Origin of the sequence: Microbispora sp. NBRC 16548 (assembly GCF_030268985.1) — a bacterium.
In the GTDB taxonomy this organism is placed as follows: Bacteria; Actinomycetota; Actinomycetes; order Streptosporangiales; family Streptosporangiaceae; genus Microbispora; species Microbispora catharanthi.
In genome coordinates this window covers 55508-112450 of record NZ_BSSF01000019.1, presented here as the reverse complement: position 1 = coordinate 112450, position 56943 = coordinate 55508, and the positions used below count along the sequence as shown (strand labels likewise).

Annotated in this window: 49 protein-coding genes and 1 pseudogene; 23 read left to right on the top strand and 27 right to left on the bottom strand. The window is 71.4% G+C overall.

All coding sequences use genetic code 11. The features are described from left to right. Positions 1-938: 938 nt before the first annotated feature. Together QSK36_RS37445 and QSK36_RS37440 are read left to right on the top strand one after the other, a co-directional pair. The gene (locus QSK36_RS37445; protein WP_285785648.1) at positions 939-2075 is read left to right on the top strand and encodes a cytochrome P450 family protein; all 1137 of its coding nucleotides are present in this window, start codon (positions 939-941) and stop codon (positions 2073-2075) included. 99 nt (positions 2076-2174) lie between these two features. Further along, positions 2175-3026 (top strand): aminotransferase class IV family protein, encoded by an 852-nt coding sequence (locus QSK36_RS37440; protein WP_285785647.1) that lies wholly within the window; start codon positions 2175-2177, stop codon positions 3024-3026. Between the two features lie 93 nt (positions 3027-3119). Here QSK36_RS37440 and QSK36_RS37435 read toward each other — a convergent pair whose 3' ends face one another. The 3 genes from QSK36_RS37435 to QSK36_RS37425 form a co-directional block, all read right to left on the bottom strand. After that, a complete protein-coding gene (locus tag QSK36_RS37435) occupies positions 3120-4031 on the bottom strand; it encodes a helix-turn-helix domain-containing protein (RefSeq protein WP_285785646.1) in 912 nt (303 codons plus the stop codon). 62 nt (positions 4032-4093) lie between these two features. After that, positions 4094-4990 carry an alpha/beta fold hydrolase gene (locus QSK36_RS37430; protein WP_183538045.1) on the bottom strand — a complete coding sequence of 299 codons (897 nt, stop codon included), beginning with the start codon at positions 4988-4990 and terminating at the stop codon, positions 4094-4096. 280 nt (positions 4991-5270) lie between these two features. Next, positions 5271-5636, bottom strand: a complete 366-nt coding sequence (locus tag QSK36_RS37425; RefSeq protein WP_285785645.1) for a DUF1330 domain-containing protein — start codon at positions 5634-5636, stop codon at positions 5271-5273. Positions 5637-5976: 340 nt separating this feature from the next. Between QSK36_RS37425 and QSK36_RS37420 the strand changes: the two genes are divergently transcribed. Beyond that, the gene (locus QSK36_RS37420) at positions 5977-6555 is read left to right on the top strand and encodes a TetR/AcrR family transcriptional regulator (RefSeq protein WP_225898227.1); all 579 of its coding nucleotides are present in this window, start codon (positions 5977-5979) and stop codon (positions 6553-6555) included. A gap of 145 nt (positions 6556-6700) precedes the next feature. On the opposite strand, the gene QSK36_RS37415 is transcribed toward QSK36_RS37420, so the two are convergent. Continuing rightward, a complete protein-coding gene (locus QSK36_RS37415; protein ID WP_285785644.1) occupies positions 6701-7258 on the bottom strand; it encodes a DinB family protein in 558 nt (185 codons plus the stop codon). 98 nt (positions 7259-7356) lie between these two features. Here QSK36_RS37415 and QSK36_RS37410 point away from each other — a divergent pair, with 98 nt between their 5' ends. Then, positions 7357-8310, top strand: a complete 954-nt coding sequence (locus tag QSK36_RS37410; protein WP_285785643.1) for a helix-turn-helix transcriptional regulator — start codon at positions 7357-7359, stop codon at positions 8308-8310. A gap of 37 nt (positions 8311-8347) precedes the next feature. Here QSK36_RS37410 and QSK36_RS37405 read toward each other — a convergent pair whose 3' ends face one another. After that, the gene (locus tag QSK36_RS37405; RefSeq protein ID WP_285785642.1) at positions 8348-9466 is read right to left on the bottom strand and encodes a hypothetical protein; all 1119 of its coding nucleotides are present in this window, start codon (positions 9464-9466) and stop codon (positions 8348-8350) included. 113 nt (positions 9467-9579) lie between these two features. Continuing rightward, the gene (locus QSK36_RS37400) at positions 9580-11850 is read right to left on the bottom strand and encodes an LLM class flavin-dependent oxidoreductase (protein WP_285785641.1); all 2271 of its coding nucleotides are present in this window, start codon (positions 11848-11850) and stop codon (positions 9580-9582) included. A 156-nt stretch (positions 11851-12006) separates the two neighbouring features. On the opposite strand from QSK36_RS37400, the gene QSK36_RS37395 reads away from it, so the two are divergent. Next, entirely contained in the window at positions 12007-12468 is a 462-nt protein-coding gene (locus tag QSK36_RS37395; protein WP_285785640.1) for a MarR family winged helix-turn-helix transcriptional regulator, read from the top strand. Positions 12469-12515: 47 nt separating this feature from the next. On the opposite strand, the gene QSK36_RS37390 is transcribed toward QSK36_RS37395, so the two are convergent. Then, on the bottom strand, positions 12516-12977 hold the full coding sequence (locus QSK36_RS37390) for an Lrp/AsnC family transcriptional regulator (RefSeq protein WP_285785639.1): 462 nt from the start codon (positions 12975-12977) through the stop codon (positions 12516-12518). Positions 12978-13070: 93 nt separating this feature from the next. Here QSK36_RS37390 and QSK36_RS37385 point away from each other — a divergent pair, with 93 nt between their 5' ends. Then, on the top strand, positions 13071-13919 hold the full coding sequence (locus QSK36_RS37385) for a TIGR03619 family F420-dependent LLM class oxidoreductase (RefSeq protein WP_285785638.1): 849 nt from the start codon (positions 13071-13073) through the stop codon (positions 13917-13919). Further along, the gene (locus QSK36_RS37380; RefSeq protein WP_183538031.1) at positions 13916-14341 is read left to right on the top strand and encodes a nucleoside deaminase; all 426 of its coding nucleotides are present in this window, start codon (positions 13916-13918) and stop codon (positions 14339-14341) included. The genes QSK36_RS37385 and QSK36_RS37380 overlap by 4 nt, the downstream gene beginning before the upstream one ends. 9 nt (positions 14342-14350) lie before the next feature. Here QSK36_RS37380 and QSK36_RS37375 read toward each other — a convergent pair whose 3' ends face one another. The 3 genes from QSK36_RS37375 to QSK36_RS37365 form a co-directional block, all read right to left on the bottom strand. Next, entirely contained in the window at positions 14351-14899 is a 549-nt protein-coding gene (locus QSK36_RS37375) for a dihydrofolate reductase family protein (RefSeq protein ID WP_285785637.1), read from the bottom strand. A gap of 104 nt (positions 14900-15003) precedes the next feature. Then, positions 15004-15543, bottom strand: a complete 540-nt coding sequence (locus tag QSK36_RS37370; protein ID WP_285785636.1) for an NUDIX domain-containing protein — start codon at positions 15541-15543, stop codon at positions 15004-15006. A 38-nt stretch (positions 15544-15581) separates the two neighbouring features. Then, positions 15582-16127, bottom strand: a complete 546-nt coding sequence (locus QSK36_RS37365) for a dihydrofolate reductase family protein (RefSeq protein ID WP_285785635.1) — start codon at positions 16125-16127, stop codon at positions 15582-15584. 565 nt (positions 16128-16692) lie between these two features. Here QSK36_RS37365 and QSK36_RS37360 point away from each other — a divergent pair. Beyond that, positions 16693-21057: an nSTAND1 domain-containing NTPase gene (locus QSK36_RS37360; RefSeq protein WP_285785634.1), complete on the top strand. Its 4365-nt coding sequence runs from the start codon at positions 16693-16695 to the stop codon at positions 21055-21057. 52 nt (positions 21058-21109) lie between these two features. Further along, positions 21110-21781: a hypothetical protein gene (locus QSK36_RS37355; protein WP_183538027.1), complete on the top strand. Its 672-nt coding sequence runs from the start codon at positions 21110-21112 to the stop codon at positions 21779-21781. Here the strand turns inward: QSK36_RS37355 and QSK36_RS37350 are convergent. Continuing rightward, the gene (locus QSK36_RS37350; RefSeq protein ID WP_285785633.1) at positions 21769-24093 is read right to left on the bottom strand and encodes a M28 family peptidase; all 2325 of its coding nucleotides are present in this window, start codon (positions 24091-24093) and stop codon (positions 21769-21771) included. The two genes, QSK36_RS37355 and QSK36_RS37350, sit on opposite strands and share 13 nt — an antisense overlap. 613 nt (positions 24094-24706) lie before the next feature. Between QSK36_RS37350 and QSK36_RS37345 the strand changes: the two genes are divergently transcribed. Further along, positions 24707-26389 carry a glycoside hydrolase family 99 protein gene (locus tag QSK36_RS37345; protein WP_285785632.1) on the top strand — a complete coding sequence of 561 codons (1683 nt, stop codon included), beginning with the start codon at positions 24707-24709 and terminating at the stop codon, positions 26387-26389. On the opposite strand, the gene QSK36_RS37340 is transcribed toward QSK36_RS37345, so the two are convergent. Genes QSK36_RS37340 through QSK36_RS37315 form a run of 6 tightly spaced genes read right to left on the bottom strand, consistent with a single transcriptional unit; the run spans position 26377 to position 31460 of the window. Continuing rightward, positions 26377-27255, bottom strand: a complete 879-nt coding sequence (locus tag QSK36_RS37340) for an SMP-30/gluconolactonase/LRE family protein (RefSeq protein ID WP_285785631.1) — start codon at positions 27253-27255, stop codon at positions 26377-26379. The two genes, QSK36_RS37345 and QSK36_RS37340, sit on opposite strands and share 13 nt — an antisense overlap. Further along, positions 27252-28196 carry a sugar kinase gene (locus QSK36_RS37335; protein ID WP_285785630.1) on the bottom strand — a complete coding sequence of 315 codons (945 nt, stop codon included), beginning with the start codon at positions 28194-28196 and terminating at the stop codon, positions 27252-27254. The genes QSK36_RS37340 and QSK36_RS37335 overlap by 4 nt, the downstream gene beginning before the upstream one ends. Continuing rightward, positions 28193-28825, bottom strand: coding sequence for a bifunctional 4-hydroxy-2-oxoglutarate aldolase/2-dehydro-3-deoxy-phosphogluconate aldolase (locus tag QSK36_RS37330; protein WP_285785629.1), 633 nt, complete (start codon positions 28823-28825; stop codon positions 28193-28195). The genes QSK36_RS37335 and QSK36_RS37330 overlap by 4 nt, the downstream gene beginning before the upstream one ends. A gap of 5 nt (positions 28826-28830) precedes the next feature. Further along, positions 28831-29976, bottom strand: coding sequence for a galactonate dehydratase (dgoD, locus tag QSK36_RS37325; protein WP_285785628.1), 1146 nt, complete (start codon positions 29974-29976; stop codon positions 28831-28833). Further along, the gene (locus QSK36_RS37320) at positions 29973-30677 is read right to left on the bottom strand and encodes a FadR/GntR family transcriptional regulator (protein WP_139579612.1); all 705 of its coding nucleotides are present in this window, start codon (positions 30675-30677) and stop codon (positions 29973-29975) included. Before QSK36_RS37320 ends, dgoD begins: the two co-directional genes overlap by 4 nt. 18 nt (positions 30678-30695) lie before the next feature. After that, positions 30696-31460 (bottom strand): SDR family NAD(P)-dependent oxidoreductase, encoded by a 765-nt coding sequence (locus QSK36_RS37315; protein ID WP_041952936.1) that lies wholly within the window; start codon positions 31458-31460, stop codon positions 30696-30698. A gap of 139 nt (positions 31461-31599) precedes the next feature. Here QSK36_RS37315 and QSK36_RS37310 point away from each other — a divergent pair, with 139 nt between their 5' ends. From QSK36_RS37310 to QSK36_RS37285, 6 genes are all read left to right on the top strand, one after another. Beyond that, the gene (locus QSK36_RS37310; protein WP_221263867.1) at positions 31600-32613 is read left to right on the top strand and encodes a substrate-binding domain-containing protein; all 1014 of its coding nucleotides are present in this window, start codon (positions 31600-31602) and stop codon (positions 32611-32613) included. 64 nt (positions 32614-32677) lie between these two features. Beyond that, positions 32678-34171: a sugar ABC transporter ATP-binding protein gene (locus QSK36_RS37305; protein WP_183538019.1), complete on the top strand. Its 1494-nt coding sequence runs from the start codon at positions 32678-32680 to the stop codon at positions 34169-34171. A gap of 8 nt (positions 34172-34179) precedes the next feature. Further along, entirely contained in the window at positions 34180-35193 is a 1014-nt protein-coding gene (locus tag QSK36_RS37300; RefSeq protein ID WP_285785627.1) for an ABC transporter permease, read from the top strand. Beyond that, entirely contained in the window at positions 35190-36257 is a 1068-nt protein-coding gene (locus tag QSK36_RS37295; protein WP_221263866.1) for a zinc-dependent alcohol dehydrogenase family protein, read from the top strand. The genes QSK36_RS37300 and QSK36_RS37295 overlap by 4 nt, the downstream gene beginning before the upstream one ends. Beyond that, positions 36254-37213, top strand: a complete 960-nt coding sequence (locus QSK36_RS37290; RefSeq protein WP_285785626.1) for a DUF4380 domain-containing protein — start codon at positions 36254-36256, stop codon at positions 37211-37213. The genes QSK36_RS37295 and QSK36_RS37290 overlap by 4 nt, the downstream gene beginning before the upstream one ends. A 36-nt stretch (positions 37214-37249) precedes the next feature. Then, complete coding sequence (locus QSK36_RS37285) at positions 37250-38119, top strand: DUF72 domain-containing protein (RefSeq protein WP_285785625.1); 870 nt, start codon at positions 37250-37252, stop codon at positions 38117-38119. A 1-nt stretch (position 38120) separates the two neighbouring features. On the opposite strand, the gene QSK36_RS37280 is transcribed toward QSK36_RS37285, so the two are convergent. From QSK36_RS37280 to QSK36_RS37265, 4 genes are read right to left on the bottom strand one after another with little or no spacing between them, the layout of a single operon-like run. Further along, the gene (locus QSK36_RS37280) at positions 38121-39287 is read right to left on the bottom strand and encodes a methyltransferase (protein WP_285785624.1); all 1167 of its coding nucleotides are present in this window, start codon (positions 39285-39287) and stop codon (positions 38121-38123) included. Between the two features lie 25 nt (positions 39288-39312). Then, on the bottom strand, positions 39313-40017 hold the full coding sequence (locus tag QSK36_RS37275) for a hypothetical protein (RefSeq protein ID WP_285785623.1): 705 nt from the start codon (positions 40015-40017) through the stop codon (positions 39313-39315). After that, on the bottom strand, positions 40014-40352 hold the full coding sequence (locus QSK36_RS37270; RefSeq protein WP_041952928.1) for a PadR family transcriptional regulator: 339 nt from the start codon (positions 40350-40352) through the stop codon (positions 40014-40016). Before QSK36_RS37270 ends, QSK36_RS37275 begins: the two co-directional genes overlap by 4 nt. Before the next feature lie 31 nt (positions 40353-40383). After that, the gene (locus QSK36_RS37265; protein ID WP_285785622.1) at positions 40384-41118 is read right to left on the bottom strand and encodes a CPBP family intramembrane glutamic endopeptidase; all 735 of its coding nucleotides are present in this window, start codon (positions 41116-41118) and stop codon (positions 40384-40386) included. A gap of 250 nt (positions 41119-41368) precedes the next feature. Between QSK36_RS37265 and thrS the strand changes: the two are divergent. Next, positions 41369-42619: pseudogene (gene thrS, locus QSK36_RS37260) on the top strand (threonine--tRNA ligase); the annotation flags it as partial. A 1-nt stretch (position 42620) separates the two neighbouring features. Here the strand turns inward: thrS and QSK36_RS37255 are convergent. Together QSK36_RS37255 and QSK36_RS37250 are read right to left on the bottom strand one after the other, a co-directional pair. After that, positions 42621-43676 (bottom strand): LCP family protein, encoded by a 1056-nt coding sequence (locus QSK36_RS37255; protein ID WP_285785621.1) that lies wholly within the window; start codon positions 43674-43676, stop codon positions 42621-42623. A gap of 2 nt (positions 43677-43678) precedes the next feature. After that, a complete protein-coding gene (locus tag QSK36_RS37250) occupies positions 43679-44257 on the bottom strand; it encodes an RNA polymerase sigma factor (protein WP_225898226.1) in 579 nt (192 codons plus the stop codon). Between the two features lie 371 nt (positions 44258-44628). Here QSK36_RS37250 and QSK36_RS37245 point away from each other — a divergent pair, with 371 nt between their 5' ends. Then, complete coding sequence (locus QSK36_RS37245) at positions 44629-45582, top strand: class I SAM-dependent methyltransferase (RefSeq protein WP_285785620.1); 954 nt, start codon at positions 44629-44631, stop codon at positions 45580-45582. A gap of 66 nt (positions 45583-45648) precedes the next feature. Here QSK36_RS37245 and QSK36_RS37240 read toward each other — a convergent pair whose 3' ends face one another. The 3 genes from QSK36_RS37240 to QSK36_RS37230 all read right to left on the bottom strand — a co-directional run bounded on the left by QSK36_RS37240 (position 45649) and on the right by QSK36_RS37230 (position 49693). Then, positions 45649-46908: an MFS transporter gene (locus tag QSK36_RS37240; RefSeq protein ID WP_183538005.1), complete on the bottom strand. Its 1260-nt coding sequence runs from the start codon at positions 46906-46908 to the stop codon at positions 45649-45651. A gap of 82 nt (positions 46909-46990) precedes the next feature. Then, positions 46991-47797, bottom strand: a complete 807-nt coding sequence (locus QSK36_RS37235; protein WP_285785619.1) for a glycerophosphodiester phosphodiesterase — start codon at positions 47795-47797, stop codon at positions 46991-46993. Between the two features lie 132 nt (positions 47798-47929). After that, on the bottom strand, positions 47930-49693 hold the full coding sequence (locus QSK36_RS37230) for an ABC transporter ATP-binding protein (RefSeq protein WP_285785618.1): 1764 nt from the start codon (positions 49691-49693) through the stop codon (positions 47930-47932). A gap of 222 nt (positions 49694-49915) precedes the next feature. Here QSK36_RS37230 and QSK36_RS37225 point away from each other — a divergent pair, with 222 nt between their 5' ends. The 5 genes from QSK36_RS37225 (at position 49916) to QSK36_RS37205 (ending at position 56368) form a co-directional block, all read left to right on the top strand. Continuing rightward, on the top strand, positions 49916-51496 hold the full coding sequence (locus QSK36_RS37225) for a PP2C family protein-serine/threonine phosphatase (protein WP_285785617.1): 1581 nt from the start codon (positions 49916-49918) through the stop codon (positions 51494-51496). Beyond that, a complete protein-coding gene (locus QSK36_RS37220) occupies positions 51496-51879 on the top strand; it encodes an STAS domain-containing protein (protein ID WP_183537999.1) in 384 nt (127 codons plus the stop codon). Before QSK36_RS37225 ends, QSK36_RS37220 begins: the two co-directional genes overlap by 1 nt. Before the next feature lie 125 nt (positions 51880-52004). Beyond that, positions 52005-52481, top strand: a complete 477-nt coding sequence (locus tag QSK36_RS37215; RefSeq protein ID WP_183537998.1) for a hypothetical protein — start codon at positions 52005-52007, stop codon at positions 52479-52481. Next, entirely contained in the window at positions 52478-53653 is a 1176-nt protein-coding gene (locus tag QSK36_RS37210) for a zinc-dependent alcohol dehydrogenase (RefSeq protein ID WP_285785616.1), read from the top strand. The genes QSK36_RS37215 and QSK36_RS37210 overlap by 4 nt, the downstream gene beginning before the upstream one ends. Positions 53654-54103: 450 nt before the next feature. Continuing rightward, positions 54104-56368 (top strand): HelD family protein, encoded by a 2265-nt coding sequence (locus tag QSK36_RS37205; RefSeq protein ID WP_285785615.1) that lies wholly within the window; start codon positions 54104-54106, stop codon positions 56366-56368. 67 nt (positions 56369-56435) lie between these two features. On the opposite strand, the gene QSK36_RS37200 is transcribed toward QSK36_RS37205, so the two are convergent. Then, on the bottom strand, positions 56436-56870 hold the full coding sequence (locus QSK36_RS37200) for a hypothetical protein (RefSeq protein WP_156101932.1): 435 nt from the start codon (positions 56868-56870) through the stop codon (positions 56436-56438). Between the last annotated feature and the right edge of the window lie 73 nt (positions 56871-56943).

Sequence of the window (56943 nt, the reverse complement as noted above, 5' to 3'; positions counted from 1 at the left end):
GCGACAGCCGCGGCTATGACACGGGGAAGAAGGTCAACGGGCGTAAGCGGTTCATCGTCACCGACACTCTCGGATTGCTGCTGGTCGTCTGTGTGATGGCCGCCTTCCGCATGACCGCGACGGGGCCAAGATCACCCTGCTCGGCGTGTACCTGGTCACGTCGGCCCGGTACGTATTCGCCGACGCCGGCTTCGCCGGGATGCCGGTGGACTGGACCCAGCGCGTGCTGCACATCGTCCGCAAGGCCTCCGGGTAGATCGGGTTCGCGGTGATCGAGCGGCGGTGGGTTGTCGAACGGTCACTGGCCTGGCCGGCGAGCCATCGCCGCCTCGTCCGGGGAAGCGCCGCAATTCGTCAGCAGCGCTTCATCCTCCCCCATCCAATTCTTCGGGGGCCATGTTTCCTGTGCTCAATCATGGCGCCCTTGACGCGGTCGACATGGTGGACCGTCTGACCGAGCTGCACCGTTTTCGCCGCGGCTCTGGTGAGACGTACGTCACACGTGGCTTCCTGTCACATATAGCCCCGACTACCCGGTCAATCGTGTGTCCGCAAAACGGCAGGGAGGCCACGTGGAATCGCGTCTCACCTATTTCGGCGACTTCCTCGCGCAAGCGGAGAACCATTTGACGAGGACCGGCAGCGCGTTGCCCTGATGTCTCTCATCGCCGTCATCAACGCCATCAACCGGCCTGGCCAGTTCGGCGAGGAGCTGATCGTCCAGACACGGCCGAGACAGACTCCGGCATTCCGCATCCGGCCAACGTGGCGAGCCGGATCGGATGAGCGTGCCCGTGAGACCCCTTTCCCGTCGCTCCACTATCGCGACCTGAAGGAGAAGACAGATGTCCCAGCCCCTCAAGTTCGTCATCGATCCCACCGGTGCCGACCGGCACGCCGAATACCAGGCCCTGAGGGCTCGTGGCCCGGCCACCCCCGTGGACGTCCTCGGCCTGCGCGCCTGGGCGGTCAGCGACCCTGCCGTACTCAAGACTCTTCTCACCAGTCCCGATGTCTCCAAGGACGGCCGTACTCACTATCCAGCCTTTCAGCAGACGATCAGCACGTGGCCGCTCGCGCTGTGGATCGCGGTGCAGAGCATGCTCACCGCGTACGGCGCTGATCACCGGAGGTTACGGAGGATGGTCGCCCCCGCCTTCAGCGCGCGCCGCATCGCCGAGCTGAAGCCGACCATTCGGTCCATGGTCGCCGAGTTGATCGACGACCTTGCCGCGGTGCCCGACGGCCAGGTGGTGGACCTGCGCGAACGACTGGCCTTCCCGCTGCCCATCGCCGTGATCGGTCATCTGATGGGCGTGCCGGAAGACCAGCGGGACGGTTTTCGGCAGATCGTCGACCGCGTCTTCGACAGTACGCTCACGCCTGAGCAGGCCCAGGCCAACGCCGCACGTCTTTACGAGCGCATCGACCAGTTGATCGCCACCAAGCGCAGCGACCCCGGCGACGACATGACCTCGTTTCTCATCGCGGCGCGCGACGAGGAGTCGGCCGGCGCCGGTTTCACGGATCAGGAACTCCGCGACACGCTGGTGCTGATGATCAACGCCGGGTACGAAACGACCGTCAACGTCATCGACCAGGCCGTCTTCGCGATGCTGACGTCCCCCGGCCAGCTTCACCTCGTCAGAACCGGCCAGGCGACCTGGGACGACGTGGTGGAGGAAACCCTTCGCCACGAGCCCGCCATCAAGTACCTGCCGCTGCGTTTCGCCGTCACCGACGTCAAGCTGCCCGACGGGCAGATCATCTCGGCGGGGGATCCCATCCTCGCCGCATACGCGGCCGCCAACCGTCACCCGGAATGGCACGGGCCGGACGCCGACACCTTCGACGTCACCCGTAGGGTCAAGGATCACCTGGCGTTCGGCTATGGCGTGCACTTCTGCCTCGGCGCTCCTCTGGCCCGCCTCGAAGTCGCAGAAGCCCTGCGTCAGCTCTTCGAGCGTTTCCCCACCATGTCGCTCGCGGTGCCTGCCGCTGCGTTGCAGCCGATCCCCACCCTCATCAGCAACGGTCACCGGGAGCTCCTCGTGCACCTGCGCCCCGCCGAGTAGCCACGGCTGCCCATACTCCGCCCACCCACTCCGGAGCCCAGGCCAGGGACCGTTCTCCCTGCCTGGGCTTCGGTTGATGTGAGGCATTAACGTCGCCCCGTGGCGGTTGTCCGCAGTCCAATCCATTTCGCACTGCTGGAGCGATGTATGTCCTCTTATGTTGCTCAACGTAATGGCCACGCGGCGAGCGCCGAGGAACTGGCGCCGCTCGCCTTCGGGGGCTATGCCCACTTCACTGCCATGCAGGTTCGTGGAGGCCGGGTCCGGGGCCTCGATCTCCATCTGGAGCGGCTGCGATCCGCCTCCGTGGAACTGTTCGGCCGGGCATTGCCCGACGATCGAGTGCGGGCCTGTCTGCGGGCGGCGCTACAGGCCGGTCCGGCCGACCTTTCGCTGACAGCCACCGTTTACCCCCCAACGGGCGGGTTCACGGTGACAGGGGCTTCTTCGGAGCCCGAGTTGCTGGTGCGTACCGGACCGGCCGCGTCCGGCCCGCGGGGCCCGCTCACGCTGGCAGTGGTCGAGTACGAACGGGTCCTCCCGGCCGTGAAGCATGTCGGCGAGATAGCCAAGACATATTTTCCCCGTCAGGCCGTTCGACAGGGCTTCGACGACGCCGCCTTCGTCGACCGCCGGGGCCGGCTCAGCGAGGGGTCGATCTGGAATCTGGCCTTCTGGGACGGCGCAGCCGTGGTGTGGCCGGAGGCCGAGATGCTGAGCGGCACCACGATGGGCATCGTCCGGCGGCAACTGGATCGCCTCGGTGTGCCCCAACGCGTCCAGGAGGTCACGCTCGCGGACCTGCCGGCTTTGGCGGGGGCCGTGGTGATGAACTCATGGACCCCGGGAGTGCCGGTGCGCCGGATCGGCTCTGTGTCCTTGCCTGAAGCGTCATCCTTCGTGCAGGTGCTGCACCGGGCCTACCAGGTCGAACCGCTCACTCCGCTGTAGGGGCCGGCCCGGCTTCGTCCCGGACCACCCTTCGGAACGGCCGGCCCGTCCCGATGACACCGCGAATCGGCCATGACGAGGGGGGTGGACGGCTCAGCCGTGGGCGCGGATGGCGGCGATCAGCCAGGTGAAAGCCGGCATGGCCGACGGACCGGGCTCACGGCCGTTGAGCACGGCTATCAGCTGCCAGTAGCGCTCCACCCGGGCGTCGGCGACGGTCTCGAGCCACCGATGCAGTTCGTCGCGTTCACCGGCCGGCATGCCGGGCTCGATGATCTGGTTCAGAATCGACCGGCCTTCGGCCGACTCCGGTGCGATCAATTCGGCCATCGCCCGGTTGGCGTGCTCCAGGGTCAGTGACCGGAGCGCATAGCCGTGACGCGATGCCACCGGCGAGGCACCGGTCAGGGCGATCTGCCGGAGCCGTTGCCGGAAGTCCTCGCCGCCGACCAGGTCGGTCAGCTCGATCCAGGCGTCCACCTGGCCTGGTGCCGGGTCGTCCGGCAGCTCATCGGGCAGCTCCCGCATCCACGTCGCGACCACCTCGGCGTCGTCATCCAGTGCGATCCCCGAGAACGTTTTCTCGATGAACTCGTCGATGACCTGCTGCCGCTGGGCGGCGGACAGGTGAGCGAGTTTGTGCGTCATCGTCGTCTCCTCGGTTGTGCCGCCGCGCTTGGCGATCGTGCGGAGCACGGCGCGGCGAAGTTTCAGAGCCTTGATCTCCGCGTCCAGCGCCTGGGCGTGCACCTCGGCCACCTCGGCCACCGTGGCTTGCCGCGCCAGGATCCTCCGGACGGCCTCCAGCCCGACACCGAGTTCGCGCAGGGCCCGGACCAGGTCGAATCGGGCCACGGCGGCGGCGTCGTAGAGCCGGTAGCCACCGGCCGAGCGGTCGGTGGGTGCTATCAGGCCGCTGTCGGACCAGAAGCGGATGGTGTGAACCGAAAGACCGGTACGTCGAGCGATTTGGCCCACGGTGTACAGCTCTGTTCCGTCAGTCACACGACGAGCCTGCACCTTCGAGCTACTCGAGACTCAAGCCGGAGGTCGTCTCCGCTGCATGGTCAGCTGATCGTCGTGCCTTGAGCGCGAACGAACTCGACGATCGCGCGGGCGAACTCCTGGGGCTGCTCGAGATGGCCCATATGCCCGCTGTTCTCGAGCACCGCCAGGCGGGAACCGGTGATGCTCTCGTGGGCGACGCGCGCCCAGCGAGTGCCGCCGAAGAAGTCGTGCACACCGGAAATGATCAGCGCGGGGATCTCGAGTGAACCGAGTTCGTCCCGCACGTCGAACGGCACGAGCTCCTCACCGTGCATCGGGTCGATCCACGCGTTCAGGGCGGCGCGCATCGGCTCCAGGTCCTGCTTGTGCGCCCAGTAGTCGGCGAAGTACGCCGGAAGGATCTCCCGTAGGGACGAGGTGTACGCCTCGTCGTCCCGCGCGGCCAGCGCTCGCTGGAACGCGTCCGGGATCTCGCGGGCTGCGGGCCGCTGCGGGAGTCGCTGCGGAAACCTGCTGATGTTCGCCATCGCGTCGGCCCAGAACTCCTCTCCTGTGACCGGCGAGGTGGAGTAGAGGATCGCTCCGGCGACGCGATCCGGGTGATCGAGCGCGTAGCGCTGGACGACGAATCCGCCGTGCGAATGGCCGAGCAGGAAGACGGCGGATACGCCCAAATGCTCGACCACGCCATGGACGAACCGGGCGTAGGTGTCGATCCGGTAGTCGCGGCGGTCGTCGAGGCGGCCGGAGGATCCTGTGCCGATCGGCTCGAGGTACACCATGGTCAGGTGCTCTTCCAGGGCCGGCGTCCGCAGGTATTCCCAGGCGATTCCCGGACCGCCTGAATGCACCAGGCACACCGGACCGGTGCCCGCGACATGGAACACCTGCCGCGTACCCTCGATGCTGATCTCATGCCTTCCCCTCGCGAGAGAGGGGGAGGTGATGGGACTCATTCGTCATCCCCTTGTATGTCGGCCGACGACCGGCTCGTGGATTCGAACGAGGAGGACTTTTCTCCGACTCGGCGGTCGTCAGGCGAGATCGGGACTCACGGGAGGGTCTCCCCGTCGTGGTGCGTGCAAGCGGCCTCCCGCCTCGCCGAAGCGCGGCCGGGCGAGGCGGGAGGTGATCGGTGACGCCTGCTGAACTCGAGCGCTTCTCCCAGCGGGCCCCGGGCCCCGACTTCGGAAAGCGGATCAGGGCCGTACGCCGAAGACCGCGTCTGTTCGCCGCTCAGCTGTGGGAGTCGGATGCCGACTGGATGGCCGCTCGGACCTGCTGGGCGAATCCCCGTACGGTGTAGTCCGCGGGAAGGCTGTCGATCAGTACGACATCGGAGACGGCGTTGTTGACACGCAGGGGCAGGATCTTCTGGTATTCCGCCGAGGTGTACCACTGGTCGGCGGCGGCGCGGTCGGGGAACTCCATGAGGACGACCAGGCCCGGCCACGCTCCCTCCACGACGCTGACCTCGCCGTTGGCAAGCCACCTGCCGCCGTAGGGCTTCACGGTGGCCTCGACCTCTTCGAGGTAGGTCAGACCCGCTTCGTTCGGGACGTCCCCGGGGATGCGGAGATGGTTGATCAAGTACGTGCTCATGTCGAACCTTCCGTTCGGTGACTGCGCAGGCGGACTCGCCGCAGGGACACTTAGATTACGGCCATAATCTTACGGAGGCTCGCGTGTAGGCGGATTTCGTGACGCATCTCACGTCTCGGTAGGTGATCCCCTGGCCGGGTGGGCGAGTCTGGGCGTGGCGTTGCCCTGAAAGGCCCTATGCCTCGTACGTGATCGGGGTGAGGTTCCGGGTGGGGGCGCTCGAAGCGCTCCTCGGATTTCCGGGCGTGCAATGGCACGCATAGATTGCGACTATAATCTACTTTTCGCGTGGCAGGCCGGCCCCGGACGCCCGAAATCAAGCTTCCGACACGTTCTCGCGATGAATCGAAGCGACGAGGGATCGAAGATGAGCCGAGTATCGCAGGCTGAGGCACGGGAAAATCGAAAGCGTGTGGTGGAATCCGCCTCGCGACTCTTCCGCGAGAAGGGGGTGCGTGATGTGAGCGTCGCCGACGTCATGCAGTCGGTCGGCATGACGCAGGGCGGCTTCTACAAGCAATTCGCCTCCAAGGCGGCGCTCGTCGACGAGGCCACAGCCGAGGCCTTTTCCGACATGCTGCGGCATCTGGCGGCCTTGGACGGCGGCCACGGTGGTCACGATGCCGCGTGGTCGTCGCTGATCGACTCCTACCTGTCACCCGAAGCACGTGACAACCCCGGCAACGGATGCCCGGCAGCCGGGTTCGCCGGCGATTTCGCCCGAGATCCCGAATGGCGCGACACCTACGCCGCCGGAATTCGCGACATGGCCGGCTGGATCGCTCCTGAGGACACCGGGCTGGCCGCCCTGTCCACTCTTGTGGGCGCTCTCCTGCTCGCCCGGGCGACAGCGGGCTCCCCTCTGTCCGAAGAGATCCTGCGAGCAGCGAGAAAGGCAGCAGCTCGACTGACCGAATGACGGCCACGGAGAGCCGTAGCCAGGGAAGCGCACCGCCATCAGGAGGTGAGCCACTGGCTGAAAGGCGGTTCAGCGGGGGTCGAACTCTCGGCCGGGCGAAGTTCGGGCAGGCCCTCGAGTGAGGGCCCTTGCCCGTCCTCGCGACTCAGCCCATGCTTTTGGCGCCGTCCAGGGACTCGCGGATGATGTCGGCGTGGCCGGCGTGCTGGGCGGTCTCGGCGATGATGCGCATCAGCACCCGGCGGGCCGACCATCGCGCGCCCGCCTCGAACCACGGGGCCTTCGGCAGCGGCTGGGTCACGTCGAGGTCGGGCAGGGCGGCCACCAGTTCGTCCGTACGGCGGGCCACCTCGGCGTAGGCGGCCAGCACACCGGCGAGCGTGTCGCTGGGCAGCATCCGGAACTGGTCGGCCCACCAGGCCCGGTCGGCTTCGGTCATGGTCGTGGCGTCACCCATGGCCGACGGGCCGTTCAGGATGAAGTCCACCCAGTTCCGCTCGACCAGGGTGACGTGTTTGATCAGGCCGCCCAGGCACAACTCGCTGGCCGTGGTCCGCTGCCCGGCCTGTTCGTCGGTGAGGTCGCGGGTTGTGAAGCGCAGGAAGTGCCGGTTCGTGGCCAGCGCCGCCAGCAGGTCGGCGCGCTCGCCGCTGATGGCCGGCGCGTCGGCGATGTCGCTGATGATCGACTCGTTGGTGGTCACGGTCTCTCCGCCTTCCGTTGTTCCGCTCGTCGGTCAGGGACCACGCTAGGAGCCATAGCGGTCACTTTCTGGCCTGAATCGACGACAGAATCGACGACATGGCGAACACCAGCACGCGCACGTTGCGGCTGCTCTCCTTGCTCCAAACCCATCGTTACTGGCAGGGCACCGAACTGGCCGAGCGGTTGGGAGTCTCCGTACGCACTCTGCGCCGGGACATCGACCGGCTGCGTGAGCTGGGTTATCCGGTCGAGGCGCAGCGCGGTGTCGACGGCGGCTACCAGCTCGCCGCGGGCGCCGCACTGCCGCCGCTGGTCATCGACGACGAGGAGGCGGTCGCCCTGGCCGTGGGACTGCAGACCGCCGCTCAGGGGGCGGTGGAGGGCATCGCCGAGTCCTCGGTGCGGGTGCTGGCCAAGGTGGTGCAGGTGATGCCGGCCCGGCTGAGGCACCGGGTCGAGGCCCTGCGCACGATGACCGTACCCGCCGAGTGGGGCGGCCCGGCCGGGGCGGGCGTCGATCCGGATGTGCTCACCACGGTCGCGCTGGCCTGCCGGGACCATGACCAGCTCCGCTTCACCTATCAGGCGGCCGACGGCAGGCAGACCGACCGGCACGTCGAACCGCATCGGCTGGTCTGTCTCAGCCGCCGCTGGTATCTGGTCGCGTACGACCTCACCCGGCACGACTGGCGAAGCTTCCGGGCCGATCGGCTGACCGCGCCGGAGGGCACCGGCTGTCGGTTCCGCCCCCGGGACCTGCCCGCCGCCGGCGCCGCCGAGTTCGTCCGTGCCGGCCTGGACAACCTGCCTCGTCCCTACCGGGTGGAGGTGCTCGTCGACGCTCCGGCCACCACTGCGCGCGAGCGGATCGGCCGCTATTGCACGATCGAGGAGGTCGACGCCGGGCATTGCCGGGTCCGGATGACCACGCACTCCCTGGATTGGCCGATCATGTCACTGGGCGTGCTCGGCGCCGAATTCCGCGTCATCGAGCCGCCCGAACTGCTCGACCGGATCCACGACTGGGGAGCTCGGTTCCAACGGGCCTGACGTCCGGTCGTCGGCGTGACCAGGCGGGACGCGCTGTCTACCACTCACGAACCGCCTCCACGCCTGCGGCGAGAGTGTCTCTGGCCGATCCGAGTCGTACGCCAAGAGCCGCCTCGGCGTCGCTCACCATGACGTCGAGGCCAGCGAAGAGTTCCTCACGTTCCACGGTCTCGATGAACAGTGTCCGGCGATTGAGAAGGTTGAAGCCCCTGCCGTATTCGCGGCCGATCTCGTACAGCCGGGTCGGCTGGTTTTCCTGAGAGCAGTCCGACAGCGCTGTGATGAGTTCCGCGCGCGTCTTCTTGTACTGCGCGACGGCCTTCGTGAAGCAGGTTCCGCTGATGTGCGCGCGACCATCCCAGCCGCGCAACGGGTTGCCCCGGTTTTCCGCGACCCACTCAGGTGCGCGAGCAGCGGTGATGTCGACGAAAGTGCCGTACGGGATCTGCGGGCGCCATTTCGACCGCATCGCTCCGGCGTATTCGCGCGGAATGCTGTGCAGGCACAAAGTCTCCAGCGCCGGAACGCACTCGGGCAGCAGAGCATCGGATGCGCTCATGCCGAACAGGTCGGTGATCAGCAGCCGTCGAAGCGACGCCAGCCGGTTGAGGCTCGACGCGTGGAGAAGCAGGCCGAGGTCGCCGGACAGAGAGAGCGTCGTCAGATCGGGAAAGCGCCCGGCGAGCCGGTCGCAGTCGAGTGACTCGACCTCCGTGACGTGCAGGTGGCGGACGTCCCGGCGGGGGTCGGCCGGTTCGTTCGTCATCTGGCCGACGTCCGCGCCCGTGATGCTCATCTCGTGCGGATCCGACCGAGGGTCGCGCTCGCCTCTGTCCCAGCGCCTTTGACAGGCGAGCTGCTCGCCGAGCCGCCATCCCGTGGAGTAGCTCTGTGAGGGCTTGGTACACAACAGCGGCAACGAGCCGATGATTGTGTAACTGCGAGGAAGGACCCACTCGTAGTTGCAATGGGAAAGGCACCCATTCCAATAGTGATGGGTCAGCACGAGGGCCGACACCTCGCCGAGGTCCGCCACCGAGGCGGGCTCCGGGCCCGACCAGTTCAGCTCGAGCACCCCCGCCGTTTCCCCGTCCGGGTTGAGATCGGTGATCTGTGCGACCGTCCACTCGTCAAGGGCGTCAGAGAACGCAGCCACGACGTCTCCCGGTGCGATCGGCCGTGGGGGTGAGCTCCGCTTCCGGCCAGCCATGCCTGAAGGGTAGTCGGCAAGTGGATCACCCGCACGCGGGTGATCCGCCCACACGACGCTCAGTCGTCCTCCGGTTGGATGGGGAAGTTCGCGCGGAACACGTTGTCCGGGTCGTAGGCGCGCTTGACCCGCCGCAGCCGGGCGAGGTTGGCCTCGCCGAACGCGTCGAGCAGCCGTTCTGGCCGGGTGTCGGTGTCGAAGGACAGGTAGAGGCCGTCGGTGTACGGCGCGACCTCGGCGTCCCACGCGGCATCCAGGGCCGGCTGCGCCGCGCCCATGGCCGTGAGCACGAAGTTCTGGTGCCGGTGCGGGTACGCGGTCGCATCGGGAGCCAGGTCGTGCGCGGCCCCACCGGTGGCGCGTATCTGCAGGAAGTAGGACAGCCCGGAGCGCGCCATCCGCTCGAAGGCGCGGCTCACGTCCCCGTCGAGATGGGTGACCAGGCCGGAGCGTACGGCGGGGCTCCCGCCGCCGGTGTGATGTTTTTCGGCCGGCTGCACCACGCCCGAATAGGGCAGTACATATCCCTGGTGCCCCAGCAGCGGGCCGGCCTCGGCGAGCCGTTCGAGCTCGCTCACCGCGGCCTCGGTGTCCGCGCCGGCGTACACGGTCATGAGCTGGGCGACCGCGTCCTGACCGCGGCGCGCCGGGGAGAGGATGAGGAAGCTCGTCAGCTCACGCGGGGCCTTCTCGACCGCGGCGCCCCAGCGCTCGAGGAGCCCGGCCGTGTCACGGGCGTCCAGGGTCATCTGGGAGAAGACGACGTCGCCGAGCTCCATCGCCTCGATCTCGACCCAGGTGACCACGCCGAGGTTGCCCCCGGCGCCGCGCAGGCCCCAGAGCAGGTCGGGGTTCTCCTCCCGCGAGGCGTGCAGCACCCGGCCGTCGGCGGTCACGACCTCCGCGGCGACGACGTGGTCGATCGTCAGGCCGAACGTGCGCCCGAGCAGGCCGACGCCGCCCGTCGTCGCGAGGCCGCCCACGCCCACGCCGCCGAAGTCGCCCGAGCTGATCGCCCATCCGTACGGCACCAGGGCCTCGGCGACCTCACCCCAGGTCGCGCCCGCGCCCAGCCGTACCCTGCGCGTGGCCGGATCCACGACCTGGACGGCGTTGAGCGCGCCGAGGTCGAGCACGATGCCGCCGTCGTTCGTGGAACGGCCGCTGATCCCGTGCCCGCCGGAGCGTACGCCGAGCGGGACGTCCTGGGACCGGGCGTACGCGAGCCCCTCGACGACCTGATCGACCGTCCGGGGGCGCAGCACCAGGCCGGGGGACCCGGCGCGCAGGTAGTTGTGCCGCACGGACCCGTAGGCGCGGTCGCCGGGCTCGACGGCGTCGGCCGCGAGGCTCGCCGGGACCTCGTCGTAGTCGATGCCGTCGCGGCGCAGCGCGATAGCGGCGGCTCCGCGACGGGCGGCCGCGGGGACGGTGCCGGTGGCCGCCCGCTCGCGCGCCACCGCTTCCCGTACGGCGGGGGCGATCTCCTCTCCGTACACCTGGATGAGCCGCGGGTCGTCCGAACCCAGGATGAACGTGCCGATGCCGTCCTCCAGCGCCAGAGCGGTCAGCTCCTCCACCCACTGCTCGACCGGTCCCTGCAGGAAGCCCTGACGGGCCTCGGCGACCGCGCCGCTGATGTTCAGCAGTCGGCGCACCTGCGCCGGGTCGCGCCCGGCCTCCTCGGCGGCCTCGTCGATGATCGTGTTGCCGCGCCGCAGGTCGCCGTCCTTGAGGTAGGCGAGCGAGGGCAGCCAGCCGTCGGCCTCGCGCGCCACCAGGCGCAGCATCCGCGGCTTGTAGGCGCCGAGCCAGATCGGGATGTCGTGCGCGGGGGCCGGGCCGCGCTTGGCGCCCGCGACGCGGTGGTGTTCGCCGTCGACGCGCAGGATGCGGCGCTCGCTTGCGTTCCAGATGCCGCGGATGATCTCGATGGCCTCCTCCAGCGCGGTCACGGACTCGGCCGGCGTCAGGCGGGTGCCGCCCATCGACTCGATCGCGTCCCAGAAGCCGCCCGCGCCGATGCCGAGCGCGAACCGGCCGCCGGAGAGCAGGTCGAGCGACGCCGCTGCCCTGGCCAGCACGGCCGGCGGGCGCAGCGGCAGGTTCAGCACGTTGCCCGAGACCGTGATCCGCTCGGTGTGCGCCGCCACCCAGGACAGCAACGTCCAGGTGTCCAGGAACCCCGGCTGGTAGGGGTGGTCCTGGAACGTCACGAGATCCAGCCCGGCGGCCTCGGAGACCTGGGCGAGCCGGACCGGCCCGTGCGGGTCCTGGTTCTGCGGGGTGAGGAACGTGCCGAAGGCCAGTTTGTGGCCGTAGTCCGTCATGCCGGGCCTCTCGCGAAGTAATCTGTCAAACAGACGATATGCGACACAACTTATCGAGGAATCATCGTATTCCGGGTTAGAGTGGATGATGTGACCGCCCGCGAACCAGCCGACTCCCCGACGCCGTCATCGCAGGGTTCGTCATCACACGGTTCCGTGCTCGGGTGGTCCCTCACCGTGCTGCTGCGGGAGTGGAGCGCACGCGTCGAGGACGCTTCACGCGACCTGCCGCACGGCGTGCGCGGCTACCAGGTGCTCTCCGCGGTCGTGCGCGACGCGCCGCCCACGCAGGCCGCGCTCGCCGCCCGCCTCGGCATCGACCGCACGGTCATGACCTATCTGCTCGACAAGTTCGAGGGGTGCGGTCTCCTGGAGCGCAGGCAGGACCCGGCCGACCGCCGGGCGCGGCGCATCGTGCCGACCGACCACGGCCGGCGGGTCCTCGCCGAAGTGGACGCGCGGGTCGCGCAGGCCGAGGACGAGCTGCTCTCCACCCTTCCGACCGACGACCGGCGTGTCCTCCTGGCACTGCTGGAGCACGCCGCCACCGGGGCGGCTCCCGGCGAGGACCGCTGCGCCGCCGTCGCGGGATCGGCCGGACTGACGCGGGAGGCGTGACCCGGCCCGGCCCATCGCACCGGAGGACCCCGGGCCCGCGACCTCGCCTACCCGCTCGATGGCACTGGGGTATGCGGCCCCCGGTAGGGGAGCGTCTCGCTGTAGACGATGTTGGTGGTGGTGCTGCCGAACCGCGCGAGCTCGTCCACCACCTTCTCCAGGTGGGCCATGGAGGTCGCGGTGACCTTGAGCGTGTAGCAGTCGTCGCCGGTGGTGCGCAGGCACTCCAGGATCTCCGTACGCTCGGCGAGCAGCCGGTGCAGCGGCTCATGCCGGCTGCCCGGATATTTCAGCCGCACCACGGCGAGCACGGCGTATCCGACCTTTCCCAGGTCGACGACGGCACGGTAGCCGCTGATGACGCCGGCCGCCTCCAGGCGCCGTACCCGTTCGGTGGTCGCGGAGGCGCTGAGGCTCACCCGCCGGGCCAGCTCGGTGAGCGGCAGGCGGCCGTCGCGCTGCAGCTCGGCCAGGATGAACCAGTCCGTCGTATCAAGACTCTCGGCCATCGGCCGAATATACCGGCGAATCCACGGCCGAACGGCCTGTATGCAGGGAGTTCTTTCTTCCAAATGGCCTGATCGCCTGAATACTCTGGTCCGGTGAAACTAGGCGTCAACGTCCCGAACTTCGGGCCGGGCACTCGCCCCGGCGTGCTGCGCGGCTGGGCCGAGACGGTGGAGGGGCTCGGGTTCGACCTGCTCATGGTCTCCGATCACGTCGTGGTGACCCCCGACGTGGCCGAGCAGTATCCCGCCCCGTTCTACGAGCCTTTCACCACGCTGTCCTGGCTCGCCGGGATCACCACCAGGATCAGGCTGGGCACCACCGTGCTGATCCTGCCCTACCGGCACCCGCTGCTGACCGCCCGCATGGCGGCCAACCTCCAGGAGCTGAGCGGGGGACGGCTGGTCCTCGGCGTGGGCGTGGGCTGGGCCCGGCAGGAGTTCGAGGCGCTGGGCGTGTCGTACGAGCGGCGCGGGGCGCTGACCGACGAGCACCTGCGGGCGATGCGCCTGGCCTGGCAGGACGAGGAGGACTACCGGGCGGGGCACATTCCGATCTGGGTCGGCGGCGGCAGCGACGCCGCTCTCCGCAGGGCGGTGCTCCTCGGCGACGCCTGGCATCCCCTGCGCTTCACCCTGCCGTGGCTGGGCGAGCGGATGGACCGGCTGGCCGCCGTCGCGGAGAGCCTGGGGCGTCCCGCACCCGTGCTCGCCCCGCGCATCCTGCTGCGGCTCACCGGCACCCCGGTGACGGGCGAGGGACGCCGGGCCGGAGAGGGCACCCTCGACCAGGTCATGGACGACCTGGAACGGCTGCGCGTCCTGGGCGCGGAGACCGTCCTGCTCGACCCCTTCCGGGGGGACCCCGATGAGACGAACCATCCGGAGACGGCGTGGCACATGCTCGAGACGGTGGCCGCCGCGTACACGAAGGAGCATTCATGACCCTCGACGACGAGAAGTTCCTCCGCAGGGCGATCGAGCTGGCCGCCGAGGCCCGAGCGGGCGGTAACCCGCCGTTCGGCTCGCTGCTGGTGGGCCCGGACGGCGACGTGCTCGCCGAGGAGCGCAACACCTCGCTCACGGAGGCCGACATCACCGCGCATCCCGAGCTGAAGCTCGCGCGCTGGGCCGCCCGCGAGCTCGGCCCGGCAGCCGCGGCCGGCACCACCATGTACACGAGCTGCCAGCCGTGCGGCATGTGCGCGGGTGCCATCGAGCGCTCCGGACTCGGTCGCGTCGTCTTCGCGCTCTCCACCGATCAGCTCGGCGGGCTCAAGCCGCCGGCCGGCCCGTCGTCCTTCCGGCAGGAGGGGCCGGCGCTCTTCGACGAGGCGCGCGTGCCCGTCGAGGGCTACTACCTCTGAAGCGCGCCGTCAGCCGGCGTCCGGGACATAGCACAGGTGGAGCACGCCGGTCTTGAACGTCTCGGACTTCACCAGCTTCAGCTTGTGCGTCGGGGTGTCCTCGAACAGCCGCTGCCCGCGGCCGACGACGATCGGGTGGACGAGCAGGTTCAGCTCGTCGAGCAGCCCGTTGGCGAGAAGCCACCGCACGGTCGTCGCGCTGCCGGACATCTGGAGGTCGCCGCCCTCGATCTGCTCCTTGAGCTCGCGCAGCCTGGCCGCGACGTCACCGTTGACGACGGTGGTGTTGTTCCAGTCCGCCTTCTCCATGGTGGTCGACACGACGTACTTGGGGGCGTTGTTGAAGGCCTCGGCGATCTCCGGGTCCTGGTCCGTCGTCGTCCAGTAGGCGGACCACTCCTCGTACAGCGTGCGGCCCATCAGCATCCCGGCCGAGTTCTGCATGCCCGCCTGGACCACGGCGCCCATCTCGTCGTTCCAGTAGGGGAAGTGCCACTGGTCGGGCGACTCGACGACGCCGTCGAGCGAGATGAAGAAGTTCGCGACGATCCTGGCCATGTGCTCCGCTCCTTGTGTCGTATGACGGTGGCTGCGAATGGAAGATTAGGCGGGACGCTCGCGCAGGTCTTGTACGGAAACGACACGGCCGTACGGCTCCGCGGTCACGCTCGGCGGAGCCGCCAGAGCAGGTAGGCGGCGACGGACGACGAGTCGCTGACAACGCCGTCGAGGATCATCTGCTCGAACTCCGTGCGGTGCACCCACCGCTGGCGCATGTCCTGCTCGGTGTGCTCGCGGTGGGGTTCGCCCCTGGTGAGGCCGGTGGCCACGTAGACGTGTAGCCCCTGGCCGGTCATCCCGTGGGCGTTGTCCATGCGCCCGAGATAGCGCAGCAGGCCGGCCTGGAGCCCGGTCTCCTCCACCAGCTCGCGCCGGGCCTCGTCCTCACGCGTGTCCGCCTCGGCCGACCCCTGGGGGAAACTCCACGAGCGGCGGCCGATCGGGTATCGGTACTCCTCCACGAGGTGGAAGCCGTCGTCCTCTTCCGGCACGATCAGCACGAAGTCGGGCTTGGCCACGTATCCGTACAGGCCGGGAGAGCCGTCAGGGTGCTCGATCGCGTCCTCTCGGACCGTCATCCACGGGTTGCTGTAGACGATTCGGGAGGAGACCTGCCGGATCACGTGCTGCGCTTCGGTCACGTGGCCGGATACTACCCACGCTCCGGCCGTACGTCCGCCTACGCGACGGGCTGGTAGGCGAGGGACAGCACGCCGGTCGGGAAGGTCTCCGAGGACGTGAGCGTCATCGGGATCTCCAGGCCCTCCTCGAACAGGCGCTGGCCCTTGCCCACCACGATGGGGTGGACCAGCAGCCGGAGCTCGTCGAGCAGGTTGTGCCGCATCAGCGAGCGGACGAGGTTCGTGCTGCCGCTGATGCCGATCGTCTTGCCCGGCTGCCGCTTGAGCTTGGTGATCTCCTCGGCGAAGTCGCCGGTGACGAGGGTGGAGTTCTGCCAGTCGACCGTGTCGAGGGTCGAGGAGACGACGTACTTGCGGGTGGTGTTGATGAAGTCGGCGAAGGGGTCGTCGGTGCCGGCCTTGCTCGGCCAGTAGGCCGCCCAGCTCTCGTACATGACCCGGCCCATCATCATGGCGTCGGACTCGGACATCAGCGCGCCGACGGCCGCGCCCATCTCCTCGCTGAAGTAGGGGAAGTGCCACTGGTCGGGCGCCTCGACGACGCCGTCGAGGGACATGAAGAAGCTGGCGACGATCTTGCGCATCTGGATCTCCTCTGTCTCGCGCTTGCGTGACCCAGACTCGCAGCCGACGAGTTCAGCTGTCAAGACAATTCTTTTTTTCGGTGCGCCCGGGCGAGGAGCACCAGGCGGGACATGCCCCTGCCGATATCCCGCCTGGTGATCCGCTCGGTCTTCGTGGAGGACGGGCGCGGCCCCGGCGCCCGTCCGTCGTCTGAGGTCAGGTCCGGTTGCGTAGCCGGATCGAGTTCACCTCAGGCCGCCTCTCCGAGCTCGTCCCGCCCCGCAGGAGACCGGCGGAGGGGCGTCGTCGCAGGTGCGGGTGCCGTACGGCTCCGCGTTCCGCTTCCGCGTGGGGTCATCGCGTCTCCTCTTCGTGGTCCGATCGGCTTCGGGCCGAATCGGGATCGGGTCGGGTCGAGCATCGGACGGGCCGGTATACAGGGCGTATAGGCCCTGATAGAGGTTGATTTCCGTCCGCGAATCGGCCTGGCTCCGCCAGGGGTTCACCGCCCTGACTGGATCATTGACAAACAGGGCGAAGATCCTGGATTCTTCACTCCGGTGTCCGGACAGAGGCGGAATCTGAGTGGAATTTCACGTCCTGGGGCCGCTCAGCGTTTCCCACGATGGTCACCTGATCCCTGTCGGCGGAGCGCCGAAACTCCGGCTCACCCTGGCCGCGCTGCTGTCGAAGGCGGGCCAGCCGGTGTCCGTCGACTGGCTGATCGCCGCCGTTTGGGGCGACCGGCCGCCCGCGTCCGCGCGGCGCAACATCCACCTCTACGTCCACCAGTTGCGGCGGGCGTACGGCGCCCACGTCCTGCCCGGACGGCCGGGCGGCTACGCGATCATCCCCGACGCGCTCGACGCGACGCGGTTTCGCAGCCTCGCCGCCCAGGGAAGCGCGGCTCTGGATCGGGGAGACCTCGAATCCGCCCGTGACCGGCTCCGCGCGGCGCTGAACCTCTGGCGGGGGCCGGCGTTCGCGGAGTTCGCCGACTGCGTGCTCGTCGCCGACGAGGCCAGGCGGCTGGAGAAGTCGCGGCTCATGGCGCACGAGCGGTTGGCGGAGGCCGAGCTCGCTCTGGGCCGGCACGTCGAGGTGGCCGCCGAACTCGCCGACCTCATCAGGGAGCATCCGTATCGGGAGAGCCTGCACGGGCATCTCATGCTCGCGCTGTATCGGTCGGGGCGTCAGGTCGAGGCACTGGAGGTCTTCCGCAGGACCCGCGACGTCCTGAACGTCCAGCTCGGCATCGAGCCGGGTCCCGTGCTCCAGCGTCTGCACGAGGCCATGCTCCGGGGCGACGAGGACCTCCTCCCGGCCCTGGCCCCGCCCCCGGAGGCGGAGCGGCGGAAGACGGACGACTGCCCCTATCGGGGTCTGATGGCGTTCCAGCCGGAGGACGCGGACTGGTTCTTCGGCCGTTCTCACCTGGTCGACCGGCTGCGTGACCTCGTCGACCGGCTTCCCGTGGTCGGCGTGTTCGGCGCGTCGGGGAGCGGCAAGTCGTCCCTGCTGCGCGCAGGCCTGCTGGGATCCGTCTCCGGCGAGGACGGTGTCTTCGGCGAGGACGGTGTTTTCGGCGAGGAGGGTGCGGCCCCAGGCGGGGACGGTGTCTCAGGTGGGAACGGTGCGGCGGTGCCGTGGCGGGGTCTGCTCATGACGCCGGGGGAACACCCGCTGGACGCGCTGGCCGACGTGGTGGCGAAGGCGTCGGGCGGCGACCCGGTGACGCTGCGCGACGACCTGGTTCGCGATGCGCATGCGCCGGCCGCCGCACTGGCCGCCGCACCAGCCCCCGCACTGGCCCCCGCACTGGCCGCCGCGCTCGGCGGCGCGCCGGAGACCCGCCTGCTGCTGGTGGTGGACCAGTTCGAGGAGATCTTCACTCTGTGCGCCGACGACTCGGAGCGCCGCCGGTTCGTCGAGGCCCTGCTCGGCGTGGCGCTCGGCACCGCATCCGACGCCGGTCGGCGCGTCGTCCTCGTGCTCGGCGTCCGCGCCGACTTCCTCGCCCACCTGACCCAGCACCCCGCCCTGGTCGAGGCGCTCGGCGGCGAGGCCCAGATGCTCGTCGGGCCGGTGTCGTCGCCGGACCTCCAGGAGATCGTCGTACGGCCCGCCGCCCGGGCGGGGCTCACCGTGGACCCCGACCTGCTGGCCACGGTGCTCGCCGACGCCGCCGAGGAGCCGGGCAGCCTGCCGCTGGTCTCGCACGCGCTCCTGGAGACCTGGCGGAACGCGACCGGCGCGAGGCTCACGCTGCCGGCCTACCAGGCGGCCGGCGGCGTACGCGGGGCCATCGCGCAGAGCGCGGAACGGGTCTTCGGCGAGTTCGCCCCGGCGGAGCGGCAGGCCGCCCGCAGGATCTTCCTGCGGCTGACCGCGCTGGGAGACGGCACGGAGGACACCAGGCGGCCCATCTCCCGTACGGAACTCGTCGGCGTTGCCGACCCCGACGTCACCGCCCGTGTGCTCGACCGGCTCGCCGCCGCGCGGCTGGTCGTCCTCGCGGAGGAGACGGTCGACGTGGCGCACGAGGCGCTGATCAGGGCCTGGCCGCGGCTCCACCGCTGGCTCACCGACGACCGCGAGGACCTGCTCGTCCACCGGCGGCTCACCGACGCCGCGCAGACGTGGCGGGAGCTGGGCCGCGACCCGGGCGCCCTGTATCGGGGCGCCCAGCTTCTGGTGGCCGGGACCTGGGCGGAGGACCATCCGCAGGAGCTCAACGACGTCGAAAGCGCCTTCCTGCGGGCCAGCCGCGCACTGGAGGACAGTGAGCGCACCGCGGCGCGGCGGCGCACCCGGCTGCTGCAACGCCTGCTGGCCGGGATGGCCGCGCTCTTCCTGCTCGCCCTGCTCGGCGGCGGCGTCGCCGTACGGCAGGGCAGGGAGGCCGGCCACCAGCAGTTGGTGGCCCTGTCGCGGCAGCAGTCCCTGCAGGCCCGATCGCTTCTCGCCACCGATCCCGATCTCGCGGGCCTGCTGGCGATCGCGGCGTACCGGCTCGACCCGGAGCCGGAGACGCGGGGCGCCCTGCTGAGCGTGTCGGCCGCGGCGCGCCGCCGCATCGAGCTCAACGTGGAAGGGCCCGCGGTCTTCGGGCTGGCGTTCAGTCCGGACGGGTCGCGCCTGGCCGCGGCCGGCACCGACGGAGCCGTCGGCCTCTGGGACCTGCGCACCCGCACCCGTGTCGCCGCCTTCCCCGGGCCGCTGACCCGGACGGGACCGGGGGAGATCCACGCCAGGGCGGCGGCGTTCAGCCACGACGGCAGGCTGCTCGCCTCCGTGGTCAGGGACGCCGCGCTCGAATCGAGCAGGGGCGTGGTCGTCGTGTGGGACCTGGCCTCCCGCCGGCCCGTGTTCGAGCGGCAGCGGGAGCGGATCACCGACGCGATGGCGCTGAGCCCCGACGGGACGAGGATCGCCATCGGAGTGGGCAAGGGCGCGGTCGAGCTGTGGGACCTGCGCGACGGGAGCGTGCGCACCCTGAAGGGACACCGGGAGGAGGTCGTGGCTCTCGCCTTCAGCCCCGACCAGGCGTTCCTGGTGTCGACCACGGGCGGAACCGAGAACCCCCTCGTGTGGGACGCCGCCTCCGGGGCGAAGGTCGCGGCGCTCGACGCCGTGAACGTCCACAGGCTGGGCTTCGACCCCGCCGGCGGAATCCTCGCCACGGGATCGTCGCACTACGGTGTGCGGTTCTGGCGGATCGCTCACGACCATGTGACTCGACTGCCGGGGCTGCCCAAACGGTCGCCGTACACCTGGGACATGTCCGCTCCGGTCGCCGGGCGGATCGCCGTCGCCGACGAGGACGGACTGATCACGATCTGGGACGTGGCACGACGGCAGCCCGTCGAGACCTACCAGGACAGAAGCCGCACCGAGACGCTGTCCCTCGCCCTGAGCGCCGACGGCTCGATGCTCGCCTCGGCCGGGCTGGGCCGGACCATCGTGGTCAGGGAACGCGCCGTTCCTCCGTTCAGCGGACACAACCAGGCCGTGAACGACATCGAGATCAGCCCGGACGGCCGGCTCGTGGCCTCGGCGAGCAGTGACAGGACCGTCCGGCTGTGGGACGTGGCCGGGAACCCGATCGCCACGTTCGGCGACCACCCCGATCACGTCCGGGCCGTCGCCTTCAGCCCGGACGGCCGCCTGCTCGCGACCGTCACCCGCAGCCACACGCTCACCCTCTGGGACGTCGGCAGCGGACGCAGGCTCGGCACGGCGGCGTACCGGGGGCTCGGCGCGTCCACCGACGTCGGCTTCGATCCGCGCGGGCGCTTTCTCGTCGCCACCGCGCTCGGCCGGTTCCGCTGGGACGTCAGCGATCCGGGCAAGCCGGTCGAGGTGCCGTTCGCGGGTGGGTATCTCGTCTCGGCGCTGGCGTTCAGCCCCCGCGATCCGCTGCTCGTCACCACCGGCCCCGCCGGCGATCTGGTCGTCTGGGACCTCGCTCGCGACAGGGAGGTACGCGCCCTCAGGACCAGGCAGGGCTCCGTGCTCGACGTCGCCTTCAGCCCGGACGGCAGGTCGGTCGCCACGGCGGGCGCCGACCGCACCGTGAAGCTCTGGGACACGCGGACCTGGGCGTCGTACGCCACGCTGACCGGCCACACCGCCCCGGTCCAGGCCCTCGCCTTCAGCCGGGACGGCCGCTCGCTCGCGTCCGCGGGAGACGACCGCACGATCATGGTCTGGGACCTGGCGACCAGGCACCCGGCGGCCACGCTGACCGGGCACACCGCTCCGATCAGGGGCCTGGCCTTCACCGCGGGCGGAGACCTGATCTCGGGCGGCGAGGACGGCAGGATCATCCGCTGGGAGCTGCGGCCCGGCCCGCTCGTGGGGAAGCTCTGCGAGGAGATCGGCCGCGACCTCACCCGCGCGGAGTGGGCCGCCCACTTCCCCACGGTGGACTACCGGCCCACCTGCTGACGGCCGCCGCGGCCCTGGACCGGCTCCGCTCGTGTTTGTGAGACTGCCGGGCATGACAAGCCGACCTTCCACCGTCGATCTCCGCCGCAGGCTCGCGCATGTCCGCTGGATAGCCGGCGGCGCCGGAGCCGGCAAGAGCACCGTCACCCGGGCCCTGGCCGAACGGCACGACGTGCTCGTCTACGACGGCGACCGAGCCGAACTCGGCTACGTCCACAGGTGTGATTCGCAGCGACAGCCCTACCTGTGGGCGTTGCTGCGAACGTCACGTGAGGACAGATGGGCGAGCCGCACCGCCGAGGAGATCTTCCACGCCATGCCCAGCCTGCACGGCGAGACTTTCGGCTTCGTCCTCGACGACCTACTCGCCCTGCCCGCCGACCGTCCCGTCCTCGTCGACGACTTCCGTACGCTGCCGAGGGAGGTCGCGCCGCTGGTCACACGGCCGGAACAGGCCGTCTTCCTCCTGCCGTCGCCCGAATTCCGGGCCCGTGCGCTGGGCGCCCGGTTCGCCGATCCCGCCCGAGCGCGCGCCAACTGGGGAGACGGTGACCACGCCGCCGCCTTGGCCAAGCGACTGGCCCGCGACCGGCTGTGGGACGAGGAGGTGCGACGCCAGGCCCGCGAACTCGGGCTGCCGGTCCTGCCCGTCGACGGCTCCCGAAGCGTCGCGGAACTGGCCGCGGAACTGACCGCCATGTTCCGGCTCGATCAGACCACGTAGGTCCGGGTGACGGCGACGAGTTCGCCGTCCTCGCGGGTCGAGGCGACCAGCTCCGGAGGCCTCGGCACGAAGCCCGGCACGGCCGTGAAACCGTCCGTCTCCGCGATCGCGGTGAGTCGCGCCGTCCGCGTGCCCGGGATTTTGAGAGTGATCCGGGCGCCCCGGGACGGGATGCCGCGGAAGCGGATCTCACCCGGCCAGGTGCGGGCGCGGGTGCCGGTCACGGCGGCCGTGACCGGTCGCATCCCGTCGGCGGCGGCCGTCACCGAGGTGATCGGGTGGTCGACCCGCAGCGTCAGCGAGCGGGCGTCACGACCCGCGGCCACCCGCAGCGTGACGGTGTCCCCGGCCCGTGAGAGCACGGTCACCCGAGGGCCGTCGGCGTCGATCGCCTGGGCCGGCCCCGTCCACAGCTCCCCCCGGGCGTAGCCGGGCGGCAGCGCTGTCACGTCGCGGCCCGTCACGTAGCGCCGGGTCCAGGCAGGCGGATCGACGTCCCCGCTGACCCAGTCGGCGGTGCGTGTGTCCGCGTCCAGCACGTACGCCAGATGGGTCCGCTGGGGGTCCGCGGCGCCGGGCCTGTTCACGTGGAGGCCGAGACCGGTCAGGGCGAGCACGAGCACCGCGCCGATCGACGGCACGGCGACGGCGACGTGGCGGCCCGGCCGGCTCCCCGGCCGTGGCAGCGCCGGTTCGGCGATCGGCAGCAGGGTGAGGCAGAAGAGGGCGAACACCAGTGCCGCGGCCCCGCCGAGTGCGAGGCCCATCCCGTCGAAGACGTTGCCGGCCAGGGCGGGCAGCAGCGCCGCGCCCGCGACCGCCCCGAGGGTCACCGCGACGACCCGTCCCAGCCGCGCTCCCGGTGAACCGGGAAGCAGCACGGCCACGATCCCGCCGATCGCGCAGGACAGCGCCGGGAGCGTGAACAGGAAGGACGCCCCGGGCGCGACCTGGGCGCAGAGCACTCCCAGCCCGGCCGGCCAGGCCAGCGCGCCGACGGCCGCCCCCACGGGCCCGATCGCGCGGCGCGCCCACAGATACCAGAGCAGCACCGCGAGCATCGCCATGACCACGACGGCGGCCCGGTAGGGCAGCGGATGATGCAGAAGACCTCCCATGGCGTCGTAGGCGGGCCGCCACGTCGCCAGCACGGTCCACAGCCCCTGCGCGAGGGCCACCGCCGCGACGAGCGGCACGATCGCGGACGCGGCGCCGGCGACGACCCGGGGGACGCTGGTGATCCCCCGGCGCCGCGCGAGCAGCGTCAGCACGGTGAGCGCCACGACGGCGGCCGCCGCGAGCGGCCAGACCAGCGACGCGGGGTAGGTGACCAGGATTCCGAAGATCCGGAAGTACGTCGCGTCGTGATCCGAGGGGAGCGTGGCCAGGTCGGTCCCGCCGAAGGCGCGGGCCAGCACGAGCATCGTGGAGCCGTGGTGCTGCAGGCTCCCGTGGTCGAGGTTCGCGATCGAGTCCCCCGCGGTGTGGTATTTCGCGGAGTCCTCGATGTACGCGAAGTTCACGCCGGCGAAGCCCGCCCTGGTCAGGGGAGTGAAGTCGGTGTTGTTCTGCAGGAGCCGATACAGCTCCGCCATCGAGGAGTCGCCCCGGGGACGCGGTGCCGCGTCCGCGTACGCGGCGACCAGGCCCGCGTTGTTCCTCGACGTCTCGAACATCAGTGAGGGGCCGCTGACGCCGCGGGCCTCGAAGTTGAGCAGCACCCCGCCCGCGCGTGCCAGGGGGTGCTCCCGGACGAACGCCTCGGCGCCGAGCACGCCGTCCTCCTCGCCGTCGCTGATCAGCAGGACCAGGTTGTTGCGGAGTGCGGCGCCGGTGCGCAGCGCGCGTACGGTCTCCAGCATGGCGGCGACGGCCGCGCCGTCGTCCGACGCGCCGGGCCCCATGGCCGCGGAGTCGTAGTGGGCGGCCAGCAGGACGGTGCCCGTCGGGTCCGTGCCGGGCAGCGTGGCCACGATGTCGTCCACCATGCCGAACGTCGCCAGCCCGGTGGACGACCACGTCCCGACGGCGCGGTGGACCTGGACCTTCAGACCGTCCGCCCGCAGCCTGGCCGTCAGGTAGTCACGCGCGCGGTCACCGGCCGGGCTGCCGATGGGACGTGGTTCGGCCGCGAACTCCCGCAGGTGGGACAGCGCCCGCTCGGCACTGAACTCCCCGGCGGGGGCCGACGCGGGGAGCGGCTGCATGGTGCTTCCCGACATCGCGGTCAGCATGATCACCGCTGCCAGGACGCCCAGGGCCGCGACCGCCGAGATCACCCGGCGCGGCACGTCGATCAACGCTTCTGTCATGGAGGGGAACGTTAGGTTCGGCCGCCCGGCGCCCGGAATGATGCGCGTTTCCGTTCTCTCCTGCGGTTTTCCGCAGGTGGCCGTGGTGCCGGTGGCGTCCGCCCGCCGTTCGGTGAGCGCAGGCTCAGGCGCAATCTGTCCGTTTCACGGACGTGGACCAGGCCGGGAGCGCGTCGGTGATCCGCGGACGGGTCATGGACCAGAGTTCACGCCCGTACCTCGGCACGAGTTCCTGGCCTCCCCGGCGGGGGATGGACTTCGCCGGCTTGTGCCAGAGGAGCCCGGGGCGGGAGCCGTCGACGGATGCCCAGACCTCGCCCGAACGTCTCGGAGTCGTCGGCCGTGTCGTCGCCGAGCCGGCGGGCCACATAACGGTGGATGTGTCCCGCGTGCCTGTCGAACAGCAAGGCGAAATCCTCGGGATCTCGCCACGACCGTTCGATCAGGGCGGCGTCCGCTTTACGGGACGCTGCCGAGGGTCGGACGCGGTAACCATGACGGCAAGCGGTCCGCCGGACGGAAACGGCCCGGGCCGCTCCGTGCCTCCTGGCGTCCCCGGAGCTTCCGGAAGGACGGCGCGGTCAGCGAAGGCTGCCCAGCATGAGGAGTGCACGTGCCGTTCTCTCGCCGTACGTTCATCACGTCCGTGGTCTCCGGATCCGCGTTGGCCGCGGTGTCGTCCAGTCAGCTGGTGTCCGCCCTGACCGCCGCCGCGAGCGCGGCGAGCGGCCCGGGCGACGTGGTGGGCAAGATCACCGTGGGCTACCAGGGCTGGTTCGCCTGCCCCGGAGACGGAGCCCCCATCAACGGCTGGTGGCACTGGAGCCAGAACTGGTCCCAGGCGCCCTCCCCCGGCAACACCGCCATCGTCGCCTGGCCCGACATACGGGAGTTCACCCACGCCTACCCGACCGCGTACGGCAACCTCGGCAACGGGCAGCCCGCGACGCTGTTCTCCTCCTACGACCAGCAGACCGTGGACACCCACTTCCGCTGGATGCGGGACAACGAGATCGACACGGCCGCCCTGCAGCGCTTCAACCCGAACGGCGGCGAGGGTGCCACACGCGACGCGATGGCCGCCAAGGTGCGCAGCGCCGCCGAGGCGAACGGCCGCAAGTTCTACGTCATGTACGACGTGTCCGGCTGGACGAACTTCCACCCGGAGATCAAGGCCGACTGGACGACCAAGATGTCGGCCCTGACGGCCTCCTCGGCGTACGCGCGCCAGAACGGCAAGCCGGTCGTGGGCATCTGGGGCTTCGGGTTCAACGAGGACAAGCACCCGTCCGACCCGGCGGCCTGCCTCGACGTGGTCAACTGGTTCAAGGCCCAGGGCTGTTACGTGATGGGCGGCGTGCCCACCTACTGGCGTACGGGCGTGGAGGACTGCCGGCCGGGGTTCATCGACGTCTTCAATGCCCTGAACATGCTCTCGCCGTGGATGGTCGGGCGGATCGGCAACGCGGCCGACTCCGACCGGTTCCACACCGATCTCAACGTCCCCGACCAGGCGTACTGCGACGCCCACGGCATCGACTACCAGCCGTGCGTGCTGCCGGGGGACGTGAAGTCGCGGCAGCGCGCGCACGGCGACTTCATGTGGCGGCAGTTCTACAACATGGTCCGCGCCGGGGCCCAGGGCATCTACATCTCGATGTTCGACGAGTTCAACGAGGGCAACCAGATCGCCAAGACCGCGGAGAACGCCTCGATGATCCCGGTCGGCTCCGGCCTCCTCGGGCTGGACGAGGACGGCACGGTCTGCTCGTCGGACTACTACCTGCGGCTCACTCGCGACGGCGGCCGGATGCTCAGGGGCCAGATCGCGCTCACCTCCGTACGCCCGACGCCGCCGGTCGTGAACGGCGGAGGCGACGCCGACCTGGCGCGGGGGAAGGCGACGTCGGAGAGCGGGCACACGCAGAACTACGGCAGCGGCAACGCGGTGGACGGGGACGCGAACACCTATTGGGAGAGCCCGAACAACGCGTTTCCGCAGTGGATCCAGGTTGACCTGGGTGCCGCCGCGACGGTCGGGCGGGTGGTGCTGAAGCTGCCGCCCGCCACGGCGTGGGAGAGGCGTACGCAGACGTTGTCGGTGCAGGCGAGCACGAACGGGTCGTCGTTCACCACGCTGGCCGGGCCTGGCGGCTACACGTTCGACCCGGCATCGGGCAACACGGTGACGATCACGGTGCCGCCCTCCTCGGCCCGATACGTGCGGATCACCGTTACCGGCAACACCGGCTGGCCCGCCGCCCAGATCGGCGAGCTGGAGGTCTACTCCGGGTAGCGGGTAAGGACGGCGGCGCGGGCCGGTGGGGCGCTCACCCCCGCGTCGCACGTCCACAACGCCCCGTCGGCCGGTGCCGGGTCGGTGAGGCCGTACCGCGCGGAGGTCACCAGCAGCCGTGTCCCGTCCTCGCCGCCGATCGCCACGGACGACGGCTGCCGGCACGGCAGGTGCACCACCCGGTCGACCTCGCCGTACGGGCTGACGCGCAGGACGCGGGACTTGCCCCAGACCGCCGTCCAGAGGAATCCCTCGTCGTCCACCGTCATGCCGTCGGGGCTGCCGCTGTCCAGGCGGATGAGCGGTTCCGGGGCGCCGAGCGCTCCGGTGCGCGGGTCCAGGGGGTAGGCGCTGACGACGCCGCGTGCGCTGTCGGCCAGATAGAGCCGCGTGCCGTCCGGGGAGAACGCGGGCCCGTTGGCGACGGTCACGCCGGTCAGGGCGGTGACCACGGTGCCGTCGGGATCGACCCGGTAGAGGCTGCCCGCGCCGGGCGTGCCGTCGTAGGCCATGCTGCCGGCCCAGAACCGGCCGGCGGGATCGACCGCGCCGTCGTTCATGCGGCAGCGCACGCTCTTGCCCGCCTCGGGGCGCGCCAGCCAGTGGGCCGTGCCGTCAGGGCCGAGGACGGCGACGCCCTCGCCGACGGCCGCGATCCAGTGCCCGGGGCGGTCCAGGAGCGGAGCGACCGCGCCCAGCGGCTCACCACCGGTGCGCAGCAGCGGCGTCAGCGACGCGCCGGGCCCTTCGGCGACCTCGTACAACGCGCCGTCGAGGATGTCCACGACGACCCACCGGTCGCCGAGCCAGCGGGCGCCCTCGCCGAGCTCGAGACCGGCGTCGACCAGCATCTCCGGCGCCGTCATCGCAGCGTCTCCCCGTCCGGCAGGGCCAGCGCGGGCAGCTCGGCCCGGGTGGGCAGGCCCTCCCAGTCCCCGGCACAGGCCACACTGGCGGCGCCCAGCAGGGTCGCCCGTTCGAGCCGGCCGTACGCGTTGAGCCCGTCGAGCCGCCCGGACAGATATCCGGCGGTGAACGCGTCGCCCGCGCCGACGACGTCCACCACGGGCACCCGTCGAGCCGGGACGTCGAACGAGGTCCGCGCGTCGTGGTAGCTCGCGCCCGCCGCGCCGCGCTTGACGACGACCTCCTCGACGCCGGCGTCCAGCAGAGCCGCCACGCGGTCGCGTTCGCCGTCGCCGTCCGCCACGAGGTCCAGCTCGTCGTCGGACGCGATCAGCACCGTGACGTACGGCAGGAGCGGCCGCAGCGCCCGCGCGGCCTCCTCCCGGGACCACAGCAGGGAACGGTGGTTGACGTCGAGGCTCACCCAGGCGCCGGAGCGGTGCGCCCGCCGGGCGGCGGCGGCGACGGCCTCCAGCGGCGCGGGCCCCAGCGCCGGCGTGATGCCGGTGAGGTGCAGGCCCGCCTGACCAGCGTCGACGGCGGGGCGCACTTCGTCCCACGACAGTGTCGAGGCGGCCGAGTCCCTGCGGTAGTAGTGCACCCGGGCCCGGCCCCCGGCGGCCACGTCCCGGAGCAGCAGGCCGGTCGGGGCGTCCGCACGCCGCACGACGTGGTCGGTCAGGACGCCCTCGGCCCGCAGCGTGCGCAGGACCAGTTCGCCGGGCTCGTCGTTCCCGAGGGCGCCGCTCCAGCGGGCGGTGTGCCCGAGGCGGGACAGGGCGATCGCGACGTTGGCCTCCGCGCCGGCGGTGGACACCCGCGAGTCGCCGCCGAGGCGCAGCGGTCCTGCGCAGCGCACCGTGACCATCGCCTCGCCGATCGTCAGGACGTCCGCCCTCATGGAGCGCCCACCAGGTCGAGCGCCGTCCTGATCCGGCGGCGCAGGTCGGCCAGGTCGCCGCCGCGCGGGGCGTCGCCGAGCAGCGGCGAGCCGAGGCCGACCGCGACGGCCCCGGCCTCCAGATAGTCGTGCACGCTGTCGAGGCCGACGCCGCCGACCGGAACGAACGGCACGGCCGGGAACGGGTCGCGCAGCGCGCGCAGATAGGGGACCCCTCCCGCGGAGGCGGGGAAGAGCTTGACGGCGGCGGCGCCCCGCGCGGTCGCGGCGATGACCTCGGTGGGGGTCATCGCCCCGGCGAGCACGGGCAGCCCGAGGCGCAGCGCCTCGTCCACCCCTTCGCCCAGGCCGGGTGTGACGACGAACGTCGCGCCCGCGTCCCTGGCCGCGACGGCGTCCCGCGCGGTCAGCACGGTCCCGGCGCCGAGGTGCACGCCCGCGCCCAGGGTGGAGGCCGCCTTCCGGATGACCGACAGCGCGTCGGCGCCGCTGAGCGAGACCTCCATCAGGGTCACGCCCTCCTCTGCGAGGACGTCGATGCTGCGCAGCGCCGCCGCCGGGTCGTCGCCGCGGACGATGGCCAGGAGCCGCCGGGCTCTGAGCAGGTCGAGCAGATCGTGTGGTTGCACGCCGGTCACCATTCTGCGAAGGAGCGGTCGGGGTAACGCCAGATCGGAGAGCGCCAGGTGTGGCCCCGCTTGTCGGCCTCACGCACTGCGGCCTCGTCGACCGAGATGCCCAGACCCGGCCCGGTCGGCCGGGAGATCCGGCCGTCGCTGAAGGCGAAGACGGACGGATCGACCAGGTAGTCCAGCAGCTCGTTGCCGTTGTTGTAGTGGATGCCGATGCTCTGTTCCTGGATCAGGAAGTTGGGGGTCGCGAACGCCACCTGGAGGCTGGAGGCCAGGGAGATCGGTCCGAGCGGGCAGTGCGGAGCGAGCAGGGCGCCGAACACCTCGGCCTGGGCGGCGATGCGGCGGACCTCCGAGATGCCGCCGGCGTGGGACAGGTCCGGCTGCGCCACGGCGACGCCCGCCTGGAACGCCGGCAGGAAGTCCCATCGGGAGTAGAGCCGCTCGCCCAGGGCGATGGGGATGTTGGACGCCTCCACGAGGCTGCGCACCTGGGGCATCGACTCCGGCACGACCGGTTCCTCGACGAACAGGGGCGTGAGCGGTTCGAGCAGCGGCAGCAGCCGCCGGGCGTTCGGATAGGACACCCGGCCGTGGAAGTCGACCGCGACGTCCCGGCCCGGGCCGAGCACCTCGCGGACCGCCGCGACGCGGTCGACGACCTCGTCGATCTCGCCCGGGCCCGCGATGGGGGACATGCGGCCGCTGGCGTTCATCTTCACCGCGGTGAAGCCCGCCTCCACCTGGCGCCGGGCCTCCTCCTCGATCTCGCCGGGTTCGTCGCCGCCGATCCAGGCGTACGCGCGGACGTGGTCGCGTACGGGACCGCCGAGCAGCTCGTGGACGGGGACGCCGCGCGCCTTGCCGGCGATGTCCCACAGGGCCTGGTCGAGGCCGGCGACGGCGCTGGCGAGCACGGGCCCGCCGCGGTAGAAGCCGCCCTTGGTCATGACCTGCCAGTGGTCCTCGATGCGCAGCGGGTCGGCGCCGACGAGCAGCTCGGCGATCTCGCCGACCGCCGCCCTGACCGACTGGGCCCGTCCCTCGACGACCGGCTCGCCCCAGCCGACGTGTCCCTCGTCGGTCTCCACCCGGCAGAACAGCCACCGGGGTGGGACCAGGAACGTTTCGATGCGCGTGATCTTCACCGGTCTCCCTGGAGGCGGGCCGCGCGGTCGACGTCGGCCATGGACTTGTCGAGGAGCGCGAGCGCGCAGGTTCTGGCGGCCTCGCCGTCCCCGGCCCTGATGGCGTCGAGCAGGGCCCGGTGACTCGGCACCGGGTCGTCGGCGGTGACGACGTCGTGGACGATGCGGTCCCGTTCCGCGAGTACGGACTCGATGACGACCTCCATGCGGACCAGGAGCTCGTTGCCCGTCGCGGCCAGGACGGCGCGGTGGAACCGCAGGTCGGCGGAGGCCGCCTCGGCCGGGGTCCTGGCGGCGGTCATGTCCTCCAGGGCCGCCTCGAGTTCGGCGAGGTCGGCGTCGGTGCGCCGGTCGGCGGCCAGCGCGGCGGCAGCCGGTTCGAACATCTGCCGCACCTCGGCGAGCTGCCCGAGCATCTCGCTGCCCCGGTTCTCGAACTCCCAGCTGATCACGTCGGGATCGAGCAGGTTCCACTCGCTGCGGGGGCGCACCACCGTGCCCCGCTTCTGCCGCGAGTCGACCAGGCCCTTGCCGGCCAGCACCTTCAGCGCTTCGCGCACCACGGTGCGGGACACCTGCAGCTCGGCCTCCAGCTCGACCAGGTCGATGCGCCCGTTCTCGGCGAACTGCCCGGTGACGAGGCGGCGGCCGATGGTCTCGACGACCTGGCCGTGGATGCCACGCCCTTTGTAGGTGCTCATGCTCTGCGGTCATCCCTCTCAGGAGGAGTTCTTCGTCGCGCTCCAGCCGCCGTCGACGACGAGGGTGGTGGCGGTGATGTAGGACGCCTCGTCCGACAGCAGGAAGGCGATCGCCGCGGCGACCTCGGCGGGCTCGCCGAACCGCTTGGCGATCGTGGCCTCCACGCTCAGGCGCCGGTCCTCCTCCGCCACGCGGTCCCACGCGGGGGACATGATCGGCCCGGGCAGCACGGTGTTGACGCGCACCCCGGGGCCGTAGTCCACGGCGAGCTGGCGGCCGAGACCCACCAGCGCCGCCTTCGTCGCCGCGTACGCCGGGTGGCCGGGCAGGCCGACGAGGGCGTGCACCGACGAGACGAGGACGACCGCCCCCGACGTCGCCTTCAGATCCTCGTGTAGCGTGCGAAAGGCCAGGTAGGAGGCGGTGAGGTTCACTTCCAGCTGCCGGTTCCACGATGCCGCGCCCAGGTCGTGGACGGGTCTCACGTCCACGACGTAGGCGTTGCTGACGAGGTGCCGCACCGGGCCGTACTCCCGGTGGGCGACGCGCCGGAGTTCCCCCCACGCGCTCTCGTCGCTGACGTCCATGCGCACGAATCTTGCCGTGCCGCCCGCCTCGACGACAGCCGCGGCGACGTCCTCCCCGGCCGGGGAGATGTCGCACAGCAGGACGGGCGTGCCCGTCGCGCCGAGACGCCTGGCGGTAGCCGCGCCGATGCCGGAGGCGGCGCCGGTCACGACCGCGCAGCATCCGGCCTCCGTGGAAGGTCCGGGGAGGTTCACGCGGCCACTCTACGATAAGTGTTTTTTTATGACAATTTATTGACAGGCACGTTACGTCCGCCTCATCATCTGGAACGTGGCGCAGCGCGCCCTACCCGGTGGCGTCGCCAACCGAAGACAGACTCATGGGAGGCCATTCGTGGCATCAGTACGACTCACGGTGATGCGGTGCATCGCCTTGCTGGCCGTCGGCGCCGTGCTCGCCGCCTGCGGTCAGTCCGCCGGGTCCGGCGGCGCCTCGGGCGCGAAGGAGCAGCTGCGCGTCGGGGTGATCTACCTGGACTCGCAGGGCTTCTACGCCGGCGTGAAGAAGGGCATCGAGACCGCCGCCGCCCAGGACTCGCAGCTCAAGTTGCTGGGCAACAACGCGCAGGGCGACGCGGCCAAGGAGTCCTCGTTCATGTCGACCCTGGTCGCCTCCAACGTGGACGCGATCATCACCTCGGCCGTCTCCGCAACGGCGTCCACCCCGGCGATCGCGGCGGCGAGCAAGGCCGGCATCCCGGTCGTCTGCTACAACACCTGCATCAACGACGCGGACGCCAAGAAGTACGTGTGGGGCTACGTCCTGTCCGACCCGTACGTCTTCGGCAAGAAGCTGGGTGAGCAGGCCGGCGAATACTTCACCTCCCAGAAGGTCGACAAGCCGAAGATCGCCATCCTGAACTGCGACTTCGTGGAGGTTTGCAAGGAGCGCAAGCGCGGCTTCAAGGACGGCCTGGCCGAGTCGGTGCCGGGCGCCCAGTACGTCGCCGACCAGGAGGGCGCGGTCGTCGACAAGGCCACCCCGGTCGCCGAGAACATCATCACCGCCAACCCGGACCTCGACGCGTTCTACGCCGTGGCGGGCGGCGGCACCCTGGCCGGCATCAAGGCCGTCACCACGCGCTCCCGCGTCGGCAAGACCGTCGTCTTCGGCAGCGACATGACCGTCGACATCGCCAAGGCCCTGGTCGACGGCAGCATCCTCAAGGCCGAGATCGACGTCCCCGCGCAGACCGTGGGCAAGCTCGCGTACGACGCCGCCCGCAAGGCGTCGAGCGGCGCCAAGAACGACTCGTTCGTCATCCCGGTGGACCCGATCCTCTACACCGCCGACGACAAGGCCACCAACGAGAAGTGGCTGACCGAGCACAGCGACGGGATCCCGTAAACCGTCCCCCGTATTGAAAGGGCACAGTCACTCGTCCCCACCGAAGGCTCCCAGGAAGGCTCCCATGTCGAACACCGACGTCGTCGCGGAGGTGCGTGCGGGCACCAAGCGCTACCCCGGCGTCACCGCCCTCAGCGACGTCGACTTCGCGGTGCGGCGCGGCGAGGTCCGCGCGCTGCTGGGCAAGAACGGCGCCGGCAAGTCCACCCTGATCAAGGTCCTGTCCGGCGCCGAGCACCTCGACTCCGGTGAGGCGCTCGTACGCGGCAAGCCGCTGGCGGGCCTCGGCACGCGGGACGTCGCCGCCCTGGGCGTCGCGACCGTCTACCAGGAGCTGAGCCTGGTGCCGGAGATGACGGTCGCGGAGAACCTGTTCCTGGGCGCCTGGCCGCGCTCCCGCGGCGCGCTCGACCTGCGCAGGATGCGCGCCGACGCGAAGGAGGCGATGGCGCGCATCGGCGTGGACATCGACGTCGACAGCCCGGTCGGCTCGCTGGGCTCCGCCGGGCAGCAGCTCGTGGAGATCGCCCGCGCGGTCGGCCAGCGGCCCACCCTGCTCATCCTCGACGAGCCGACCAGCTCACTGGCCGCCGCCGAGGTCCGGCAGGTGATCGACGTCGTGAGGACCGTCGCGGAGCAGGGAGTGGCGGTCATCTACGTCAGCCACCGCATGGACGAGATCCGGCAGGTGGCCGACACCGCCACGGTCGTCCGCGACGGCAGGATCGTGGAGACGCTGCCGGTGCGCACGGCCTCGACCCACGAGATCGTGGCGATGATGCTCGGCACGGCGCCAGAGGCCGTGGCGGCCCGGGCCCGCCGCCCGAGCGCGGAGCCGCCGGTGCTGTCGGCGCGCGGCCTGGTCAGCGACCGGCTGAACGGCCTCGACATCGACGTGCGTCCCGGCGAGATCCTGGGCATCGCCGGGGTGCTCGGCTCGGGCCGCACCGAGACGCTGCGCGCCCTGGTGGGGCTCGACCGCCCGGCCTCCGGCGAGATCCGCCTGCGCGGCGAGGCCGTACGGCCCGGCGCGTTCGCCGCGATGCTCCGCAGGGGGCTCGGCATGACGCCGGAGAACCGGCGGCGCGAGGGGATCGTGCCGCTGATGGGCGTCGACGAGAACATCGTCATCAGCGACCTGCGCGGGGTGAGCAGGTCGGGCGTGCTGGACCGCCGGGCGATACGGCAGGCCGCCCGGGCGCTCATCGACCGCCTGGCGATCAAGACGGCCCGTCCGGGGACGCCGATCGGCACGCTCAGCGGCGGCAACCAGCAGAAGGCCGTGCTCGCCCGGTGGCTGCACGCGGGAAGCGACGTGCTGCTGCTCGACGAGCCCACCCGCGGCGTGGACGTGGAGGCCAAACGCCAGATCTACGACCAGATGCGCCTGCTGGCCGACGACGGGCGCGCGGTGGTCTTCGTGTCCAGTGAGGTGGAGGAGCTGGCCGACGTCTGCGATCGGATCGTCGTCCTGCGCGGCGGGCGTGCCGTGGCCGAGCTGAGCGGCGACGAGATCGAGCTCAACCGGGTCATGGCCCTGGCGATTGCCGAGGAGTGAGGGAGAACATGAGCACGACCACGCCCACGGGCCCGCCCGTGGCCAAGGCGGACGCCCGAGGCGGGCGGCTGGGACGCAACACGCAACGGCTGAACGAGATCGGGCTCATCGGGGCCATCGTGGTGCTGTTCGTGGTGCTCTCCGCCACGGCGCCGGGCTTCCTGTCCGTGACGAACCAGCTGGCCATCCTGCGCGACGCGGCGACGATCGGCGTCGTGGCGTGGGCGATGACCCTCGTCATCGTGGCCGGTGAGATCGACATCAGCATCGGCCCGGCCGTGGCGTTCTCCTCGGTGCTGCTGGCCAAGGCCACCGGGGAGTGGCACATCCCGTTCGCCCTCGCCGTGCTGGTCTGCCTCGCGGTGGGCCTGCTGCTCGGGGCCGGGGCCGGCTTCCTGCGCGCCCGCTGGGGCATCCCGTCGTTCGTGGCCACGCTGGGCCTGTGGAGCGCCCTGCGCGGGCTGGCGCAGTACATGACCGACGGCCTGCCGGTTCCGCTGGAGGCCAACGGGCTCCTCGACGTCCTGGCCGGGAGCATCCTCGGCATCCCGACCCCGGCCATCGTCATGGCGGTCCTGTTCGTCGTGTTCCTCTTCGTCGCCAACCGCACGGCGTACGGCCGCTCGGTATTCGCGGTCGGCGGCAACGCCGAGGCCGCCCGCCTCGCGGGAATCAACGTCTCCCGGATCCGGGTGATCCTGTTCGCCACGACCGGTCTGCTCGCCGCGGTCAGCGGCCTGCTGCTGGCCGCGCGCCTCGGGTCCGGCAACGGCGGCGCGTCGGTCGGTCTCGAGTTCGACGTGATCGCCGCGGTCGTGATCGGCGGCACCTCCCTCGCCGGCGGCAAGGGATCCCTGCTCGGCACCCTGCTGGGCGTCGCCTTCATCACCGTCATCGGCAACGGCCTCGTGCTGCTCGGGGTCAACGCCTTCTTCCAGGACGTGGTCCGCGGCGTCATCATCGTCGGCGCGGTGCTGATCAACGTGTTGCTCTCCCAGCGGAACGGAGCCCGTAGCTCATGACCACCATGAAAGGCGTCTTCCTGCCCGGCGACTTCACCGCCGTGCTCCGCGACGTCGAGGTGCCCACGCCCGGTCCCGGCCAGTTGCTCGTACGGGTGGGCGCGTCCGGCATCTGCGGCAGCGACCTGTCCTACATCTACCGGGGGCACAAGACCCACGTCGGCCAGGAAGGCGCGGCGTACAAGGGGGTCGTGGCCGGGCACGAGCCCAGCGGCCGGGTCGTTGAGACCGGCCCGGGCTGCCGGCGTTTCGGGGTGGGCGACCGCGTGATCGTCTACCACATCTCCGGCTGCGGGCGCTGCTCCAACTGCCGCCGCGGTCACATGATCAGCTGCTCCGACCCCGAGCGCAGGTCGGCGTACGGCTGGCAGCGCGACGGCGGGCACGCCGAGTACATCCTGGTCGAGGAGAGCACGGCCGTGCCGCTCCCGGACGAGCTGTCCTACGTGGACGGCGCCCTGATCGCGTGCGGGTTCGGCACGGCGTACGAGGGCCTGCTGCGCACCGGGGTCGGCGGGCGCGACGACCTGCTCGTGGTCGGCCTCGGGCCGGTCGGGCTGGCCGCCGCGATGATCGCACGTGGTCTCGGCGCGACCCGGGTGCTCGGCGTGGAGCGCTCGCCCGAGCGCGCCGCGCACGCCCGGTCCCTCGGCCTGTTCGACGAGGTCCTGATCGCGGACGACGGGGTCGCCGAGGCCGTGGACGAGGCCACCGGGGGACGCGGCTGTTCGGTGACGATGGACTGCTCGGGCGCGGCCGCGGGCCGGAGCGTCGCGATCCGGGGCGCGGCCGAGTGGGGCCGCGTCTCCCTGGTGGGCGAGGGCGGCCGGCTGGAGACCGAGGTCTCCGACCTGCTGCTGCACCGCCAGCTCACCCTGTACGCCTCCTGGGTCACCTCGCTGCAGGCGATGGAGGAGCTGGCCTTCCGCCTGGTGCGGTGGGGCGCGAGCCCGCAGCGGCTGGTGACCGACGTGCTGCCGCTGGAGAAGGCCGACGAGGCGTACCGCCTGGCCGACTCGGGGCGGACCGGCAAGGTCTGCCTGGTCCCCTCGCTGGACCGATGACGAACCACGAGAACGAGCCGCTGGTCCGGCTCGCCGCGCCCTGGGGGGAGGCGGTCGTCCTGCCGCGACGCGGCGGGCGCGTCATCTCGCTGCGCGCCGCGGGCCGGGAGTGGCTGTGGCGCAATCCCGAACTGCTCGACGCGTCGCTCGCGCTCACCCCCGCCGCGCGGCGGCTGCCCGCCCCCACCGGCTTCGCGAGCTGGGCCAACTGGGGCGGAGACAAGACCTGGCCCGCCCCGCAGGGATGGTCGTCGGCGCAGGAGTGGGCGGGGCCGCCCGACCCCGTGCTCGACGCCGGCGCCTACACCGTGCTGGAGCGCGACGACCTGCGCGTACGGATGCGCAGCGGCGACGACCCGCGCACCGGGCTGGCCGTCACCCGAACGGTCACGATGCCGGCCGGCGAGGCCGTCCTCGTGGTCGACAGCGAGTTGGAGAACGTCACCGACCACCCGGTGCGGTGGGCGGCCTGGACGGTGACCCAGTTCGAGACCGAGTCGTTCCGCGCCCCTGACGATCCGCGGTGCGGGGTGTGGGTCGGGCTGACCGAGCGCCACCGGGCGCCGGTGACGTTGTTCGCCCCCGACGGCGCGCCGGTCCTGGAGCGGGTCTCCCCCTCGGCGGGCCGGGTGCCGGTGCGCGACGTGGTCGGCAAGATCGGCATCGGCGGCACGGCCGGGTGGCTCGCCGTGGTGGCCCCCGGCGGGGCGACGCTGACGCAGCGGTTCGGCGTGCGGCCGGGCGCGCCCTATCCCGACGAAGGCTCGGAGATCGCCATCTGGATGCAGTATCCCAAGGAGGAGGAGCTGGAGGGGCTGGAGGGCCTGCGCCCCACCGCCCGGCTGGTCGAGGCCGAGACCATGTCGCCCCTGACCTCGCTCGCGCCCGGCGAGGTGCTGCGCCACCGCGTCACGTGGTCCGTGACGGACGTGCCGCCGCCCGTCGCCGGGGAGTGAGCGGGAGAGTGATCCGAACCGGATAACGTCGGGGCCATGCGGCTTCATGTGGGATGCGCGATGTGGACGCACGCGCCGTGGCGGGGGCGTCTGCTGCCGCATCCGCTTCCGCCTGGGGAGCGGCTGCGGGCCTACGCGACCTGGTGCAACGCGGTCGAGGGCAACACGACGTTCTACGCGACGCCCTCGCGGAGCACGGTCGAGTCCTGGGCGCTGCAGACCGGCCCCGGCTTCCGCTTCGTGGTCAAGCTGCCCAAGCCGATCACCCACGAGCGCCGCCTGACCGGGGCCGACGACGACCTGCGGGCCTTCCTCGACGCGATCGAGCCGCTCGGCCCGCGCGCCCACGCGCTGTGGATCCAGCTTCCGGGCTCGTTCGGCCCGGCGGACGTCGGCGCGCTCGCGGCCTTCCTCGGACGTCTTCCCCGCGACCACCGCTACGCCGTCGAGGTCCGTCACCGCGCGTTCTTCGACGACCCCCGGGCCGCGCGGCTCCTGGAGCGGGTGCTGACCGGGGCCGACGCCGAGTGGGTGCCCTTCGACACGACCGTGCTGTTCCGCAGCCCGCCGACCAGCGACGCCGAACGGGACGCCTGGTCGAAGAAGCCGCGCGTGCCGCTGCGGACCGCCGCCCTCACCGACCGCCCGATCGTCCGCTACATCGGCCGCGACGACCCGGAGCGTACGGCCGAGGGCTGGCGGCACTGGGTGGACGCGGTCGCCGGGTGGCTGCGTGAGGGCCGCTCGCCGACGGTGTTCGTCCACACCCCGGACAACGCCGACGCGCTGACGCTCGCCCGCCGGTTCCACGACGACGTACGCGCCGAGGTGCCCGGCGTGGAGCCGCTGCCCGAGCCCATGTCATCGAACGGGCCGATGCCGGACGAGCCGCTGACCCTGTTCTGAGTCAGCGCTTCACGGCCCGCAGCACGACGAACTTCGCGTCGCTCGCGACGACCTCGCAGTTGCCGAAGAGCCGGCGCAGTTTCACGTGGTAGCCGAGGTGGCGGTTGCCCACCACCCACAGCTCGCCGCCCCGCCGCAGCGCGGCACGCGAGCCGTTGAACATGCGCCAGGCGGTCGCGTCGGTCCTGCCCCGGTGGGTGTGGAACGGCGGGTTGTTCAGCACCAGGTCGGCCGTGCCCGGCGGGAAGCCGGAAAGGCCGTCGGCCGCCACGAACCGGGCGGCGGCGTCCGCCCCGGTGTTCGCCCGGAAGGTGGCCTCCGCCGAGGCCAGCGCCTGGTAGGACTCGTCGATGAACGTCACCTCGGCCTCGCCGTTGGACAGCGCCGCGGCGAGCCCGACCACCCCGTTGCCGCAGCCGAGGTCGACCACGTGCTCCGGCCCCGTACGCGCGGGCAGGCTGCGCAGCAGGAGGCGGGTGCCCGCGTCGAGGCGCTCGGCGGAGAAGACGCCGGCGTGGTTGACGACGGTCAGGCCGGAGACCACCCCGACGTCGGCGGGCAAACTGTAGCTCCGCGGCCACGGATCGGCCCCTCGCGCCGGCCCGGGGACGGGCGAGCAGAAGATCAGCCGCGCCTTCCTGACCGCCAGCGAGGTCCGGGTCGGCCCGAGGACACGCTCGAACAGCTTCAGCGTCGAGGTGTGGATCTCGGTGACCATCCCCGCACCGACGACCACCGTGCCCTCGTGCACGTGGGGGGCGAGGCGGTGCAACTGGTCCTCCAGGAGGGCGAGGCTCTTGGGCACCCGCACCAGCAGCACGTCGATCCGGTCCGGCGGCGCGTCCCTGGTCGTGCGCAGCCGTACGGCGTCCGCGTCGAGGCCGTTGCGCTCGAGGTTGGCGCGGGTGGCCTGCTGCCCGAGGAAGGAGTCGCTGATCTGGACGGGCCGGTTGATGGGGCGGTGCGCGGCGAGCGCGGTGACGAGGGCGCCCCACCGGTCGCCCAGCACGACCAGGCTCCCCGACAGGTCCACCGGCCCGCCCTCGCGCTCGTCGAGGTGCCGCAGCAGGTATTCGTCGGCCGCGTCCCACGCGCGGAGCGGGTCGCGGGGGTCCTCGGGGAAGCGGGCGAGGTCGAAATCACCCCGCGCCGTCGTCATACGGTCCATCGCCGCTCAGGCTAGTGCCCCGGCACTAGTGGCGGCGGCGGGCCGTCCACAGCCACATCGCCGCCAGGGCGGCGATCGCGACGCAGCCTCCGACGGCCATGCCGGCGAGGAAGCCCGGCCCGTCGCCGTCCGACGGCCCCCACAGGATCCCGGGCACGACCAGGGCGAGCAGGGCCACGGCCAGCACGAGGTAGAAGCGCCGGCTGAAGAAGACGTTGCGGCCGGGGGCCGCGGGCGGGGAGTCGAGCTGCGCGGCCGGTCCCACGCTGGCGGCCCTGGGCCGCTTGAAGTAGCGCCAGTACATCCAGGTGCCGCAGGGCTCCCAGCCCTCGGGCGCCAGCCGCGCGGCCAGCGCGGTACCGCCGATCGACGGTTCCCTGCGGTACTCCCACCGTTGCGGCCGTTCCGCATCGCGGTGGCTGACGAACCTGCCGAGGTGGTCGACGCGGTCGATCTCCCAGCCCTGGTCGCCGAGCCGGGCCAGCATCTGGCGGTCGGTGAAGATGTCGGCGGTCCACCGCCACTCGGTGGCGTCCGCCGCGTCGGCCTCGGGCGCCCGCGCCGCCAGCAGCTGCCCGGCGAAGTCGCCGACAGGTCCGAACTCCTCCTCCGGGTCGGCGCCGGTCTCGGCGACGTACGCGGCGAGGTCGGCGACGGTGGCCTCGATCTGCGCCGCGGGCACGCCGCCCGCGCGCAACAGGGCCTCCAGCTCGTCGAGGTAGGTGCTCACTTCAACCCTCCCGAGGCCAGCACCGTGCGTACGGACTCGTCGAACGCCAGCCACAGGCGGCCCTGCTCGGCCAGCGTCTGCCGGCCCTGCTCGGTCAGCCGGTAGTAGCGCCGGCCGGGGCCCCGCTCGGTCACCCGGAACTCGGCCGACACCAGACCCGCCTCCTCCAGCCGGTTGAGCACGGGATAGAGCGTGCCGCCCCGAATCTGGCCGAGCCCCGAGCCGGCGAGCAACTTGGCGATCTCGTAGCCGTAGTTCTCGCCCTCCGTCAGGCTGGCCAGCACCAGCAGGTCGAGGACGCCCTTGAGCCAGCTCGCGCGGCGGTCGGTCGCCATGTGCTTCATCCTCGCACGGTAGGAGTACTACCTAGACCGCTTGACCGACCGTCTTGCGGTCGGGCGCCGGCATGCACACGAGGCCCCGGACGTCGATCATGACGTGCACCAGGATCGGCAGCAGCAGGCTGCCGGTGGACAGGTACACGGTGGTGAGCCAGAAGCCGAGGAGGGCCACCACGACCATGCCCTTCCAGCCCTGGTAGAAGTGGCCCGCCACGAAGACCCCCAGGGCCAGGGCGGCGGCCGCGGTGGTGCTCAGGCCCAGGACGCCGACGCCGAACGCGATGAGCAGGCCACGGTAGACGATCTCCTCGCAGACGCCCGCGGTCACCGCCATGGCCAGGCCGTGCCGCCGCTCGCCGGCGGTGCGCGGCATCAGTGCGGCGTAGGCCGCCTGACCCGGTGCGGCACGGCCCGAGCGGGAGAGACGGCGGAGCAGCAACGTGCCGATCACGATGGCGCTGGTCATACCGACGACCGCCGGGGCGACCCGGCCGAGGTGGCCCGGCATCGCGAATCCCAGATCCGCCGGGTCGAGCCCCGGCGACAGCGCCAGGATCAGCGCCGTCACGGCGAGCCAGATCCACTCCTCCGCGATCCACAGCCGGTGCGCGTGCACCAGCGACCGGGGGTCGTGGGCGCGGCGTCGTGCCAGCCGGTCGTACTGACGCTTGCCCAGCCAGGGAGCGGCGAAGGCCAGATAGGCCGTCAGCGCGACCGTCAGGAGCAGACCCGGGGTCGAGAAGCTCGCAGAGATGCTCATGGATTGCCGCCCTTCTTACCTGTGTTGGCGACTTAGACGATAAAGCGAGCTAGTTAGGATTGCAATCTATGTAGCGAACGTCCCATGCGAAACCGGCTCGGAGACGATCAGCGGCTGTGCTAGCGTTCGCGGCATGATGCGCGCCTGCCTGACGACGACGCCGGAGACCGTCCCGGCGCGCTGACACGTACTTTCATCGAAGCCCCGGGGCGAGTGGCCCCGGGGCTTCGTCGTCCGGTCGCTCGCCTCGCCGCAGACGAAACGCGAGGAGACCGCGATGCACGACCACCGCAAGCTGGGCCGCGAGCTCGGCCTGTTCGACACCGACCCGCTGATCGGCTCCGGACTGCCCTACTGGCTGCCCGACGGCGCCGTCATCCGGCACACCCTGGAGAAGTACGTCCGCGACGCCGAACGGCGGGCGGGCTACCGGCACGTGTACTCCCCCGTGCTGGGCAAACGGGAGCTCTACGAGATCTCGGGGCACTGGTCGCACTACAGCGACGACATGTTCCCGCCGATGGACCTCGGGGGAGAGCAGGTCGTGCTGCGGCCGAGCCTGTGCCCCCACCACGCGTTGATCTACCGCTCGCGCTCGCACAGCTACCGCGAGCTGCCGCTGCGCGTCGCCGAGCTGGGCGGCATGTACCGCTCCGAGCTGTCGGGCGTGCTCGGCGGGCTCACCCGCGTGCGGGCGATCCAGCTCAACGACGCGCACATCTTCTGCACCCTCGACCAGGTCGCCGCCGAGGCGTCCGGGGCCCTGGAGATGATCCGGCGCGCGTACGCCGTGCTCGGCATCCGCCCGGTCCGTTACCGGCTGTCCCTGCCGGGGGTCGGCGGAAAGTACGTCGCCGCCCCCGAGATGTGGCGGCGGGCGACCGCCATGCTGACCGACGTCCTCGACCGCTCCGGCCTGGCGTACGAGGCCGTCGAGGGCGAGGCGGCGTTCTACGGCCCGAAGATCGACGTGCAGATCGCCGACGGCGCCGGGCGTGAGGCCACCCTGTCCACCGTGCAGGTCGACTTCCACCAGCCCGAGCAGTTCGACCTGCACTACATCGGCCCGGACGGCGCCAGGCACCGGCCGGTCATGGTGCACCGCAGCATCATCGGCAGCGTGGAGCGGGCCGTGGCGCACCTCATCGAGGTGTACGGCGGCGCCTTCCCCGCCTGGCTCGCCCCCACCCAGGTGGTGGTCCTGCCGGTGACCGAGGCCGAGCTGCCCCCGGCCGATGCGCTCGTACGGCGCTGCGCCGAGCTGGGCCTGCGGGCGGAGGTCTCCGGGCCCGAGCACGGCAGCCTGGGCGCCCGCGTCCGGGCCGCCCGGCTGGCGCCCTACCAGGCGGTGATCGGCGCGAAGGAGGCCGCGGGCGACGAGGTCGCGCTGCGCCTGCGCGACGGCCGCGCCCTGGACGCGATGCCCGCCGCCGAGGCGCTGGCCCGCATCGGCGGTCTCGTCGAGGCCCGCGCCGCCGCCCTGTGGGAGCCCGTGTCGTGACTCAGATCGCGGCGAGTCGTTCGAACAGGCGGGCGGCGTCCGGCTGCTGCCATTCGATCCGGTTCGGATCCTTCGTGTAGGGCCGCCACGGCACGGTCACGTACGAGACCCGGGTGCCGGCCCGCTGCACGTCCCGCGCCAGACCGAGCATGGTGTCGAGGTCGAGCCCCGCGTCCGTGGTGACGGACGTCGCGGCCACGCGGACGAAGGAGGCCAGGGCGGCGGGATCGTCGAGACGCGAGGCCTTGTTCACCATCGTCCGCATCAGGGCGATGTTCCGCTTGATGCGGGCGATGTCGGAGCCGTCGCCGACAAATCGCAGGCGCGCGTACGCCACCGCGGTTCTGCCGTCGAGGACGGACCGGCCTGCGGGCAGCTTCAGCTTCGACTTGGGGTCGTCCACGGCGCGGGGGAGGGTGACCTCGACGCCGCCGAGCGCGTCGACCAGCTTCTCCAATCCGTCGTAGCGGATGGCGACGGCGTGGTCGACGCGCACGCCCGTGGTGCTCTCCACCGTCTTCCAGGCGCAGGTCAGGCCGCCGATCGCGTACGCCTGGTTGATCATGTCCTGATGCGCGGCGACGGTGCGGCCGTCGGCTGACCGGCACTGCGGGATCCGGACCATGGAGTCGCGGGGCAGGCTGACGGCCGTCGCCCGCTTGCGGTCGGCGGACAGCCGCAGGAGGACCATGAGGTCGCTGCGCTCGCCCAGGTCGCCGACGCGCGCGGACGTCGGGCGCCGATCGGAGCCGAGGAGCAGCACGGTCAGGGCCCCGCCCTTCTTGGGCGGACGGTCCCCCGTGGGCGGCGCCACGGTGTGCGCGCCGGTCGTCCCGCGCAGCAGCACGGTCGGCACCACGACCAGCGCGGCGGTGACCACCGCGACCGCCGCGAGGGCGATCCAGCCCGCCCGCCGGCCGCCGGCCCATGGCGTCAGGCGCCGGCGGCGCCCGCCCGCCGTCTCGTCGAGCAGGCGGCGCCGCTGGCGGGCGAGGCCGGCCGGGGGCTCGTGCTCGAGGCCGCGGCCGAGATCGCGGAGCATCGTGAGGTCGTCCATGGCTACTCCTCGTCCCGCAGCGGATTGGTGTGGCCGAGCGCCTCGCGCACCTTGCGACGGGCCCGGTTCAGGCGTGAGCGGACGGTGCCCACGGGGATGCCGAGGGCCTGCGCCGCCTCGTCGTACGACAGGTCGGCCCAGGCGATGAGCAGCAGGACGTCGCGGTCGCCCTTCGACAGGCGCGCGAGCGCGGCGGCCAGCAGCGGGCGGACGGCCGTCGCGCGCACGCCGTCCTCGACCCGTTCGGCGGGGGACTCCGCGACGTCGTCCAACGGGCTGCGGGTGAGCGCCCGATAGCGGGCGGCCTCGTCTCGATGATGCCGGGAGACGAGCTTGCTGACGATGCCGAACAGCCAGGGACGGGCGTCGGGGCGGGTCAGGTCGTAACGGTCCCGGCGGCGGAAGGCGACCAGGAACGTCTCGCCCACCAGGTCCTCGGCGACCTCAGGACCGAGGCGGCGGGACACGTAGCGGTAGAGCATCGCCGCGTAGCGGTCGAACAGCGCCGCGAACGCCTCGGGCCGCGCCCTGGACTCGGCGATCAGGTCCGAGTCGAGGCGTGGGGTGGCAAGGGGGATCATCAACGACACCATGGCATCGAGCCGGCCTTGGTCGTGCGTGACAGATCAGGCCCTGCTGCACGCGGCCCAGGCGGCGCCTCGCAGCGTTGTCGCCCCACTCGCGGGGATTCCTCGCAGGCTCGGAATCTCCGCGAGGCCCGGAGTCGTCGCCCGGAGCTCCGCTCCGACCTCCCCCTCCGCCTTGCGATGCATCCACCTGGATCCGCGCTCACGACGGGCAGCATCTGTCACGCACTCCCTAACCCTTCGAGGATCTGACAGCCATGTCTCGCCACTTGTCGCGCTGCGGGTTCACGGTATGGGTTCACGGTATGGACGGACGATACTCGCCCACGTATAGTCGCGTACGAGTATCAGGATGGGTGAACACGATGGCCGGACGGCGGAAGGTGAATGTGGAGGGGACCGTACGGGAGGGGGCGCACCCCGAGCGCACGATCTACCGCATCACGGACGCCGGGCGGGCCGAACCGGCCGGCTGGGTGCGCGAACTGGTCGCGACTCCGGAACACGAGCAGTCAGGCGTCCAGGCGCGTCTTTCGGCGGGTGGGGTGCTTCCGCCGGAGGAGCCGGCCCGCCTGCCGCGCGCCTGGCACGAGTCCGGGCAGATGCCGCCCGAGGTGGCCGAACTCGCGGAAAGGGGCCTCACGGAGACCATGAAGAAGATCTCGCAGAGGCAGGCGCCCGGCATGGAGGGCGCGATGGCCCGGTGGTACGCGCGGCAGCGCGCCTCGGCGCCCCAGATCGCCGCCGTACGGCGGTACGCGGCGCAGGTCACCGCCGGCCTGCCGGCCGGGGCGGCCGTCCTGGAGGTGGCCCCCGGGCCCGGTTACCTGGCCGTCGAGATGGCCCGGCTCGGCTGTGCGATGACCGCGATCGACCTCAGCCGCACGTTCGTGGAGATCACCGCGGAGAACGCCGCCCGGGCCGGAGTGCGCGTCGACGTGCGGCAGGGCGACGCCGCCGGCCTCCCCTATCCCGACGGCTCGTTCGACCTGATCGTCTGTCAGGCCGCCTTCAAGAACTTCGGGCGGCCCGGCGGCGCGCTGAACGAGATGCACCGGGTGCTGCGTACCGGCGGCACGGCGGTGATCAACGACATGAGCCGGGAGGCGTCCCGGGCCGCCATCGACGAGGAGGTCAGGGGGATGGGGCTCACGCCGCTGAACTCCCTGTTGACCAAGATGCCGCTGCTGGCGCTGCGCCGTCGCGCCTACTCCCGGGCCCTGTTCGCCCGCCTCGCCGCCGAGAGCGCGTTCGGGACCTGCGAGATCCGCACGGAGGGGATCAGCGTCGAGGTCCGGCTGACCAAGTCGGCCCGCTAGGTGTCCGCGAGCCCGGGATGCGGCGTTCCGGCCCCATCCCGGGCCCTGATCAGACGCACGTGGCCGTCACAGCGACGCGGCGGGCACGCCTGCGGGCTCCTCGTCGACGACCCGCAGCCGGCGTACGCCGGGGGCCAGCAGCGCGGCCAGCGTGACCAGGATGATGATCGCCCCGCAGACGACCAGCGCGGGCCGCGGCCCCACCGCGATGGCCACCGGCCCGGCCAGCAGCAGGCCGAGCGGCCCGAACATCAGGGACCCGAGCGCGTCGTAGGAGCTCACCCGTGACAGCGACTCGGCCGGGATCTCCCGCTGCATGGTGGTCTGCCACAGCACGCCGAAGATGTCGAAGCACACCCCCATCACGAACGCCCCGCCCACGACCGTCCACAGCGGCGCGCTCAGGCCGAGCAGCACGTACGGCGCGGCGGTGGGCAGCGTGAGGAGCGTCGCGACCAGGATGGGCCGCCGGGGCCGCAGGCGCAGCGTGACGACGACCCCCACGATCATGCCGACGGCCTCGCCCGCGAGGACGGCCGACCAGGCGGGCGCCCCACCCAGCGACTGCTTGGCGACAAGCGGTCCGAGCACGCCGTGGGCGGCCTGCAACGCCATGACCAGGACCGAGAACTGGGCGACGACCACCCACAGCCACTGCCGTGAGACGAACTCGCGCCAGCCGTCCCGCAGTTCGGCCAGCACCGAGTGCCCGCCGCCGGCCGCGCGCTCGGCGGGCGTGAGGCGCAGCAGCGCGATCAGCACGGCGGCCACGGCGAACATCGCGCCGCTGGCCGTCAGGGCCCACCCGCCTCCCAGCAGGACCACGGCCGCGCCGCTCAGCACGAGGCCGGCGACGCGGGAGATGTTCTGTCCCAGTCCCAGCAGCGCGTTCGCGGTCTGCAGCCGGTCGGCGGGCACCACGTCCGGGATGATTCCGGTGAGGGCGGGGAACAGGACCGCGGCGGCGACGCCGCTCACCGCGCTCGCGGTCACGAGGGCGGGCAGCGGTGTCCAGCCGGTGAGCATCATCGCGGCCAGGCAGAAGTACGCCGCCGCGTTGAGCGACTCCCCCGCCATCATGACCCGGTGACGCGGCAGCCGGTCGGCGATCACTCCACCCACGAGCATGAACAGCACCATCGGCAGCGCCTCGGCGGTGAGCACGGCGGACAGCGTCGTGGCGGTCGCGCCCGGGAGGCCGAGCACGCCGAAGGCGAGGGCCACCGGCGCGAAGGCGGTGCCGAGTACGGAGATCGTCCGGGCCGCCAGCAGCAGGGCGAACCGCCGATCCCTGAGCAGGCCGAGATCACGGCGGAGGCCAGGCATGAGAACGACTCCGGAGGACGCGGAACACGGGGGAAGGGGTGACATCCCATCGTGCCGCCCCCACCCGCGCCCGTCACCTCATTTACCGCGGCTCGGCGGAATAGCGGTGGCACCTGCCGTCGAGCCAGGCGCGGTAGTCCGCGGTGTGGCTGGTCATCACGCTGGTAGGAGCCCGTTCGAACACGGCCTGCCACCGTGGCACGTTGAGCTGCCAAGGGGGCGGTGGCTCGTCCCATTTGACGCCGTCGGCCCACTTCGCCGCCGAACCTCGCAGATGTTCCGGCAGCCGGTCGGCGAGCCCCGCCTCGATCCACTCGTCGTGGGAGTAGACGAGGATCGGCTGCTCGTCCTGCCGTTCGACGATGGGATCGATGATTTCCCGCCACGCGGCGGCGCCGTACTCCGGGTCGGCCAGGACGGGCTCGGCGGAATTCTTGATCTCCAGCAGCGCGATCAGCCCCCGGGCGCGGACGTGGTCGAGCCACTCCCGCAGCGCCGGCACGCGCTCACCCGCGTACGGCCCGCGGGCGACGCGGCGGTCGCGCAGGTCGCCTGGCCCGTCGGCCCACCCGATGTCGCGGATCTCCTGCCGGGGACCGGTCAGCCCGTTGGTCGTCCTGTTGTGCCACATGACGGCCTTCGTGCCCTGCCGCGTGAGCTGTACGTCGGCCTCGACGCCGTCGGCGCCCCACGAAGCCTGGTCGTCGACCGCCCGCAGCACGTTGGGCTGGCGGATCATGTCCTTGGCCTTGGCCCCGGCGCTCTTCGGGTAGCCGCCGTGGCCGATCACCAGCGGACACGGCGGCAGCTCCGCCGCGGGCGCGGGTGCGGGCACGGCGAGCAGCGCGACCACGAGGGGCAGCGCGATCCCCGCCGATGCCCTGGTCATCGCCCGTCCTCCCCAACCGGCCTGCCCAGATCGGCTGGCCCAGATCGACCAGCGCATTGTGCGCGGCCGTCAGGGGAGCGTGCGGCCTGTGCCGCGCGGGCGGACCCTTTCTTGACGACAAGGGGGAGCGTTTCAGACGAGCTGGGCGGCCTGGAGCCCGGAGTAGACGCCCGGCCTGCGGCTCAGGTCGTTGTGGGTGCCCACCTCGGCGATCCGGCCGTCCCGCATCACGACGATGCGGTCGGCCGTACGGATGGTGGACAGGCGGTGGGCGACGACGAAGACCGTGCGGCCCGCGACCAGGCGGGCGAGCGCCTGCCGGATCAGCGCCTCCGACGCGGTGTCGAGTGCCGAGGTCGCCTCGTCGAGGATCAGCACCCGCGGGTCGCGGACGAGCGCGCGGGCGATGGCGAGCCGCTGCCTCTGGCCGCCGGACAGCCGCGCGCCGCGCTCGCCCACGATCGTGTCGAGCCCGTGCGGCAGCCGGTCGATGAACTCCAGGGCGTTCGCGTCGCGCAGGGCGGCCCGCAAGGTCTCCTCCGGCACGTCCCGCATGCCGTACGTGACGTTGTCGCGGATGCTCCCCTCGAACAGGATCGACTCCTGGGGCACCACGGACAGGAACCGCCGGTAGGTCCGCAGGTCGAGCTCCTCCATGTCCCTGCCGTCCAGCAGGATGCGGCCCGAGGTGGGGCGAAGGAAGCCGATCACGAGGTTGAGCACGGTCGACTTGCCCGCTCCCGAGGCCCCGACCAGGGCGATGGTCTCTCCGGGGGACACGGTGAGGCTGAAGTCGTCCACCGCGGGCCGGTCCGCCTCGTAGGCGAGCGACACCGACTGGAACTCGAACTCGCCGCGGACCGCCGTCACCTCGGCCTTGCCGTCGTTGTTCTCCAGGTCGGGCGCCTCGAGCACCTCGCCGATCGAGCGTACGGACTCCAGGCCCTTGCTGATCACGGGCGTCAGGCTCATCAGCGTGGTGACCGAGGTGGTGAGCGTGGTGAAGAACGTGCTGAGCATGACCACGTCGCCGGCCGTGATCGGCATCACCTGGTAGTAGGAGATCAGCGCGGAGCCGGCCAGGAAGCCCGCGGCGAGCACGTTGAGCGTGATCCAGGCCATCGCGCCGAACCGGCCGTTGAGCAGGTCGAGTCGCAGGCCGGTGCGCAGGACACGGGTGAGCGTGCCGTCCATGCGGTGCAGCGCGTCCTGTTCCAGGCCGTGGGCGCGGGTGATGGGGATCAGGTGCGTCATCTCGGTCACGCGCGCCGACAGCCGCTCGACCTCCTGCCGGAAGCTCTCGTTGTCGGCCCGCAGCCGGTTGCGCATCCGCATGACCAGGACCGCGGCGGCCGGGACGACGAGCAGGAAGACCGGCAGCGCGGCCGGCACCCGGAAGGCGATCACCACGAGACCGCCCATGAGCATGGTCACCGCCGCCAGGCCGCTGTCGGCCGTCTGCTGCACCATCTGCTCGACGCTCTCGACGTCCCTGACGACCTTGGTCTGCAGCACCCCGGCGCTCACGCGGGAGTGGTAGCCGATCGACAGGTGCTGCATCCTGCGGCACAGCGCCGACCGCAGCCCGGTGCCCACCTGGCGGATCGCGCCGTGCAGGCACCGTACGTACAGCAGGTGGCCGGGGAGGTTCAGCAGGAGCAGGACGAGCAGCACGGCCATCGACGTCAGCAGGTCGGCGACGGGCGCGTGCCGGACGAGCGCGTCGATGACGTTCGCGGTGACCAGAGGGAGAAGCCAGGTCGGGCTGTGCTTGACCGTGAAGGCCACGACGGCGAGGACGAGGCGGGGCCGGTGCTCCCGGAAGAGGTAGGCCAGCGTGCGGAGCGGGTGCTCGCCCCGGTATCGATGGTCCAGAGCGTTGTGCGGAAGCACCATCCCGACAATCCCCCTACCGAAACCGAGAAGGGTAAAAAGTTCTTAAAAGATCATAAGAGCTGACATGGGAGCCTGCCCAGGGACAGAAGGAAGGCGTGGGGAGAGCAAGGGCGTCCCGTGCCTATCCTGAAGGGCGGAGGGTAGCCTCATCGGGAAGGCAAGAGCGATCCTCCCGAAAGTCCGCTCTTGTGGATGCCTCGCGGAAGGTGGCCGGCGGATTCAATGAGTGGAGGTGATCGCATCCTGCGGCTTACTCCTGTGAGCGGTCCCTCTCTCGACGCGGGCGAATCGTCCCCCGAAGCGGTGGCCGGGCTGGTGCAGGCCATGCTCGATGCGATCGCGATCCAGGGCGTCTGGCTGGTGCCCATCCGCGACCAGGCCGGCGCGATCCGCGACTTCGAGGTGTGCGCGGCCAGTCCCGAGGCCACGGACGTCCATGACAGGACCGGCAAGGAGCTCGTCGGCCTGCGCACGCTCGAGGCGTATTCGGGCGTCGCCGGCTCCCCTCTGTGGGACGCCTACCTCCGCGTCATGGAGACCGGGGAACCCGAGGACGTCGATCCCTACGTGCACCGGGAAGACGGGGGCGGCGTGCCTCGTCTGTCGACCTACGGTGTCCGCCTCGCCCGGCTGCAGGGCGGCCTTCTCGTCTCCTGGGTGCGCCACGACAGGGAGGAGCGCCTGTCGGCCCGGCTGCTCCACACCGAGCGCCTGGGCCACCTCGGATGGGGACACTGGAGCCTGATCACCGGCGAGGCCGAGTGGTCCGACCAGCTCTACGTCATCCACGGACGGGACCCGGCCGAGGGACCGTTCGCGCTGGAGTACTACCGCGAGATCGCCCACCCCGACGACGTCCCGGTCGTCGAGCACGCGCTCACGACGCTGAGCGGCAGCGGCGGGCCGCACGAGTTCGACATCCGCATCCGCGTCGGTGACGAATACCGGCACATCAGGGTGACGGCCGAGGTCAGCCGGGACGCGAACGGGCGGCCCGTCGAGATCCACGGCGTCGTGCAGGACGTGACCGACTGGCGCAGGACCGCGGACGAGCTCGCCGAGGTCACCCAGCGGCTGGAGGAGGAGTCGCAGCTCACCGCGCGGCTGCAGAGCATCATTCTGCCGATGCAGGACTCGGTGCCCGGGCTGCAACTCGGCGTGCGCTACTTCCCGGCCGAGACGGCGCCGCTGGGCGGCGACTGGTACCAGGCCATCCACCTCGACCACGGGGAGGCGCTGCTGGCCGTGGGCGACGTCGCCGGGCACGGCCTTGCCGCCGCCTCCGCGATGGCCAAGCTGCGGCACGCGATCACCGGGCTGGCCTTCGCCGACCACGATCCGGCGCAGATCCTCGTGGCGCTGAACCGGCTGCTCCGGCGGATGCGGCCCGACGTGCTCGCGACGTCGGTCGTGGCCCGCTACCGCACCAAGGACCGCACGCTGAGGTGGACCCACGCGGGCCATCCGCCGATGCTGCTAGTCAGGGGGACCAAGGTGCACCGGCTGCTGCACCCCGGCGTACTGCTCGGCGTCTTCGAGGACGTGAGCTACAGCTGTGCCGAGATCCGGCTGGAGCCGGACGATCTACTCCTCATGTTCACCGACGGTCTCATCGAACGCCCGGGGCGGGACCTGTTCGAGGGCCTTGACATCCTCAGCGCGGCGATCGCCGAGACCGTGCCGAAGGTGCCACCGCAGGATCGGGTGGCGGCGGTCATGGAGACCCTGGCCCCGAGTAACACAGGCGACGACACCTGCATCCTGGTCGCGCGTATTCTGCCGAACTCCTTGGAAGTGTCCTGATGTCTGACCTTCACAACATCTCGACAGCCGAGACCACGTTCGCCGCCGAGAGCAGCGGAAGCATGGGAGTGCTGACGGTGCGGGGGACGCTCGACTTCACCACGCACGAACCGGCCACCGAGTTCTTCGACAAGGCGTTCGCCCAGTTCGGGCCGCACCTGGTGGTGAACCTGCTCGAACTGGACTTCCTCGATTCCAGAGCGACGGGGCTGCTGGTCACCTGCTGGAAGCGCGCGCTGGACGAGGGAGGCTGGCTGGGACTCGTCGCGGTCGAGCACGGCGCGGCCCGCGCGTTGTGGATCACCGGGCTGGCGTCGCACGTCCCGGTATTCCCCACCGTCGCGGACGCCCTCTCCGCCGCGCCGGCTCCCGACGCCGAATAGCCCGCGAGCCGTCGTCCCGAGACCGTCACCTGGCGTCCAACTCCTCCTCACATGCCCGCCGCGGGCGGATAGAGCCCATGAGCGGGGGTAACACCCGAGAAGTCGGCCGTGGAGGGGGCGAAGCCATGAAACGTCTCGTTGCCGGAGCGGCGGCGCTCGCGGCTGCCGGCCTGGGGATGGCGCGATGGGCGGCCGCGCGTGGCCGGGTGCCGGCCGCGGCGAAGGACCCGCTGGAATCCAGCCGCTGGCTGGGCGTCACCGTCAACCGGCCGCCGGACGAGGTCGCCCCGGCCGGGCACCTGCCCGAGCCGCTGGCCCGGGTGGACGCCGAGGTGCGGATGAACCTGGCGCCCGGCGACCGGGGCACGGAGATCTACGCACGGCCGAGGGAGCACCTGGCCGGCGCCGAAGGCGTCCTCGCCCGGCTGCGGGGTGAGGATCCCCGCACGGAGATCCGTACGGCGCTGCGCGAGACGAAGTCCCTGCTGGAGACCGGCGACGTGCTGCGCTCGGACGAGGAGATCGCGACGACCCGGCCGACCCTGCCGGGCAAGGTCCTCGACATGGCGCTGGGACGCGCCTCCGAAGGGGGGCGGCTGTGAAGGCGCTGTGCTGGCAGGGCGTGAACGAACTGTCGGTCGAGCAGGTGCCCGACCCCGTGATCCTCAACGCCCAGGACGCGATCGTGAAGGTGACGGCGAGCACCACCTGCGGTTCCGACCTCCACCTGCTCGGCGGCTACATCCCGGCCATGCGGGCCGGTGACGTCATCGGGCACGAGTTCATCGGCGAGATCGTCGACGTCGGCCCCGAGGTGAGCCGGCACCGGCCGGGCGACCGGGTGGTGGTCTGCTCGATCATCGGATGCGGCCGCTGCTGGGCCTGCCGTCACGACGAGTGGTCGCTGTGCGAGAACAGCAACCCCAACCCGGGCGTCACGGACCTGATGTGGGGCGGCACGACCGCGGGCATCTTCGGCTACTCCCACGCGATGGGCGGCTTCCGGGGCAGCCACGCCGAGTACATCCGGGTGCCTTTCGTGGACTACAACGCGTTCATGGTTCCCGAGGGCGTCTCGGACCTGGACGCCCTGTTCGCCTCCGACGCCGCCCCGACGGGCTGGATGGGCGCCGAGCTCGGCGGCGTACGGCCAGGAGACGTGGTCGCGGTGTGGGGGTGCGGCGCAGTCGGCCAGATGGCGGCCCGGGCCGCCATGCTCCTCGGCGCCGAGCGGGTCGTCGCGATCGACCGCTACCCGGAACGGCTGGCCATGACCGCCCGGCACGTCGGCTGCGAGGTGATCGACTACACGAACACCGACGTCACCGCCGAGCTGCGCGAGCGCACCGGCGGTCGGGGCCCGGACGTGTGCGTCGAGGCCGTCGGCATGGAGGCCGACAGCACCGGGATCCAGCGCGTCTACGACGGCGTCAAGCAGCGGCTGCGCCTGGAGCAGGACCGCCCGATCGCGGTGCGGGAGGCGATCCACGCCTGCCGCAAGGGCGGCTCGGTGTTCGTGCTGGGGGTCTTCGCCGGCTTCGTGGACAAGTTCCCGCTCGGCGCGCTGATGAACAAGGGCCTCACGCTGCGCGGTGCGCAGCAGCACGGCCAGCGGTACATCCCGAAGCTCCTCGACCGCATCGCGAAGGGCGATCTGAAGACCTCCTACCTCGCGACGCACACGATGACGCTCGACGAGGGGCCCAAGGGCTACGACATGTTCAAGCATAAGAAGGACGGCTGCGTCCGCGCCGTCTTCCGCCCCTGGGCCTGACCTGTGGGAGAGCGCCCGCCGCCCCCGTGAGGAGGCGGCGGGCCGGTGATCTCAGCGTACGGCCGGGGCGGCCAGCCGTTCCGCCTCGTGGTGCAGTGCCTCGATGAGGACGAGCTCCAGGCGGAGCTTGTCGTCCACGAGGCTCTCGAGGACGTCCATCCGGGCCTCCTTGTTTCCAAAGACGTCCCGCGGCGCGCGACGGTTGACCATGGCGCGATGCGAATCCGGACGAAATGTGGCGATGCGTCCCGCCGATCGCGCCGTACGCCGGTTACCCAGGACGGACGCGACATCACTCACATGAGTCACAGAAGTCGTGTGAAAAACAAAAAATCCACCCCGGAGCGGAGTGGACGGAGGCGTGCTGCACCACAGAGGCGGGGTGCCGTATAGTGAGAGATTCCCGATTATCTGAAAGTCAGACGCTCTCACTAGGAGTTTATCACAGGAATGGGTGACCGTCAATCCGACTCCGCTCGCGCCGAGGCCCTGCGGATCGAGCAGTCTCATGTCTCCATGGTGTACGGCCGCCTCGACATCGCCCGCGAACGGGCCGAGCGCGGCATGCGGGAAGTCCTGGCCCGCGGCGGCGCGGGAACCCGGCAGGCCGTCGTGGAGCGGGAGGTGGCGGCGGCCGAGCACGCCCGCCGCCTCGCGCAACTGTCGGCCGTCGAACGCGGCCTGTGCTTCGGCCGCATCGACGACGCCGGGGGCGAGACCCTCTACATCGGCCGCATCGGGTTGCGCGACGACGACCACACGTCCGTGCTCGTCGACTGGCGGGCCCCCGCCGCCCGGCCCTTCTACGTCGCCACCCCCAGCGACCCGGGCTCCCTCGTACGCCGCCGGCACCTGCACACGCGACACCGCGACGTCGTGGGCATCGACGACGAGGTCTTCGACCTCGACCGGATGGCCGACGGAGACCGCCGTACGCTCGTCGGCGAGGCCGCGCTGCTCGCGGCGCTGCGCCGCGGGCGCACCGGACGCATGGGCGAGGTCGTCGCCACCATCCAACGCGAGCAGGACCGGGTGATCCGCTCCGGCCTGGCGGGGGCACTCGTCGTGCAGGGCGGGCCGGGCACGGGCAAGACCGTCGCCGCCCTGCACCGGGCGGCGTACCTGCTCTACACCCACCGCGACACACTGGAGCGGCGCGGCGTGCTCGTCGTCGGTCCCAACGCGACGTTCTCCCGCTACATCAGCCAGGTGCTGCCCGCGCTGGGCGAGACGCAGGTGGTGCTGACGAGCATGGGCGGGCTCCACCCCGGGGTGGGGGCCACCGCCGAGGACGAGCCGGCCGTCGCCGTCGTCAAGGGCGACCCGCGCATGGCCGGGGTGGTCGAGGAGGCGGTCCGCGACCGCGAGCGGGTGCCCGAGGACGACCTGGAGGTGAAGATCCCCGTCCGCACGTCGGTGCGCGGCGGCGTGGAGGTCGTGGTCGAGGAGATGACGCTGCGGGTGGACCACGCCACCTGCCTGCGGGCCCGCGACCGCGCCCGCGGCCTGCGACGGCAGCACAACATCGCCCGCTGGACGTTCGTGGACCGAATGCTGCGGGCGCTCGCGCGGGACGAGGCGGCACAGCTCGACCGGCCGCTTGAGGACGGCGACCTGCGGTACGCCGCCACGACCCTGTGGGAGCACCGGCCGGTGCGCGACGCGCTCGACGCCCTGTGGCCGGAGATCACCCCCGAGCGGCTCGTCCGCGAACTCCTGTCGGACGAGGAGCGGCTGCGCACGGCGGCCGGGCCCTACCTGACGGAGGAGGAGCGCGCGCTCCTGCTGCGGCCCCGCGAGGCGCCGTGGACGGTCGGCGACGTCCCCCTGCTGGACGAGGCCGCCGAACTGCTCGGCGAGTACGACTACGGAGCGGGGGCCAGGCGGCGCCGCGCGGAGGACGCGCGCCGCGAGGAGGAACTGTACGCGCGGGAGGTCCTGACCATCACCGACGTCGACCCGGTGCTCGACGCGACCCTGCTGGCCGGCCGCAACCGCGAGGACGGGCCGTACGTGACGACGGCCGACCGGGCCGGCCGCGACCGCACCTGGGCGTACGGGCACGTGATCGTGGACGAGGCGCAGGAGTTGTCGGCGATGGCCTGGCGGACGGTGATGCGGCGGGTCCCGGCCCGCTCTCTGACGGTCGTCGGCGACATCGCCCAGACCGGCTCGGCGGCGGGCGCGCGGTCGTGGGGCGAGATGCTCGACCCGTACGTGAAGGGACGCTGGCGGGAGGAGCGCCTGCTGGTCAACTACCGGACGCCGGCCGAGATCATGGAGGTCGCGGCCGACGTGCTGCGCGCCGTGGCGCCCGGGGAGGAGCCGCCCGAGTCGGTCCGGTTCGGCGGCGCCCGCCCCCGCGCCGTGCCCGCCGACGGCGCCGACCTGCGGCTGCTCGTGGAGTCGGAGCTGCGCGAGATCGGGGAGGGGCGGGTCGGCGTCGTCACGCCGGACGCCCGGCACGCGGAGGTCGCCGCGCTGTTCCCCGAGGCCGTCGATCCCCTGGACAGCCCGGTGGCCGTCCTCACCGTGCGTGGCTCGAAGGGCCTGGAGTTCGACGCCGTGGTGGTCGTGGATCCCGAGGGCATCCTGCGTCAGTCGCCGAAGGGCGGCCAGGACCTGTACGTCGCCATCACCCGGGCGACCCGGCGGCTCACGGTGGTCCACGAGGACCGTCTCCCCGCCGTCCTGCACCGCCTGGAGACCCCCTAGACGCGGGAGACACAATACGGCCGGCGTTGGGGGAACGCCGGCCGTACTGGTGGCTGTGAGGGACGTGCTAGGACATTTTTCCCGAGATCTCGTCGGCGGCCTTGTCGGCCTTCTCGCCGACTTCCCCGGCCTTGTCTCCGACCCACTTGCTGGCGTCGGAGCCGGTGTGCCGCATGCTCTCCCGCATCGTCTCGGTCCAGCGCTGGGCGTTGTTGCGGTACATCGCCACACCCACCGCGCCGATCGCGACGCCGCCCAGCAACGCGACGACCGGCCAGCGCCTGCGGGTCTTCCTGGCGCTGCTCACGTCGATCCGGCGGGCCAGCTCGGTCAGGAACGCGCTCACGATCGGAGCGATCTGCTCCTCGACCGACTGCGCCGCCTGGTCGAGCTTCGGCGCCGCCCAGATCCTGGCGTCCTCGATCCGATGGCTGGCGAGATCCCGTGCGGTCTCCGCCACCGGGCTCATCCGGCCACCGGCCTTCGTCGCCTGTTCTCTCATCCTGCTCAGCCACGTTTGCGGGATGACCACTTCAGCGCGGCGCCTTCTGTTCATTGTCAGGGACACGATCAAC

Excerpts from the sequence above, each read along its gene's own strand:
- QSK36_RS37335 (WP_285785630.1), bottom strand. The coding sequence starts at position 28,196 with ATGAGGGCGGACGTCCTGACGATCGGCGAGGCGATGGTCACGGTGCGC.
- QSK36_RS37285 (WP_285785625.1), top strand. The coding sequence starts at position 37,250 with ATGCGGCTTCATGTGGGATGCGCGATGTGGACGCACGCGCCGTGGCGG.
- QSK36_RS37205 (WP_285785615.1), top strand. The coding sequence starts at position 54,104 with ATGGGTGACCGTCAATCCGACTCCGCTCGCGCCGAGGCCCTGCGGATC.
- QSK36_RS37375 (WP_285785637.1), bottom strand. The coding sequence starts at position 14,899 with ATGGCCAGGATCGTCGCGAACTTCTTCATCTCGCTCGACGGCGTCGTC.
- QSK36_RS37225 (WP_285785617.1), top strand. The coding sequence starts at position 49,916 with ATGAGTGGAGGTGATCGCATCCTGCGGCTTACTCCTGTGAGCGGTCCC.
- QSK36_RS37250 (WP_225898226.1), bottom strand. The coding sequence starts at position 44,257 with ATGATCCCCCTTGCCACCCCACGCCTCGACTCGGACCTGATCGCCGAG.
- QSK36_RS37425 (WP_285785645.1), bottom strand. The coding sequence starts at position 5,636 with ATGAGCACGTACTTGATCAACCATCTCCGCATCCCCGGGGACGTCCCG.
- QSK36_RS37215 (WP_183537998.1), top strand. The coding sequence starts at position 52,005 with ATGAAACGTCTCGTTGCCGGAGCGGCGGCGCTCGCGGCTGCCGGCCTG.
- QSK36_RS37255 (WP_285785621.1), bottom strand. The coding sequence starts at position 43,676 with ATGGACGACCTCACGATGCTCCGCGATCTCGGCCGCGGCCTCGAGCAC.
- QSK36_RS37245 (WP_285785620.1), top strand. The coding sequence starts at position 44,629 with ATGGCCGGACGGCGGAAGGTGAATGTGGAGGGGACCGTACGGGAGGGG.
- QSK36_RS37400 (WP_285785641.1), bottom strand. The coding sequence starts at position 11,850 with ATGACGGACTACGGCCACAAACTGGCCTTCGGCACGTTCCTCACCCCG.
- QSK36_RS37380 (WP_183538031.1), top strand. The coding sequence starts at position 13,916 with ATGACCCTCGACGACGAGAAGTTCCTCCGCAGGGCGATCGAGCTGGCC.
- QSK36_RS37390 (WP_285785639.1), bottom strand. The coding sequence starts at position 12,977 with ATGGCCGAGAGTCTTGATACGACGGACTGGTTCATCCTGGCCGAGCTG.
- QSK36_RS37220 (WP_183537999.1), top strand. The coding sequence starts at position 51,496 with ATGTCTGACCTTCACAACATCTCGACAGCCGAGACCACGTTCGCCGCC.
- QSK36_RS37350 (WP_285785633.1), bottom strand. The coding sequence starts at position 24,093 with ATGACAGAAGCGTTGATCGACGTGCCGCGCCGGGTGATCTCGGCGGTC.
- QSK36_RS37340 (WP_285785631.1), bottom strand. The coding sequence starts at position 27,255 with ATGACGGCGCCGGAGATGCTGGTCGACGCCGGTCTCGAGCTCGGCGAG.
- QSK36_RS37290 (WP_285785626.1), top strand. The coding sequence starts at position 36,254 with ATGACGAACCACGAGAACGAGCCGCTGGTCCGGCTCGCCGCGCCCTGG.
- QSK36_RS37240 (WP_183538005.1), bottom strand. The coding sequence starts at position 46,908 with ATGCCTGGCCTCCGCCGTGATCTCGGCCTGCTCAGGGATCGGCGGTTC.
- QSK36_RS37305 (WP_183538019.1), top strand. The coding sequence starts at position 32,678 with ATGTCGAACACCGACGTCGTCGCGGAGGTGCGTGCGGGCACCAAGCGC.
- QSK36_RS37270 (WP_041952928.1), bottom strand. The coding sequence starts at position 40,352 with ATGGCGACCGACCGCCGCGCGAGCTGGCTCAAGGGCGTCCTCGACCTG.
- QSK36_RS37430 (WP_183538045.1), bottom strand. The coding sequence starts at position 4,990 with ATGAGTCCCATCACCTCCCCCTCTCTCGCGAGGGGAAGGCATGAGATC.
- QSK36_RS37265 (WP_285785622.1), bottom strand. The coding sequence starts at position 41,118 with ATGAGCATCTCTGCGAGCTTCTCGACCCCGGGTCTGCTCCTGACGGTC.
- QSK36_RS37200 (WP_156101932.1), bottom strand. The coding sequence starts at position 56,870 with ATGAGAGAACAGGCGACGAAGGCCGGTGGCCGGATGAGCCCGGTGGCG.
- QSK36_RS37365 (WP_285785635.1), bottom strand. The coding sequence starts at position 16,127 with ATGCGCAAGATCGTCGCCAGCTTCTTCATGTCCCTCGACGGCGTCGTC.
- QSK36_RS37235 (WP_285785619.1), bottom strand. The coding sequence starts at position 47,797 with ATGACCAGGGCATCGGCGGGGATCGCGCTGCCCCTCGTGGTCGCGCTG.
- QSK36_RS37320 (WP_139579612.1), bottom strand. The coding sequence starts at position 30,677 with ATGAGCACCTACAAAGGGCGTGGCATCCACGGCCAGGTCGTCGAGACC.
- QSK36_RS37280 (WP_285785624.1), bottom strand. The coding sequence starts at position 39,287 with ATGGACCGTATGACGACGGCGCGGGGTGATTTCGACCTCGCCCGCTTC.
- QSK36_RS37300 (WP_285785627.1), top strand. The coding sequence starts at position 34,180 with ATGAGCACGACCACGCCCACGGGCCCGCCCGTGGCCAAGGCGGACGCC.
- QSK36_RS37230 (WP_285785618.1), bottom strand. The coding sequence starts at position 49,693 with ATGGTGCTTCCGCACAACGCTCTGGACCATCGATACCGGGGCGAGCAC.
- QSK36_RS37420 (WP_225898227.1), top strand. The coding sequence starts at position 5,977 with ATGAATCGAAGCGACGAGGGATCGAAGATGAGCCGAGTATCGCAGGCT.
- QSK36_RS37410 (WP_285785643.1), top strand. The coding sequence starts at position 7,357 with ATGGCGAACACCAGCACGCGCACGTTGCGGCTGCTCTCCTTGCTCCAA.
- QSK36_RS37355 (WP_183538027.1), top strand. The coding sequence starts at position 21,110 with ATGACAAGCCGACCTTCCACCGTCGATCTCCGCCGCAGGCTCGCGCAT.
- QSK36_RS37295 (WP_221263866.1), top strand. The coding sequence starts at position 35,190 with ATGACCACCATGAAAGGCGTCTTCCTGCCCGGCGACTTCACCGCCGTG.